Source organism: Propionispora vibrioides, from assembly GCF_900110485.1.
Classification (GTDB): Bacteria; Bacillota; Negativicutes; order Propionisporales; family Propionisporaceae; genus Propionispora; species Propionispora vibrioides.
This window is the reverse complement of record NZ_FODY01000012.1, coordinates 1-57,671: the sequence shown is the minus strand read 5'-3', so window position 1 is coordinate 57,671 and position 57,671 is coordinate 1. Positions and strand designations below refer to the sequence as shown.

Annotated in this window: 52 protein-coding genes (1 of these 52 running past the window's edge); 48 read left to right on the top strand and 4 right to left on the bottom strand. The window is 49.0% G+C overall.

From position 1 onward, the window contains the following. Positions 1-1,977: the 5' portion of a TonB-dependent receptor gene (locus BMW43_RS11080; protein WP_091747121.1), read on the bottom strand. Its footprint begins 258 nt before the window's first position; 1,977 of the gene's 2,235 nt are visible here — the first part of the coding sequence; the start codon lies at positions 1,975-1,977; its stop codon lies off the left edge, out of view. Positions 1,978-2,292: 315 nt separating this feature from the next. Between BMW43_RS11080 and BMW43_RS11075 the strand changes: the two genes are divergently transcribed. The 4 genes from BMW43_RS11075 to BMW43_RS11060 all read left to right on the top strand — a co-directional run bounded on the left by BMW43_RS11075 (position 2,293) and on the right by BMW43_RS11060 (position 6,574). After that, positions 2,293-3,111, top strand: coding sequence for an AraC family transcriptional regulator (locus BMW43_RS11075; protein WP_091747118.1), 819 nt, complete (start codon positions 2,293-2,295; stop codon positions 3,109-3,111). A 244-nt stretch (positions 3,112-3,355) separates the two neighbouring features. Then, positions 3,356-4,021: an MgtC/SapB family protein gene (locus BMW43_RS11070; RefSeq protein WP_091747115.1), complete on the top strand. Its 666-nt coding sequence runs from the start codon at positions 3,356-3,358 to the stop codon at positions 4,019-4,021. A 66-nt stretch (positions 4,022-4,087) separates the two neighbouring features. Beyond that, positions 4,088-4,987 carry an SDR family oxidoreductase gene (locus BMW43_RS11065; protein WP_091747112.1) on the top strand — a complete coding sequence of 300 codons (900 nt, stop codon included), beginning with the start codon at positions 4,088-4,090 and terminating at the stop codon, positions 4,985-4,987. A 258-nt stretch (positions 4,988-5,245) separates the two neighbouring features. Continuing rightward, positions 5,246-6,574 carry a hexokinase family protein gene (locus BMW43_RS11060; RefSeq protein WP_091747109.1) on the top strand — a complete coding sequence of 443 codons (1,329 nt, stop codon included), beginning with the start codon at positions 5,246-5,248 and terminating at the stop codon, positions 6,572-6,574. A gap of 518 nt (positions 6,575-7,092) precedes the next feature. Here BMW43_RS11060 and BMW43_RS11055 read toward each other — a convergent pair. The 3 genes from BMW43_RS11055 to BMW43_RS11045 all read right to left on the bottom strand — a co-directional run bounded on the left by BMW43_RS11055 (position 7,093) and on the right by BMW43_RS11045 (position 8,928). Then, positions 7,093-7,932: a family 1 encapsulin nanocompartment shell protein gene (locus BMW43_RS11055; protein WP_091747107.1), complete on the bottom strand. Its 840-nt coding sequence runs from the start codon at positions 7,930-7,932 to the stop codon at positions 7,093-7,095. A 16-nt stretch (positions 7,933-7,948) separates the two neighbouring features. Then, a complete protein-coding gene (locus tag BMW43_RS11050; RefSeq protein WP_091747104.1) occupies positions 7,949-8,317 on the bottom strand; it encodes a demethoxyubiquinone hydroxylase family protein in 369 nt (122 codons plus the stop codon). Between the two features lie 275 nt (positions 8,318-8,592). Beyond that, positions 8,593-8,928 carry a cupin domain-containing protein gene (locus tag BMW43_RS11045; protein ID WP_091747101.1) on the bottom strand — a complete coding sequence of 112 codons (336 nt, stop codon included), beginning with the start codon at positions 8,926-8,928 and terminating at the stop codon, positions 8,593-8,595. A gap of 613 nt (positions 8,929-9,541) precedes the next feature. Between BMW43_RS11045 and asnB the strand changes: the two genes are divergently transcribed. From asnB to BMW43_RS10825, 44 genes are all read left to right on the top strand, one after another. Next, the gene (gene asnB / locus BMW43_RS11040) at positions 9,542-11,389 is read left to right on the top strand and encodes an asparagine synthase (glutamine-hydrolyzing) (RefSeq protein ID WP_091747098.1); all 1,848 of its coding nucleotides are present in this window, start codon (positions 9,542-9,544) and stop codon (positions 11,387-11,389) included. Between the two features lie 276 nt (positions 11,390-11,665). Continuing rightward, positions 11,666-12,148: a hypothetical protein gene (locus BMW43_RS11035; RefSeq protein ID WP_245732371.1), complete on the top strand. Its 483-nt coding sequence runs from the start codon at positions 11,666-11,668 to the stop codon at positions 12,146-12,148. A gap of 404 nt (positions 12,149-12,552) precedes the next feature. Continuing rightward, the gene (locus BMW43_RS11030; RefSeq protein ID WP_091747095.1) at positions 12,553-15,501 is read left to right on the top strand and encodes a sigma 54-interacting transcriptional regulator; all 2,949 of its coding nucleotides are present in this window, start codon (positions 12,553-12,555) and stop codon (positions 15,499-15,501) included. Further along, entirely contained in the window at positions 15,488-15,964 is a 477-nt protein-coding gene (locus tag BMW43_RS11025; protein ID WP_091747092.1) for a PTS sugar transporter subunit IIA, read from the top strand. Before BMW43_RS11030 ends, BMW43_RS11025 begins: the two co-directional genes overlap by 14 nt. 2 nt (positions 15,965-15,966) lie before the next feature. Beyond that, a complete protein-coding gene (locus tag BMW43_RS11020; protein WP_091747089.1) occupies positions 15,967-16,251 on the top strand; it encodes a PTS sugar transporter subunit IIB in 285 nt (94 codons plus the stop codon). Positions 16,252-16,300: 49 nt separating this feature from the next. Beyond that, a complete protein-coding gene (locus BMW43_RS11015) occupies positions 16,301-17,545 on the top strand; it encodes a PTS galactitol transporter subunit IIC (protein ID WP_091747275.1) in 1,245 nt (414 codons plus the stop codon). A gap of 100 nt (positions 17,546-17,645) precedes the next feature. Then, positions 17,646-18,680 carry a zinc-binding dehydrogenase gene (locus tag BMW43_RS11010; protein WP_091747085.1) on the top strand — a complete coding sequence of 345 codons (1,035 nt, stop codon included), beginning with the start codon at positions 17,646-17,648 and terminating at the stop codon, positions 18,678-18,680. 276 nt (positions 18,681-18,956) lie between these two features. Further along, positions 18,957-19,775 carry a transketolase gene (locus tag BMW43_RS11005; protein WP_091747083.1) on the top strand — a complete coding sequence of 273 codons (819 nt, stop codon included), beginning with the start codon at positions 18,957-18,959 and terminating at the stop codon, positions 19,773-19,775. A gap of 2 nt (positions 19,776-19,777) precedes the next feature. Further along, entirely contained in the window at positions 19,778-20,695 is a 918-nt protein-coding gene (locus tag BMW43_RS11000) for a transketolase family protein (RefSeq protein ID WP_091747080.1), read from the top strand. Positions 20,696-20,710: 15 nt separating this feature from the next. Continuing rightward, complete coding sequence (rpe, locus tag BMW43_RS10995) at positions 20,711-21,370, top strand: ribulose-phosphate 3-epimerase (RefSeq protein ID WP_245732362.1); 660 nt, start codon at positions 20,711-20,713, stop codon at positions 21,368-21,370. A gap of 32 nt (positions 21,371-21,402) precedes the next feature. Next, positions 21,403-21,849 (top strand): ribose 5-phosphate isomerase B, encoded by a 447-nt coding sequence (rpiB, locus tag BMW43_RS10990; protein WP_091747074.1) that lies wholly within the window; start codon positions 21,403-21,405, stop codon positions 21,847-21,849. Between the two features lie 415 nt (positions 21,850-22,264). After that, entirely contained in the window at positions 22,265-23,536 is a 1,272-nt protein-coding gene (locus BMW43_RS10985) for an NAD(P)/FAD-dependent oxidoreductase (RefSeq protein WP_091747071.1), read from the top strand. Positions 23,537-23,808: 272 nt separating this feature from the next. Then, the gene (eat, locus tag BMW43_RS10980) at positions 23,809-25,182 is read left to right on the top strand and encodes an ethanolamine permease (protein ID WP_245732361.1); all 1,374 of its coding nucleotides are present in this window, start codon (positions 23,809-23,811) and stop codon (positions 25,180-25,182) included. A 112-nt stretch (positions 25,183-25,294) separates the two neighbouring features. After that, entirely contained in the window at positions 25,295-26,731 is a 1,437-nt protein-coding gene (locus BMW43_RS10975; protein WP_091747068.1) for a sensor histidine kinase, read from the top strand. Next, positions 26,728-27,306 carry an ANTAR domain-containing response regulator gene (locus BMW43_RS10970; protein ID WP_091747067.1) on the top strand — a complete coding sequence of 193 codons (579 nt, stop codon included), beginning with the start codon at positions 26,728-26,730 and terminating at the stop codon, positions 27,304-27,306. Before BMW43_RS10975 ends, BMW43_RS10970 begins: the two co-directional genes overlap by 4 nt. Before the next feature lie 174 nt (positions 27,307-27,480). After that, complete coding sequence (locus BMW43_RS10965) at positions 27,481-28,881, top strand: ethanolamine ammonia-lyase reactivating factor EutA (RefSeq protein WP_091747065.1); 1,401 nt, start codon at positions 27,481-27,483, stop codon at positions 28,879-28,881. 15 nt (positions 28,882-28,896) lie between these two features. Beyond that, positions 28,897-30,261, top strand: a complete 1,365-nt coding sequence (locus BMW43_RS10960) for an ethanolamine ammonia-lyase subunit EutB (RefSeq protein WP_091747063.1) — start codon at positions 28,897-28,899, stop codon at positions 30,259-30,261. Between the two features lie 5 nt (positions 30,262-30,266). After that, a complete protein-coding gene (eutC, locus tag BMW43_RS10955) occupies positions 30,267-31,037 on the top strand; it encodes an ethanolamine ammonia-lyase subunit EutC (RefSeq protein ID WP_091747061.1) in 771 nt (256 codons plus the stop codon). Between the two features lie 10 nt (positions 31,038-31,047). Then, positions 31,048-31,572 carry an ECF transporter S component gene (locus BMW43_RS10950; RefSeq protein ID WP_091747058.1) on the top strand — a complete coding sequence of 175 codons (525 nt, stop codon included), beginning with the start codon at positions 31,048-31,050 and terminating at the stop codon, positions 31,570-31,572. Then, positions 31,569-32,306, top strand: coding sequence for an alpha-ribazole-5-phosphate synthase (locus BMW43_RS10945; RefSeq protein WP_177173556.1), 738 nt, complete (start codon positions 31,569-31,571; stop codon positions 32,304-32,306). Before BMW43_RS10950 ends, BMW43_RS10945 begins: the two co-directional genes overlap by 4 nt. 228 nt (positions 32,307-32,534) lie before the next feature. Beyond that, entirely contained in the window at positions 32,535-33,482 is a 948-nt protein-coding gene (locus tag BMW43_RS10940) for a sugar-binding transcriptional regulator (protein WP_091747056.1), read from the top strand. A gap of 92 nt (positions 33,483-33,574) precedes the next feature. Then, on the top strand, positions 33,575-33,790 hold the full coding sequence (locus BMW43_RS10935; RefSeq protein WP_091747053.1) for a hypothetical protein: 216 nt from the start codon (positions 33,575-33,577) through the stop codon (positions 33,788-33,790). 212 nt (positions 33,791-34,002) lie between these two features. After that, the gene (srlD, locus tag BMW43_RS10930) at positions 34,003-34,776 is read left to right on the top strand and encodes a sorbitol-6-phosphate dehydrogenase (RefSeq protein WP_091747050.1); all 774 of its coding nucleotides are present in this window, start codon (positions 34,003-34,005) and stop codon (positions 34,774-34,776) included. Between the two features lie 19 nt (positions 34,777-34,795). After that, positions 34,796-35,224 carry a transcriptional regulator GutM gene (locus BMW43_RS10925; RefSeq protein WP_091747047.1) on the top strand — a complete coding sequence of 143 codons (429 nt, stop codon included), beginning with the start codon at positions 34,796-34,798 and terminating at the stop codon, positions 35,222-35,224. A 42-nt stretch (positions 35,225-35,266) separates the two neighbouring features. Then, positions 35,267-35,833 (top strand): PTS glucitol/sorbitol transporter subunit IIC, encoded by a 567-nt coding sequence (srlA, locus tag BMW43_RS10920; protein ID WP_091747042.1) that lies wholly within the window; start codon positions 35,267-35,269, stop codon positions 35,831-35,833. A 16-nt stretch (positions 35,834-35,849) separates the two neighbouring features. Then, the gene (srlE, locus tag BMW43_RS10915; RefSeq protein WP_091747039.1) at positions 35,850-36,836 is read left to right on the top strand and encodes a PTS glucitol/sorbitol transporter subunit IIB; all 987 of its coding nucleotides are present in this window, start codon (positions 35,850-35,852) and stop codon (positions 36,834-36,836) included. Between the two features lie 92 nt (positions 36,837-36,928). Then, positions 36,929-37,291: a PTS glucitol/sorbitol transporter subunit IIA gene (locus tag BMW43_RS10910; RefSeq protein ID WP_091747034.1), complete on the top strand. Its 363-nt coding sequence runs from the start codon at positions 36,929-36,931 to the stop codon at positions 37,289-37,291. 108 nt (positions 37,292-37,399) lie between these two features. Further along, positions 37,400-38,677, top strand: coding sequence for a zinc-binding dehydrogenase (locus BMW43_RS10905; RefSeq protein WP_091747031.1), 1,278 nt, complete (start codon positions 37,400-37,402; stop codon positions 38,675-38,677). Positions 38,678-38,710: 33 nt separating this feature from the next. After that, positions 38,711-39,559 (top strand): hypothetical protein, encoded by an 849-nt coding sequence (locus tag BMW43_RS10900; protein WP_091747028.1) that lies wholly within the window; start codon positions 38,711-38,713, stop codon positions 39,557-39,559. Positions 39,560-39,896: 337 nt separating this feature from the next. Continuing rightward, positions 39,897-42,785 carry a sigma 54-interacting transcriptional regulator gene (locus BMW43_RS10895; RefSeq protein ID WP_091747024.1) on the top strand — a complete coding sequence of 963 codons (2,889 nt, stop codon included), beginning with the start codon at positions 39,897-39,899 and terminating at the stop codon, positions 42,783-42,785. A 43-nt stretch (positions 42,786-42,828) separates the two neighbouring features. Beyond that, on the top strand, positions 42,829-43,278 hold the full coding sequence (locus BMW43_RS10890) for a PTS sugar transporter subunit IIA (RefSeq protein WP_091747021.1): 450 nt from the start codon (positions 42,829-42,831) through the stop codon (positions 43,276-43,278). A gap of 73 nt (positions 43,279-43,351) precedes the next feature. Next, on the top strand, positions 43,352-43,660 hold the full coding sequence (locus BMW43_RS10885; protein WP_091747270.1) for a PTS sugar transporter subunit IIB: 309 nt from the start codon (positions 43,352-43,354) through the stop codon (positions 43,658-43,660). Positions 43,661-43,686: 26 nt separating this feature from the next. Further along, a complete protein-coding gene (locus tag BMW43_RS10880) occupies positions 43,687-45,108 on the top strand; it encodes a PTS galactitol transporter subunit IIC (RefSeq protein ID WP_091747018.1) in 1,422 nt (473 codons plus the stop codon). Positions 45,109-45,619: 511 nt separating this feature from the next. Continuing rightward, positions 45,620-46,672, top strand: coding sequence for a galactitol-1-phosphate 5-dehydrogenase (locus tag BMW43_RS10875; protein WP_218140652.1), 1,053 nt, complete (start codon positions 45,620-45,622; stop codon positions 46,670-46,672). Between the two features lie 13 nt (positions 46,673-46,685). Beyond that, positions 46,686-47,375, top strand: coding sequence for an L-ribulose-5-phosphate 4-epimerase (araD, locus tag BMW43_RS10870; RefSeq protein ID WP_091747015.1), 690 nt, complete (start codon positions 46,686-46,688; stop codon positions 47,373-47,375). 360 nt (positions 47,376-47,735) lie between these two features. After that, positions 47,736-48,200: a PTS sugar transporter subunit IIA gene (locus tag BMW43_RS10865; RefSeq protein ID WP_091747012.1), complete on the top strand. Its 465-nt coding sequence runs from the start codon at positions 47,736-47,738 to the stop codon at positions 48,198-48,200. A gap of 32 nt (positions 48,201-48,232) precedes the next feature. Further along, on the top strand, positions 48,233-48,529 hold the full coding sequence (locus BMW43_RS10860; RefSeq protein WP_091747008.1) for a PTS sugar transporter subunit IIB: 297 nt from the start codon (positions 48,233-48,235) through the stop codon (positions 48,527-48,529). 29 nt (positions 48,530-48,558) lie between these two features. Next, on the top strand, positions 48,559-49,830 hold the full coding sequence (locus BMW43_RS10855; protein WP_091747005.1) for a PTS galactitol transporter subunit IIC: 1,272 nt from the start codon (positions 48,559-48,561) through the stop codon (positions 49,828-49,830). 337 nt (positions 49,831-50,167) lie between these two features. Further along, entirely contained in the window at positions 50,168-50,632 is a 465-nt protein-coding gene (locus BMW43_RS10850) for a PTS sugar transporter subunit IIA (RefSeq protein ID WP_245732359.1), read from the top strand. A gap of 51 nt (positions 50,633-50,683) precedes the next feature. Beyond that, complete coding sequence (locus BMW43_RS10845; RefSeq protein WP_091747000.1) at positions 50,684-50,977, top strand: PTS sugar transporter subunit IIB; 294 nt, start codon at positions 50,684-50,686, stop codon at positions 50,975-50,977. A gap of 18 nt (positions 50,978-50,995) precedes the next feature. Continuing rightward, positions 50,996-52,345 (top strand): PTS galactitol transporter subunit IIC, encoded by a 1,350-nt coding sequence (locus BMW43_RS10840; RefSeq protein WP_091746997.1) that lies wholly within the window; start codon positions 50,996-50,998, stop codon positions 52,343-52,345. Positions 52,346-52,414: 69 nt separating this feature from the next. After that, positions 52,415-53,065, top strand: coding sequence for a class II aldolase/adducin family protein (locus BMW43_RS10835; protein ID WP_245732357.1), 651 nt, complete (start codon positions 52,415-52,417; stop codon positions 53,063-53,065). Positions 53,066-53,161: 96 nt separating this feature from the next. After that, positions 53,162-56,071, top strand: coding sequence for a sigma 54-interacting transcriptional regulator (locus BMW43_RS10830; protein WP_091746995.1), 2,910 nt, complete (start codon positions 53,162-53,164; stop codon positions 56,069-56,071). Between the two features lie 132 nt (positions 56,072-56,203). Continuing rightward, a protein-coding gene (locus BMW43_RS10825) for an IS1182 family transposase (protein ID WP_091744644.1) occupies positions 56,204-57,555 on the top strand; the annotation gives its coding sequence in 2 pieces (ribosomal slippage) (positions 56,204-56,774 and positions 56,774-57,555; 1,353 coding nt in all). Positions 57,556-57,671: the final 116 nt, after the last annotated feature.

Genomic DNA, 57,671 nt, shown 5'->3' with positions numbered 1-57,671 from the left:
ACGGTTCCACGGCGTATCCCACTCGGCGCCGGCATTCATCAGCCATCTGGGTGTGCCATAGGGAACCTTGCCCTGGTTAGAGGCAGCACGGGTTACTTTGGCGTCAAGGTAAGTAATACCACCTAAAAGCCGCACATGCTCGGAGACGTTGCCAAAGGTGTTCCATTCAACTCCTTCATGCCTTTGTTCACCGTCATAGGACTGTACGGAGTTTTCCACCAGGCTATTTGGTTTATTAATCTGGAAGAAGGCCAGTGTGTTGGCAAATTTGCCTTGATCCCATTTAACACCGACTTCCTGTTGTTTGGTTCGGTAGGGGGCCAGTACTTGGCCATAATTAGAATAACTAGTGTTAGAAACAACTGTGCCAGGTGAGAGTGCTTCAATATAATTGGCGTAAAGGGATACGGAGTCTCCCCAAGGTTTAACGACTAACCCGATAACCGGTGTGGTAGCATCCGACTCATATGAGGAAGTTAGTGCTCCGGTATTAAGCGCATAGGAATAGGTTTCCACGTTTTGTTTCCGAAGCCCTAAAGTCAGTTCAGTCTTAGCTTTGTCAAAAGACAGTGTATCACCGAAGAATAAACTGGAAAGATTGGTTTCGCTGGTTTTATTAGGACGGGATGGAGTAGAAAGTAATGAGTAATAGGATGCAAGAGACGTAGGATTATAAAGATTTGTTTGAATACCGGTTATGGAGTTATACGTTGATGCGGAATCGGTATCGGTTTGGTTATAACCCAAATTAAGCTGATGCTTGACCGAGCCGGTCTGATAGTTGGCCCGTATGCTGAAATCGGCGGAGGTGGTATCGGTCCAGAGGTATTGGTTATATAAGTTGATGGTAGCTGTTCCATCACTTTTCAGGCTACGGATATGGTTACCGGTAATGTAGCCGGTGGAAGTGCTGGCTAGCTTGCCGATACTGGCGTAAGCTGTTATATTGTCCTGCAAATCGTATTCGGTCTTAAATAAAAAGGCATTGTTGCGAAGGGTGCCATAGGCACCCTTCAGCAGATTGGTTGAACCGTCCGGTGCGTCGGAATAGCTATATTGTTTAGTCGTGGAATTTTGATAAAAATTGTACATCGATACCGAGCCATTGTCATAGCTTTCCTGGGAACCGTAGGCGTCCAGCGTAGTACGCCATTTATCCTTGGTATAGTCGATAGCCAGAGAGCCAAGGAGGCGCTTTTTCGACTGGTCGTCGATTTCCGTTTCACCGTCTTTATATACGCCGTTGAAACGGACGCCCAGTTCTTTATCTTCACCGAACCGACGGCTGATATCAATGTGGCCGCCTAATTGAGTCTGAGAGGTATAGTCGGTGGTAAGGGTGGTGAAATCCTCCTCGGCAGCGCGTTTGGGAACCAGGTTTATGGCGCCGCCGACCGAGGCATTGACGCCGCCGTAAAGCAAGGCGGCAGGGCCTTTTAAAACTTCCACCCGGTCAACAAATTCAAGCGGCACTCGCCCTTGCGGCGCCAGGCCCGCCATGCCGTTAAAGTAAATGTATTCGTTGTTTACCGTCAAACCGCGAATAGTGAAATTCTCCATTATATGTCCGTCGGAGGTGCCGAAGCGAACAGAAGAATCACTCCGTAAAATATCCTGCAATGTGCTGGCCTGACGGTCTTCGATGGCCTGCGAGGTGTAGCTGGTGATACTGAAGGGAGTGTCCATAAAATCCCTGTTGCCCAGTACACCTAAGTTGCTTTCCCGGGCTACCTGACCGCCGGCGTAAATGGGGGAAGTGGTACGCAGGCGTTTAGCCGTAACCTCGATACCTTCTAAATTGAATTCATATTGACCAGAATCTTTGGCGACTTTTTCTTCTGTTGTGTGCCCGGTAGCCGGAACGGCCTCCGGGCTTTCCTCCCCATAGCCTAAAACAGGCGTATGCCAGAACAAACTGCTGCCGATAAAGGCGCAAAGCAGCCGTTTCTGGGTAGCCGATAGTTTTTTCTTGCGCATATAGTTGACTCCTCTCCTCTGTCTGTACTTTCCCGTAGGAATTGTTGCTGAAAATATAAATGATAATCAATATCAATTAAGTATGGCATCCAATAGCATACCAAAGTTAAGGTACAGGAGTAAATGGAGATATTTCTTCTGTAACATGGATTTTTTTCCGGTGAGAGTGGGGGATGAGTAATTGCCAAGGTAGTATAAGATACAGTCAGATGTTACAGCGAAACAACTACAAAAAATATGATCGATATTGATTATCAATATCGATCATATTACAATAGAGGCATATATCTTGCAATAAAGGAGGCCTTTACAAAGATGAGTGTGGATATTTCAGAAATGGCACAGTATTATGCCAAAGTAAATATCAGCATAATTGATGTGGTTAGGGTTACTGTGCCTCCTGGCAGGAAATGCTTCGGTGTGTACACGCCACCCTTCTCGGGATTTGTTTTTCCCCTGCGTGGAAGAGCGCGCATGTTTTTTGACGGTGTTCCTTATGAAATGGAGTACGGTAAGATTTTTCATGCCGGCCCGAATATGTCGCTGGATAAAGAGGTGTTGGGAGATTCGGAGTGGGATTTTATGGTGCTTCATTATCAGGCCGATGATCAGATAATCGACAAAGTTTCTTATGGACAAGCTCATTTTGAGTTGGAGACAGGCAGCAACACCCGGATCAATGATTTGTTGCACCGTTTACATAAACATTGTGCCACGTCGGAGCCTTTCCTGGCTTTACGGGTTAAAGTGCTGTTTTTGGAAATGATGAGTGAGATACTGTTGAGTGCGAATAACCAAAGCCGCGAGAGCGGGCGGGAGATGGTGGAAAAAGCGGTAACCTATATGAATATGTATTATATGGAGCCGCTTACCATATCGCAAATTGCTGCGCAATACGGATTAAATAACAAGCAGTTTACGTATTTGTTTCAGCGGCATACCGGTATAGGCCCTACTGAATATCTGATTCAGCAGCGGATCGGTCGTGCCCGGGAGTTGTTATGCACGACCCGTTGCTCCGTTGCGGAGATTGCCGCCTGTGTCGGCTATGCCGATCCGTACTATTTTAGCAAGCTGTTTAAGAAACGTACGGGAGTTTCGCCCAGTTCATTTAATAGAAGAAAAGGACAGTAAGACAGAATGTATTTTATTTTCGGCAATATTTTGAATAACATTTTTGTGAAGCCGCTGTCCGCTATGACTGGCACTGACTTCGAGTAATAACGTGACTGTGAGGATCGCAGGCAAAAGCCGGTATTGGCAAATGGTAAAGTGTGTTTTTATCTATATACAAATTTTTAGAGGATCTATATAATGAATACATGGTTGACTTTCATTTAAGTAACTAAATATACTGCAGGGAAGAAGGTTGAGTGACATGGAAGGGCATTTGATTTTACGGCTGTTATTGGCAGGAATCTTTGGCGCAATAATAGGTTTTGAGCGTAAAAGCAAAAGGAAAGAAGCCGGACTACGAACTCACTTTTTAGTGGCTGTTGGCAGTGCTTTAATCATGATCATATCAAAATATGCGTTTAATGATATCCTTTCTGAGCAAGGGATAGCACTGGATCCCAGTAGAATTGCTGCGCAAGTGGTCAGTGGAATTGGATTTCTAGGCGTAGGGACTATTATTATTCAACGCCATTCGGTCCGGGGCCTTACTACGGCTGCGGGATTATGGACCACCTCCGGCATTGGCCTGGCGGTTGGTGCAGGAATGTATTTATTGGGCTTGGTTGCCACCATCCTGGTATTGCTGGGCTTGGAAGTACTAACCAAGTTTCTGCAGATTTTTTTGCCTAAATATGTTCAAATGGCTGTTGATCTTAGCGATAAGGCGGTCATCGGTCAAATTATAAGTGCTCTGAGTGAGAGGGAAATTGAAGTTTCGCTTTGCGAATCGAAGATCCCGCTTAAGGAACATGGCGATGTTCAGCTTGTTCTAAAATTAAATGCCTTAGTGCCCAGGGGCTACGACACTAACAAATTATTGGAAGAAGTGCAATTGATGGCGGGAGTGTGTGCTGTACGCTTTATATGATAAGCGCAGGTTACATAAAAAGAAAAGATGGAATAGGATATATAAAACGGGCAAGGGAGAATTATTATGTATCCTAAATATCCCTATTATGATAAAGTGAAGAAATGTGAGGAGCAGCCTATTTCATTTCCACCACAGCATCAGGAACGGCAGCCGGGATTGGAATATATTATGGAGCCGCCGCCTATCTCGGAAAATCCGGATTACCGGGGCAGTGACAAACTAAAAGGAAAAGTTGCAATTATAACAGGTGGCGACAGCGGTATTGGACGTGCTGTTGCCATTGCTTTTGCTAAAGAAGGGGCAGCGATTGCCATTGTATACTTGAATGAGCAGCGCGACGCCAATGATACGGCAAGGCGGATTGAAGAATTGGACGGAGAGTGCCTGCTGCTTGCCGGTGATATGCGAGAGGAGCCTTTTGCCGGTTATGTGGTGGAACAGACAATGCAGTGTTTTGGCAAGCTGGATGTACTTGTCAACAACCACGGGGTGCAGTTCCCTCAGTGCAGCATCATGGATATTTCGGCAAGGCAGTTGGAGGACACGTTCCGTACCAATATATTTTCTTTTTTTTATATGACCAAAGCCGCTTTACCTTATTTAGGTTCCGGCAGTTCCATCATTAATACCGCCTCGGTTACGGCATATGAGGGGAACCGGTATTTAATTGATTATTCGTCGACCAAAGGGGCTATCGTGAGTTTTACGCGATCCCTGTCACTTTCCCTGGTAGGCCAGGGAATCCGGGTGAATGCCGTGGCCCCGGGACCAATCTGGACTCCTTTGCAACCGGCAAGCTGGCCGGCCGGTTATATTGCCACGTTTGGCACCGATACCCCGATGAAGCGTCCCGGCCAGCCCTTTGAACTGGCCCCGGCCTATGTCTATCTGGCTTCTCAGGATTCCTGCTTTGTTTCCGGCCAGGTATTGCACGTTAACGGTGGCGTGATTACTGAATCGTAACCCCTTGTAGCGTAAAAGCAAGGAGGCGGAAGCAACGGAAACTAAAAGTTTTTTCGACCCTGTATAGAAGTAAACTATACAGGGTCTTTTTACACAGAAATGCATTTACAGGAAGATGGGGCGGCAATATATTTACACACTTAAAAATAGAAGTGCCGGCAAAGCCCGACTTACGGTCTTTTACCTGCTAATTAGTGTTTTATGGCATAGAATTTGCATTTAAATAGTTATGAAACTCTATTGATTAGGAGGAGACTTATGAACGTATTGCAAAAAGCGCTGGACAAAATAACGGAACAAATGACAATATCGGATGAACAAATAGAAAAGATAGCGGAGAACTTCCGCCGGGAAATGGTAAAAGGCCTGGCCGGTGGCAAAAGTTCTTTGAAAATGCTGCCGTCTTTTATCACAACACCGGCAGGAACCGAGTCCGGTACCTTTTTGGCCTTGGATTTTGGTGGCACCAACATAAGAGTATTGCTGGTGGATTTATTACAGGACGGAAATTTTATAGTACGGGAGCAGAGGATTAAACAACTCAAAGACGAGCAGGGACAGTATGACTATCTGTATAGCAGAGTGTCCGGTGAAGTACTGTTTGATTTTATTGCCGATCATATTGCCGGTATAGCCGGACCGGAGAGTGCCTACTCTTTGGGACACACGTTTTCCTTTGCCTGTGCCCAGACCGCTATAAATAAAGCGACCTTGCTCCACTGGGGAAAAGAAATTAATGTCACCGGTGTAAAGGGGGTTGATATCAATACCCTGCTTACCGAAGCGCTGGTAAGGCGCGGCTTGCCTGCTGTAAAGCCGCAGGCAATTACGAACGATACGGTAGGAACGCTGCTGACCGCCGCTTATGGCGATCCCTATGCCGATATCGGTTCGATCTGTGGTACGGGACATAATACGGCTTATCTTGAGACGCAGATGCCTGAGTGGCCGCCAATGATTATTAATATGGAATCAGGTTTTTTTGATGCTATGGAGACGACCTGCTATGATGATGAGCTTGACCGGGCAAGTGAGCAGCCAGGTACAATGCGGCTGGAAAAGATGGTTGCAGGCTGCTATTTGGGCACTCTGCTGCGGATTATCACCCGCCATTTGCTGCCAGAGGGGCTGTTTGCCGCTTGCCGGCAAGCAGCGGAGGAAATACTGGAGCAACAGGGCAGCATTTCCAGCCAGGATATCTCGCTTTTACTCGGCGACCGGAATGCTGATTTGGCAGAGGTGGCCGGTTGGCTGGAGAAAAAGCTGAAGCTTACGGTTTCTTCCCAGGAAGACCGCCTGGCTATGGTCAAAGTGGCCGGTGTGATTGCCGTCCGGTCGGCCCGGCTGGTAGGGGCGACGTATATCGGTATTCTTAAGCACATTGATCCCCGGTTGGAACAAAACCATACCATTGCTATCGATGGCTCGCTATATGAAAAACTGCCGGGATACGCCAAGGAGATTCGCCGGGTGATTGATGGGGTACTGCAGGAAAAGGCAAAACAGGTACAGGTGAGACTGTCCAAAGATGGCTCCGGCGTTGGAGCGGCGATAGCGGCGGCAATTGCCGTTAAACGGCAGACATGATGAGCTTTCCTGGGCGGAGGAGATCCGGTGGTAGAAATAGGTCATGGCGGGAGTAGTAAAGAGGCCGCCGTATTAAGAGAATCGTAATAGCTTTGTTTTGGTTCCCTGTTCGGCCTTTTCCGGAAAAATACGTTCCGAAGGATGAAAAATTGCCGGCTTACGTTAAGAAATCCGCGCTGTGCCCTTTGGGTATTTGTTTGAGCGAAGCGAGTTTACGGATTTTAGTAAGCCGGCAATTTTTCACATGATCAGAAAGCATAGACCTTCTGATCATAAGTAAGAACGACTAAGGCTTCTGTCTACGTCCTTAGGGATTCGACACAAGCCAAGTCTTTTCTTAAGTTTTTTGGAAGGCAGGCCTAGCTTTTGGGTCCCTTTGTGGCAATGACAAAGGGACGACAAGCTAGTTTCCACACATACAGGCTATTATAATAAAAAATATTTTGCTACAGCCTATTACTGTGGCTGTAGCAAAATAAATGGCCCTTGCTGCTCACGAAGAGCGCAAGGGCCATGACTTATTCAAAAACGACAATCGCGTCTTTGCGTTTGATTCTAAGAAGAACGGTTTCCAAAACACGCAGTGTGTGATTCAGTTTTTCTGGTCCCAGATAACCGGTAATCAGGTCCTGGCCAATGACCAAGTCCAGGTTTTGCGGTTCGGCGCAAACCAGTACGGCTTTATTGTTGCCCAGGGCCGGAGTCTGGTATACCTGACCGTCCAGCAGTTCTCTTACGCGGGCAATTTCCAGTAAGCCCGTATTCGGCTGCAGCCGTTGTAGTTGGCGGTATAAATCGGGACTCAGCGTTAAAGCAAACTTGCCGACAAAGCCTTTCCCAGCAAGCAGTTCCAGCGCTTCGGCAATATCGGAAAAAGCATTTTCGCCGACTTTCCAGTCTTTTTTGGTCAGTGTATTCACGCCGGCTGCTGTAGCAAGGCCTTCGTAGCCAAGTTCTTTATTGCCCAGGAAGATCAATTCGTCTTCCTTTCTGGCGCAAACAGCGGCGGCACCGGCGGCTGTTGCCACATCGAGGGGAAGTCCTGTTTGCTTGCTTTGCTCCACATCACGCCAGGGAATGGAAAAGTCCTTGTAAAGCAAGGGAATTTCCAGGAACCTTCTGCCCTGGGTTTTTATCACATCCGTATCGTCGCTGTCGCCGAAGAAATCGGCATCGCCTTGGCCGACTGAACCGTAGTCGTCAATATGTACGCTTTGCGCACCGGCGCCCAACGGCCCGTAAATATGGATGAATTTCCGGCCCGTCAGTACCTGGCGAGCGGTGTTCACGACAAGACTATCAATTTTTTCCCATTGCTGTTCGGAGAAAGGAGCATCATCCCGTAATAAAAACTCCATGTTCTATACCTCCTGACTATTTTTGAATCAGACTGCCAACGGTAGTGTGGGCAGTTGTTATTTTTTCCACTTTTTCGGAACCGCCGATACCCAGATCTTCCAGCATTTCCTTTACTTCCGCTTCGCCGGAAGCAAAATGCTCAGCTTCTTCCGGGTCCAAATAACGGAGTAACGCCATCAATTCTCCGACATGAGCTTTTTCCTCGTCACGGATATCGCCAATGACTTCTTTTGCCACAGGATCGTCTGTTGCCTGCACATGAGCATCATAGATGTAGATCGCTTCCAATTCACCGGCGATATCCAGGCGAATGGCTTGAATCAGCTCTTCTTTAGTCAATTTCCGGTTTACGTTTCCCTGAAAGGGGTTTGCAAAATTTGGCATTGTATAGACCATCCTTTCTTTGTTTACATAGGGTTATATAGCTCACTGCCGCCGGTAAGCGGCAGAATCACCCGACATATGATGTTGGAAAAATATTCATATTATTATTATAACATAGTATTGTTTTTTATCAATAATCAATCTCCGGAAAATGCTCGGATAAAAGGCCATATCATTAGTATATGTCGTTGCTGGCAGTATCAAACCCAATGGCGGCTATAAAATAAAAAACAACAGCCTTTCTTGACGAAAGAAGACTGTTGTTTGCCGGGCGATTATTTAATTACGATTAAAAGCATTTTAAAAGCTTCGACCGCTTCCAGACCGTGAGGAACATTGGCCGGCATCACGATGGTTTCACCGGCTTTTACCAAGTGTTTGTCTGTGCCGATAGTGATTTCTGCCTGGCCGTCGAGCAGGTATACCATAGCATCGCCAGGTGCTGAATGGGTACTTACCCCTTCTCCCTGGGCAAAGGCGAATACGGTAATGCTGGTTGTTGGATTTTGTACCAGCGTCAGGCTGATTACCTGTCCTGGCTGGTACTGGACCAGATCGCTCAAGGTCAGGGCGGTGGCAAACTCGATGTTTTTAATGAACTTTTTATCCAATGCAATCACTCCTTGCGATTTGTCGCTGTGGTATTTTATCTACCTATAGTATACCGCCGGGGAATAGTTTCTAACTGTGACGGGCATCACAATATTTTACAATACTTTACTTTCGGAGACGAAGGAGAGGCTTGCGCCCGGCCGGTTTGCTGTGCTGTGGCGGGAGTGTCAAAAAAAAGGAGGCCGACATATATTATCCTGTAGCCGGAGGCGCAGCTTGCTAATACTCTGGGTCACTTACATCATTAGGGAACCGCTGATTTAATGAGCCTGCCGGCCTGGCGAGAGATTTTTTCGGCTGACAAGGAAGTAAAAACCGCAGGAATAGCAGTCCCTATTTCAAGGTTTTGCTGACGCAGCCAGCCGAAAAAAGATCGGTCAGGATGTGCAGCGTGAATAAATCAGTGGTTTCCTTGAGAAGGTTGCAAGGATTTTTTTGTCTTCCGAGGCGGAGGAGCCGCGCATATCGGACATATGTAAGGCGACGACAACGAAGCAGGGTGAAAAAAGAGTGCAGGATTATCCAGGTGTTTAGGTGGCACAGAGTACTAGTGTCAGGATAAGAAGACATCTATCTTTTTTTATATATTGATAGTCCAAGGAGATGATAGTCGTGTGTGGTATTGCCGGATGGATTGATTGGGAGAGAAATTTAGCGGAAGAACAGCATACATTATCGGCCATGGTAAAAACAATGGAAGCCCGTGGCCCTGATGCTTCAGGGACCTACATCCGCAATCATGTGGCTCTGGGACACCGCCGTCTGAGTGTGGTAGACCCGGAAAATGGTGCGCAGCCAATGACACGCAAGCGTGGCAAGCGTACCTTTACGATTACGTATAACGGGGAGCTCTATAATACACCGGAATTGCGTCAGGAGCTGGAGTCCAGAGGATATCTATTTACCACCAATTGCGATACCGAGGTGCTGTTGACGGCCTATATGGAATGGGGGCCTGCCTGCACCGAAAAGCTGAACGGGATTTTTGCCTTTGGCGTTTGGGATGAGGAAAATCAGGAGTTATTTCTGGCCCGGGACCGTATTGGTGTCAAGCCGTTGTTTTATAGCGTGCGTCGCAGCGGTTTATTGTTCGGTTCTGAAATTAAGGCACTGCTGGCCAATCCACTGATCAAGCCGGAAGTGGATGCGGAGGGTTTAGCCGAGATCTTGTTTATCGGACCGGCCCGTACACCGGGACACGGCGTATTTAAAGGCATCCGTGAGTTGAAGCCGGGGCATTGCCTGGCGTATAACCATGCCGGTGCCAAGATCCGGGCTTACTGGTCCTTGCAAAGCCACGACCATGAGGAAGATTTCGATAGTACCGTCCGTACTGTGCGAGAACTATTGGCCGATACGGTAAAGCGCCAATTAGTGGCCGACGTGCCGGTTTGCACCTTGCTGTCGGGCGGACTGGATTCCAGCGCGCTCACCGCCTTGGCAGCCGATCATTACAAAGCGGCGGGACTTGGTCGGCTGCATACCTATTCGGTGGATTACCTGGATAACGACAAGTATTTCAAGGCCAGCAGTTTCCAGCCTAATGCCGATGCCCCATGGGTGCTGCGCATGGTGGAAGAGCTGGGTACGGTGCACCATAATATTCTGCTGGATACGCCAGAGCTGGCCGGCAGCCTGCCGCGGGCGGCGATTGCCCGTGATTTGCCGGGCATGGCGGATGTGGATACTTCTTTATATCTGTTCTGTCGGGAAATTAAAAAAGGCGCCACCGTGGCGCTATCAGGTGAGTGCGCCGACGAAGTGTTCGGCGGCTATCCCTGGTTTCGCCGGGAAGATATGATCTCGGCCGATACTTTTCCCTGGTCGATGAAGCCGGAAATCCGTCTGGAATGGCTGTCTCCCTCGGTTACGGCCAACTTAAAACCGCTGCAGTATGTGGCGGAGCGATATCATGAAGCGCTGCAGGAAGTACCCCGGCTGCCCGGTGAAGACAGCTACGCCGCCCGGATGCGGGAAATTTTCTATTTGAGTCTAACCCGTTGGATGCCTACCCTGCTGGATAGGAAGGACCGGATGAGCATGGCTTTCGGCTTGGAGGTGCGGGTGCCGTTTTGTGATCACCGGATTGTGGAATACGTGTGGAATGTGCCTTGGGAAATGAAAAATTATAAAGACCGCGAAAAAGGGCTGCTGCGGCAGGCGCTCACCGGACTTTTGCCGGAAGATATTCTGTGGCGGAAAAAGAGCCCCTATCCCAAGACACATAATCCATCCTATTTACAGGCCGTAAGAAATCGTGTCCGGGAAATCCTGGATACGCCGTCCTCCGATCTGCGCTATCTGGTCAATGAGCAAAAAATCCGGCAGATGATGGAAGAAGAAGGCGATGTTGTATTTAATACGCCCTGGTTTGGTCAGTTGATGGCCGGACCGCAGATTTTTGCCTATCTGATCCAGATAGATGCCTGGCTGAGGGAATATAAGGTGAATTTGGTATAGCCGGCAGTTTTCTGCCAGGCGTGTCTGAGAATTAACGGAATGTTCCATGGCGAGTGCTTTTTGCGGTAGACAAGGCAACATTTTGAAGGAATAGTGGACCCTATTGCAAAAAATGTTAACGAAGTATAGTGCAAAAATCACCGTCAGGGGGCGTTTCGGATAGTTTTTAGACACGCCCTAACATCCATAAAGTGTAAATGACGAACCGGAACAGACATGATATACTATGTTATGTAACCTAAACTGCTATTTCATAGAGAGGATGTTAGAACGAAGATGAAAACCATGCATACCAAAGCAAGAGCATTGGCCGTTTGCGCGTTGGTTTTGTTTATGTTTGCCCTGGCTGGTTGCGGCGGCGGAAGCTCAAACCTGAAACGGGAAAGCGGACTGTCGGCAACAGGGGTTGTGGATACCTTCTATAGCCTGGCCAAAGCTAATAAAATCGACGAGGCAGGACTATATGTCTCTTCTTCTTCCAAAAGCAGCGCCCAGGCGGTAAAACAGTTTATTTCCGATAACGGTGATTTAAGTCAGATTAAAAAATCAAACCTGCTTTCGATTAAACAGGCGGCAGCCCAAGGTAACTATGCCGTTGTGGTCGCCACACTGCAAGAACAGGGAACACTTAGGATTACTGTGAAACCGGTGGGTCTGGAAAAAGTAAACGGCGAATGGTATATTGTCGATTTTAATCAAATTTACCAGAACGCCAAGTATCAAGTGCTGCAACAGTTATTGGAAAACGTGAATTTGTAAATATGGTGAACAGGCAACCCTGCGTAAGCAGGGTTGCTTTTATATTACCTTTTTTTAACTGATGCCAGCGGAAGGGTTACTTTTTTTAAAACTAACTGTTTCCTTAATTTCAATAAGCAGGAAATTAATTGGCAGGGGAGTATAGTAGTTGGTAAAAGGATTTACTATTTTTAAACTTTTTACAGATGTTACTGGAGTGTTTAAAAATAGTAAAAATCAAAAAGAAAATTAAAAAACTGTAATTAAATCTGCAAAAATGGTAAATGATAAATATTAAATTTGTAAGTTCAGTTACAAATTTTAAAAGAATAATGCCTGGATATGCTGGATTTTACTTGTATAGTAACAATTTTAGCAAAATGTTGGCACGTTTATTGCAGATATAATAGGCAGGAGGGCTGGAAGTGAAAGATAAACTCCGCGATATCATACTGCAAGAGAACCGCAAAGAACCCTTTACCGATATGGAGCTGAGCGACAAGCTGGCTGTAAGCCGCGAATATGTGACACTGTTGCGTAAAGACTTGAATATTGCCGACTCACGGGAACGTAAAAAAACGTATATCTGTGAGGCAATCAGCAATCTATTGGCCGGCAACAGACAGATGGCTTACCGTGAGCTGGCTCAGACTTTGAAAAAAGAAGGGTATCAGGTTTCACGCTATTTGCTGGATAAATATCTGGAAGAAGTGGAAGAGCGTGCGCCGGTTCAGCGGGTTGCCGACAATACGGGCACTTCCCTGGAAAAGGCTTCGAAGGTCGTACCGGAAGCGGATGGAGGCCACTATATGGCTTTCAGCAATCTGGTAGGCGCCAGTGGCAGTCTGGAAATGCAGATTCAGCAGGCGAAAGCGTCGATGCTGTATCCGCCCAATGGATTGCATTGTCTGATCCTAGGCGAAACCGGGGTAGGGAAAAGTGAAATGGCGGAAGCTATGTACAAATTTGCGGTGGAAAGCAAGCGCTTGCCGCCGGAAGCCCCGTTTATTGTCTTTAACTGCGCCGACTATGCCGATAACGGACAGCTTTTGATTTCACACCTGTTCGGCAGCGTGAAAGGGGCGTACACCGGTGCGGTCAGTGATCGCAAGGGTTTGGTGGAACAGGCCCACGGCGGTATTTTGTTTCTTGATGAAGTCCACCGGCTGACCTCGGAAGGCCAGGAGATGCTGTTCCATCTGATGGACAAAGGGCGGTTCCGCCGGTTAGGCGAATCGGAGTTTGTCCGTGAAGTGCAAGTGCAGCTTATTGCCGCCACAACGGAAAATGTTGAAACTTCGCTATTGGCAACTTTTAAACGGCGGATTCCGATGATTATTGAAATGCCGTCGCTTAGAGAACGGCCGCTGAATGAACGCCTGAAACTGATCAAGACCTTCTTTGGTTACGAATCCACGCGGATGAATGCGCCGATTCACGTATCCATGGATGTGATAAAATCATTTTTGCTTTATGAATGTCTGGGGAATATTGGTCAGCTTAAGAGTGATATTCAGGTAATTTGCGCCAAAAGTTTTCTGGCCTTTGTCATGGAAAAGGATGAATGCGTCAATATTGATGTCCGGGACTTAAATGTTCATGTCAAAAAGGGACTTATGAAAATCAACAGCAAACGTCAGGAAATTGACACGCTGATTTGGCAGGATTTTAGGTTTAGTCCGGAACGGCATCATATTTCAAATAATATCGAAAATGACATTTATAGTTTTTCCAAAGAATTTTACGGTTATATCGAAAAGACGTATACCGAGTACTTGGAGCAAGGCTTAACCACCCATGAAATCAGCCGTGTGCTGGGCAGCCAGATTGAAAAGAAGCTGCAAACGGTTATCAAGCACGTAAAAGGCAGTTTGTCGCCGATTTCGCACGATGAGGTGGCCAAGGTAGTCGGAACCGAGACAATTGCCCTGGTGGAAGAACTCCTGAAGATTGCCGAAGCGGCGCTGGGTAAAATGGATGCCTCCATCTTCTATTGCCTGGCGATTCATCTGAATGCCACCTTCAACCGGCTGAAACAAGGCAGGGAAATTGTCAATCCGAATCTGGAAGACATCAAGGTAAAGTGCAGTGAAGAATATACCGTGGCTTTGGCCATGGTGGACTATATTAAGAAGTATTACGGCCTGGAATTGCCGGAGGATGAAGTCGGGTTTATCGCGCTTTATCTGCATGGCAACAAGGAAGAAGACGAGGCCAAGGTCGCTGTTTTGGTGGTCACTCATGGCAATGCCGGCAGCGGTATGGTGGAAATCGCCAATAAGCTGCTCAATGTCAACCATGGTAAGGCTGTAGTCATGAATCTGGAAGAAAATCCCCATGAAGTGCTTGAACGTATGGTTTCGGTGGTGCATGCCGCCGATGAGGGAAAAGGCGTGTTGTTGCTGGTGGATATGGGCTCGCTCCTCACCTTTGGTGAGATTATTTACGAGCGCACCGGCATTCCGGTTGAGACGATCGACCGGGTGGACACCGTTATGGTCATTGAGGCCATCCGGCGCAGCCTGCTGCCCGGCTCCACATTGCGGGATGTCGTATACGCCATAGAAACTCTGAACTACACGTTTAAGAAAACCCGGGTGAACCAAAACCTGCCGAAGCGTCAGAAAGCTATTATATCCCTGTGCTTAACCGGGGAGGGAATGGCAATCCACTGCAGCCGTTTATTAAAAAAGATGCTGGGGGACAAACTGAAAGACGTAGCCATTATTCATATGGGAGTTATCGGCAAAAGGGACCTGTACAAGCAGATTCAGGAAACGATGAACCAGTACGAAATTGTGGCCATTATTGGCAGCATCGATCCCAAATATTATGGTATTCCTTATGTGTCGATGGAGGATCTGCTGAATGTCAACGGCAAAGAGCAAATCATCAATCTGCTGGATCATGGCAGCAAATTCAGCCTGATCAGCGGCTACCACAACCTGATTCCCAACGTGGTTCGTGAAGCTAAGATTGTGATGATGCCTGCTATTAAGACCAAACAGGAGCTTTTGAAGGTTCTCTGCGACAGCATTATCAAAGAAGGCTACGTGAAGCCCGGCTATTATGAAGCCGTGCTGGAACGTGAAAGCATGGGCAGCTATGTCATCAATCAAAAGGTCGCCCTGCCCCATGCTGATAGCAGCTATGTGAATCATTCTGTTGTTGTGATAGCCAAAATGCCGGAACCGATTGTCTGGGACGAGGAAAGCCAGGTATCCATTATCTGTCTCCTGGCTCTCGACATCAATGGCAAAGACGGTGTGCGCTATTTATACAATACATTTAAAAACGATGAACTTGTAGCACAATTGGAAAAGCTGCAAAGTGTACAGGAATTTAGGGAGGTCTTACTGAATGAGCAAGATTAATTTTACCGAAACATTGATACTTACCGGCATAGAAGCCAAAACTAATATGGAAGTATTGGAATGTATGGCAGCCAACCTGTGTGAACAGGGTATGGTAAAAGAAAGTTATAAACAGGCAATCAAAGACAGAGAAAACAATTTTGCCACCGGATTGCCGACATCCAGTGTGGGTGTAGCCATACCCCATACGGACATTGAACATGTCAATCAAGCTGCCATTAGCGTAGGCGTCTTGAAAGAGGAAGTCAATTTCGGCATCATGGGAGAGGAAGAAAGTACTGTCCCGGTAAAAGTGGTGTTCATGCTGGCGATGAAAGAAAGCCATGCTCAGCTTGAACTGCTGCAGAAATTGATGCAAATTTTTCAGGATGAAAGCGCACTGACTACACTAGCAACCGCAGCTTCCAAAACAGTAATTAGAGAACTGGTCAGTGCAAAACTTGGCTTGGAAGGAGGTGAATAATAATGGCTAGAAAAGTTGTATTGGTAGCTTGTGGCACTGGGATTGCAACCTCGACCGTTGTATCTGAAGCAGTGGGTAAAATCGCGAAAGAAAACAAACTGGACGTGGAAGTGGTACAGTGCAAAATTACCGAAGTCCCCGGTTATGTAGAACGCGCATCACTTTTGGTAACTACTACAATCGTTAAACAGGAATTCCCGTTCCCGGTTATTAATGCCAGAGCTTTTTTAACTGGTATTGGTCTGGATGCTGTTAAAGCGCAAATTCTCGATGAACTAAAAAAATAATATAAAGAGTAAATAGTATGGAGGGATTGCAGTGGAAAATTTAATTCCTATGTTTCAGGCATTTTTGGGCCTAGGCCCGACGGTAATCTTACCGGTAGCCGTTTTCTTCCTGGGTATGCTGTTCGGTCAGACTCCCGGCAGATCGTTCCGTTCAGGTCTTATTATTGGTGTTGGTTTTACAGGTATTTTCATGGTGGTTGACCTGCTGGTTTCCAATTTGGCTCCGGCAGCGCAAGGCATGGTACACCGTTTCGGTATTGGCCTTAATATTATTGATATCGGCTGGCCGGGTGCAGCAAGTATTGCCTGGGCATCTCCGGTAGCAGCTTTGGTTATTCCCGTAGGTTTGGTTGTAAACATCATCATGCTGGTTACCAAAACGACGAAAACGATGGATATCGACCTTTGGAACTACTGGCATTTTACTTTCTGCGGCGCGTTTGTTTATTCTTTGAGCGGCAGCTTGGCCCAAGCCTTGATTGCAGCAGTTATCTTCGAAATTGTTGTTTTGAAAATTGCTGACTGGACAGCTCCGTTGCTGGAAGAATACTTTGAATTACCCGGTATTTCCGTTCCGACAGGCAGCACCGTTTCCTATGCTCCGATCGGTATTCCTCTTGTTTGGCTTATTCAGAAAATTCCTGGAATTAAAGATCTTCACGCTGACCCGGATACAATCCAAAAACGTTTCGGTATTTTCGGCGAACCGATCTTCATGGGCTTGATCTTAGGTTGCGTACTTGGCGGTTTGGCTGGTTATGATCTTGGCAAAATCGTTAAAGTCGGTGTGGCAATGGGCGCTGTTATGTTCCTGATGCCGAGAATGGTTAAAATTCTGATGGAAGGTCTTATTCCTATCTCGGAATCGGCCCGTGAATTCCTGAGCAAGAAATTCGGTGAAAAAGATGTGTATATCGGTCTGGATGCTGCTGTTGCAATTGGCCATCCGTCCGTTATCGCGACTGCTTTGATTCTGGTTCCTATTACGATTCTGCTGGCTGTTATTCTTCCTGGCAATAAAGTGTTACCGTTCGGTGACTTGGCTACCATTCCGTTCATCGTATGCTTCATCGTTGGTACTGCCAGAGGCAACATCATTCACTCCGTTATCGCCGGTACCGTTGTACTCGCTATGTCGCTCTACATGGCAACCGACGTGGCTGTGTTCCATACCCAGATGGCTGTGGACGCCCACTTCAAAATGCCTGAAGGAACCAATCTTATCTCCAGTATTGACCAAGGCGGTAACTTGATTCACTGGTTGATCTATAAATTATTCGCTTTGTTTAACTAGAATCTAGTCTTATAATTGAATTAACAGGCGCTTTCCTGGGCTGGCATTTACGGATGCCAGCCCAAAAGGCGCATAATAAACAGACATTGGAGGGGATTTCATGAAAGCGTTGGTAAAACAAGAATTGGGTCATGGCAATTTGATTGTTGTCGACAGAGAAGAACCAGCAGTAGGCCCTAATCAGGTTAAAATTAAAATTAAATTTGCCGGCATTTGCGGGTCTGACCTGCATACGTATGAAGGAAAGTACAAGGTCGCTGTTCCTGTTACCTTAGGCCATGAATTTGCTGGTGAAGTAGTGGAAGTGGGCGAAGGTGTAACGGAATTTAAAGTCGGTGACCGCGTGACTTCGGAAACTACCTTCCATATTTGCGGCGAGTGCAGATATTGCAAGTCTCAGGACTATAACCTCTGCAGTCATCGTAAAGGCCTGGGGTCACAGGTTCATGGTGCCTTCACCAACTATCTGATTGCCCGCAAGGAAAGCGTACATATGCTTCCGGAAAATGTGGACTACCTGGCTGCCTCCATGACCGAAGCAGTAGCCTGTGCCCACCATGCCGTGATGAAAAGCAGTGTAAAACCCGGCGATGTAGCTGTCATCTTGGGACCGGGACCCATTGGCCTTTTGGTGGCCCAGATTGCCAAGCATTATGGCGCCAAAACCGTGATTACCGGATTGTCCAAAGACAAAAGCAGACTTGATAAAGGGTTGAGCCTGGGCGTTGATGTGGCGGTAGATATCCAGACCCAGGATTTAAAACAGATTGTTAATGATTTAACCGATGGTTATGGTGCTGATATCGTGTTTGAATGCACCGGTGCACCGCCTTCCTTAAATACAGGTTTGGACCTCTTACGCAAGCAGGGCGAATACGTGCAGGTCGGCATTTTCCCGCAAGCGGAAATCTCCACCGACTTTGAAAAAATCATTCAGAAGGAAATCCGGGTGATGGGCTGCCGCAGTCAGAAACCGGCCGACTGGGAACCGTCGCTGCATCTGATGAACATCGGTGCCGTAAAAGCTCATGAATTGGTATCTCACCAGTTTAAAATCAACGAATGGGACAAAGCCTACGACGCCATTAAAAAAGGCGAAGCGATCAAGGTCGTGTTGGCTCCGCTGGAAGAATAGGAACAATTGGCAAAGTAATTCCTGCTGGTTTTAGCAAAAATTCTTTGTAAACAAAGGAGAATGACTTTTACAAATGTAAACAGTCATTTCTTTTTGTGAAAAAAATTTAATTCTCCCTGTTTTTTTATCGGGAAAGATAGTATATAATATAACTATATTCCAGGCATTACCGTTATGCCTATTGTGCGGCAACGGTAATTGTGGATAAATAAGAGGTAAGAAGCATACTCTATTTCCAACAGGAACTAGAGATACTTAAACGAAAGGTGAATGCGGATGAATACGACTGAGCTAAAGAAAATAGCCACTAAAGTAAGAATTAACATCGTTGATATGTTAGCTGCTGCAGGATCCGGCCATCCGGGCGGATCGTTATCGATGACCGACATACTGACCGTGTTATATTTTACGAAAATGAACATTCGGACTAATGAACCTAAATGGGAAGACAGAGACAGATTTGTCCTGTCCAAAGGCCATGCAGCACCCGGCTTGTATGCCGTGCTGGCTGAAAGAGGCTTTTTCCCGGTGGAAAACCTCAAGACCTTAAGAAAATTCGAGTCCACGTTACAGGGCCATCCGGATATGAAGAAAACTCCCGGTGTCGATATGTCGACCGGTTCTTTGGGACAAGGCCTGTCTGCCGCTAACGGCATGGCTATTGCCGGTAAATTGGATAAAAAAGATTATCATGTCTATGCTATTGTCGGCGACGGCGAACTGCAGGAAGGCCAGATTTGGGAAGCAGCCATGTCTTCGGCTCACTACAAACTGGATAACCTGACTATATTTGTTGACCATAACGGCCTGCAGATTGACGGCACCAACGAAGAAGTTATGAACGTAAACCCGGTAACTGATAAATTTGCCGCTTTTGGCTGGAATGTCATCTCCATTGATGGCCATAATCCGGAAGAAATCGGTGCCGCCATTGATCAGGCTAAAACGGTAAAAGGCAAACCGACCGTTATTGTTGCCAAAACAGTAAAAGGCAAAGGTGTTTCCTTCATGGAAAACCAGGTCGGCTGGCATGGCAGTGCGCCGAACAAAGAACAAAGAGATCAAGCAATTGCTGAATTAGAAGGGAGCCTGTAAGCATGAGCATCGCAACAAGAGAAGCCTATGGTCAGGCTTTAGTAGAACTTAGCAAAAACCCTAAGGTGGTAGTCCTTGACGCCGACTTGGCAAAAGCTACGAAAACCATTGATTTTAAAAAAGCATGCCCGGAACGCTTCTTTGATATGGGAATTTCCGAGCAGGATATGATTGGAACGGCTGCCGGTCTGGCTACCTGTGGCAAGATTCCTTTTGCCAGTACCTTTGCTATTTTTGCTGCCGGCCGTGCTTTTGAGCAAATTAGAAACTCCGTGGCTTATCCGAAACTGAACGTGAAAATTGCGGCAACCCATGCCGGCGTAACTGTCGGCGAAGACGGTGGCAGCCATCAGGCAGTAGAAGATATTTCCCTGATGCGCAGCATTCCCAACATGGTTGTGCTGAATCCTGCCGATGCGATCGAAGCTAAGCAGGCCATTTCCTTTGCGGCTGAATACTACGGACCTGTATACATCAGACTGGGCCGGGCAGCTACGCCGGCAATCCATGACGAAAGCTATAAGTTTGAAATGGGTAAAGGCGAAGTGTTGCGGGAAGGCAAAGACGTAGCCATTATTGCCACAGGCATTATGGTTGCCAAAGCACTGGAAGCAGCCGACCAATTAAAAGCCGAAGGTATTGAAGCTACCGTTGTCAATATTGGCACCATTAAGCCGTTGGACAAAGAATTGGTGCTCAAAGTAGCCAAAGCCACCGGTAAAGTGGTAACTGCCGAAGAACATAGCGTAGTTGGCGGCTTAGGTTCTGCCGTATGCGAATTGCTAGCGCAGGAACATCCGACCAAAGTTCGTATGATTGGTATTAACGATTGCTTCGGCAGCTCAGGTAAACCGGCTGAACTCTTAGCTTGTCACAGCCTGACTGCAGAATGCATTGCCGGTACGGTAAAGTCGTTCTAGGATAGAAGGAGATAGATGATGTCGGTAAAAATATCGCCATCGATATTGGGAGCGAATTTCTGTAATCTGGAGCAGGACATCAAGGTGCTGGAGCAACATGCAGTGCCTGTTCTGCATCTGGATGTGATGGACGGCCATTTTGTTCCGAATATTACGTTTGGCCCTGATCAAATAAAAATGCTGCGTTCGGTTACGGCAAAAATGGAGTTTGATGCCCATCTGATGGTGACCGATGCCGACTCCCTGCTGGCCCGTCTGGCTGATGCCGGGGTGGATTCGGTAACCGTTCATGGAGAAGCCTGTCCTCATTTGTACCGGACGCTGACTACCATCAAAAATCTGGGGATGAAGGCCGGTGTGGCATTAAACCCGGCTACGCCGATCGATACGATCAAGCATGTAGGCCATATGCTGGACCGTGTGTTAATCATGACGGTTGAACCGGGCTTTGGCGGACAGAAATTTATTCCCGGCATGCTGGATAAAATTGCTGAACTGAACCAATACAAACAAGAAAAAAGTCTGGGCTTTTCCATTCAAGTGGACGGCGGCATCAACCTTGGCAATATAGCCGAAGTGGTTCGCCATGGCGCCAGTGATATTGTCATTGGTTCCTCCATGTTCAATGGTTCGCTTGAGAAAAACATTCAGGATTTTTACGCCGCTCTTAAATAATGGGAGGCTAAATATGGTAAGGAGGTGCTGGCATGATCGCTTTAGGTGCCGACCATGGTGGATACCAGCTTAAGAATGCAATTAAGAAACACTTGGAAAGCAAGGGAATTGCCTGTAAGGATTTCGGAACTAACTCGGCCGATAGTGTTGATTATCCGAATTATGCGTTGGCCGTAGCCAACAGCATTAAATCCGGCGAATGCACGGAAGGGATATTGTGCTGCGGTACCGGTGTGGGTATTTCCATCGCGGCCAATAAGATTGACGGCATCCGCGCCGCCTTAGTGGGGGATGTGTTCACTGCCAAGCTGACCAAGGAGCATAATAATTCCAATGTGCTCTGCCTGGGCGAAAGAGTCATCGGCCAGGGACTGGCTTTGATGATTGTCGATACCTGGCTGGAAGCTGGTTATGTAGGGGCCCATCATCAAAAACGCCTGGATCTGCTTGTCGAGCTGGAGAAAAACCAGAGCTGTTAACAGTCTGTTGCCAGGTGTGGCAGCAAGATGAGTAAATAAATATTGTCCATTGCAAAGATAAATTGTAAATTGCATGGTACTTTTTTGATTGTAAAGATTTACAGTTTATAGGATATCTATAAGTCTGTAAATCTTTATTTATTCTCTGCGGAAGTTCCTTGGGGCAGTGGACAAAAGTGCAAAAATACCGCGCAAAACCAAGTGCTAGGCGGGTTTATTAATTTTTTATTCTGATTTGTGAAAAAATGAACATTTTTTTGCCGAAGTACTTGAAATAGTGGTTATAAGTTTGCTAAAATAACATATCACTACTTTTCAGTCTTTCAGGAAGTCTTCTGCACAAAAGAGTGAAAAAAATCACATATGGTAAATACTGAAAGCAGAATCAGCATTTAAATCGAAAGGATGTTTAGTTATGGGAGAAAATAACAGACCTCATGTAGTTATCATAGGCGGCGGTTTCGGCGGACTCAAAGCTGCGCAATCGCTGGCTCATGCACCGGTACGGGTGACTTTGGTGGAAAAACGTAATTATCAATTATTCCAGCCGCTTTTATATCAGGTTGCCACGGCGGAACTGGAACCGTCCGATATTGCTTATCCGTTGCGCGATATTCTGCGCTATCAGAAGAATATTGAATTCCGTATGACCAGGGTATCGAAAATCGATGCGGATAACAAAAAGGTAATGACCATCGACGGCAAGGATATTACGTATGATTATCTGATTATTGCTGCTGGGGGTTCCAGCAACTTTTTCGGCATGCAGTCCATTGAAGAAAATGCCTTCGGGTTAAAAGACATGGAAGATGCTATCGGTTTGCGTAATCATATCCTGAGCATGGTGGAACGGGCCGAGTATGAAGAGGATCCGGAAGTGCGTAAAGCCCTCCTGACTTTTGTCGTGGTTGGCGGCGGTCCTACCGGCGTGGAAACGGCAGGAGCTATATCGGAATTGATGAGCATGGTGCTGGTAAAAGATTTCCCGCGACTAAACTTAAAAGAAGTAAAGGTCATTCTTTTGGAAGCAGCGACCTGTTTGCTGCCGGTTATGCCACAGCATCACCGCGATTATACGGTAGAAGTACTGCGTAAAAAGAAGGTAGATGTCCGTTTGGAAGCCAAAGTGGTTGACTTTAACGGTGAAAGAGTACTTTTGGCCGGCGACGAAGTCATTCCGTCCCATACCTTGGTCTGGGGTGCCGGGGTACAAGCTGCCAGCGTGGCCCGCGATAGCGGCCTGAAGCTTGCCAGCATGCGCCGGATTGCCGTTACTTCGACACTGCAGGTGGAAAGCCATCCGGAAGTGTATGCCATTGGGGACTCCTCTCATTTCGAACAGGACGGACGCCCGCTGCCGATGATCGCTCCGGTCGCCACCCAGGGAGCCGCTGTGGTTGCCAAAAACATCTGCCACGCGATTAAGGGAGAAGACCAGGAAACCTTTGTTTATAAAGATCCCGGCGCCATGGCTATTATTGGCCGTAATGTGGCGGTAGCCCGCATGGGTAACTGGGAACCGACCGGCTTTGTTGCCTGGCTGTTGTGGCTGGTTGTTCATGTCATCCGTTTAGTGGGTGCCAGGAACCGTATCATTACCGTTATTAACTGGGCTTGGGAATATTTCTTCTATGACCGCAGCGTTCGGTTAATTATGCCGAATGTAAATAAACAGATCAAAGAGTAGCAAAATACCATTTGACAATAGCGGTAAACTTGGTTATTATATAAGCAATAAATGATCAGCTGAGTTAATTTATTATTGTTACAAAGAAATAACTGGCAATAGAGCCTGACAAAAGTGTCGTGTACATGACATTTCTTGTTGGGCTTTTTTTCTGCATTGAAACAGCAAGGTGAAAAATAATCATACCGGCAGGGCAAAGAGGCTCATTTTGACGTACGGGAAACTGTCCGTTGAAGTGAGCCTTTTCGTCTTGCCCGTTAAGGAGGATGTGTATGGAAACAAGCATGAAATATGAAGCAGCCCCAGTGGCACCGGTGGAGGATGTGAAACTTACCCGGGTATTAAAGCCGGTCCATCTGTGGGCGCTGGCGGTAGGTCTTGTTATATCGGGCAATTATTTTGGCTGGAGCTATGGCTTTGCGGCCGGCGGGGCTATCGGCCTGGCCCTGGCGTTGATCCCGGTTACTATTTTCTATGTTACCTTTATATTGTCTTATTCCGAGCTGGCCACAGCCATTCCCCATGCCGGCGGTCCTTCGGCCTATGCCCGCCGGGGACTTGGTAAGTTCTGGGGCTATATGAATGGCATCAGTTGCCTGATTGAATTCGTTTTTGCGCCACCGGCCATTGCCCTGGCCGTTGGCGGCTATATTCATAATATGCTGCCGGGCATTCCTGTTCTGACCGCTACCGTCATTGCTTTCCTGTTATTTATCTTTATCAATTACTGGGGGATGAAAACCTCGGCTACTTTTGAACTGATTGTGACCATTGTGGCTCTAGTCGGCCTGGTGCTTTACTGGGCGCTGGCGCTGCCGCATTTTGAACTGTCCAGGCTCACGGCAGAGCCCATGCTGCCTAACGGCATGAGCGGTGTGATGGCGGCAGTTCCCTTTGCCATCTGGTTTTATCTGGCTATTGAGGGGGGCGCCATGTCGGCGGAGGAAATGGTCAATCCCCAGAAGGATATATCGATAGGTTTCTTGAGCGGTATGGGCACACTGATGGTGATGGCTTTCGCCACACTGCTGCTAACGGCCGGCATTACCGACACCAAACTGGTTGATTCCATTGATTTTCCGCTGCCCATGGCGTTGTCGGGTGTTTATGGCGAAGGGTCCTTTATTGTACTGTTAATTAACTTTATCGGATTGTTTGGCCTGATTGCCTCGCTGCATGGCATTATTTTCGGCTATTCCCGCCAGACTTACGCGATGGCCCGTACCGGTTATCTTCCCAAGTTTCTGGCCTATGTCCATCCCAAACACCGGACGCCTGTCTGGGGTCTGATTGTTCCAGGTATGATCGGTTTAGGAGCTGCTCTGACCGGATTAACCAATGTGGTTATTATCATATCGGCCTTTGGCTCGGTAGTGATGTATATTATCAGTCTGGTAAGCCTGTTTGTGCTTCGTTCCCGGGAACCGGAACTGAAGCGCCCCTTTAAAGTATCTTATCCGATTGTTCCCCTGATCAGTATTGCCATGGCTATATTTTGTCTGGGCAGCCTGCTGTATACTTCCAGCGAAGCACTGACCTGGGTATGCGGCGTGTATGTTGTTTCCATCATTTATTACTTCATCTGGGGGAATAAAAATATCCGTCCTTTTGAAGAAGAATTCGACGTACTGGATGAATTGGACTAATCGTAACCGGCAGCCGGTTATCGCTGCGTATTGACAGGATAAAATAGAATATGGTTAACTAAGTGATAAATATAAGTAGTTGTAGTAAGTGGTTGCGGCGGAGGATAAAGTCATGGTTAAAACGGGATTGCTGCGTGAGCTATGTCTGGAGTATACGTACCTGACAGAACCGGATATTGTGATTCTGGAAAATATAGCGGGTCAGCTGGACATAACCGCTGAACTGACAGGGACGGATGTTTTCATTGATGCCCTGTGCAGGAACAGCAGCGACTCGATTGTATTGGCCTGGGCTCATTCTTCCGCCAACCGTTCTTTGTATAACCGCAGCGTGGTCGGTCAACTGGCCTATGCGGAGAAAGAGCCGGCTGTGTATAAGGCACTGACTGGCGGGCAAATTATGCGGGATATTCGCGGCATTAGCCAGGAAGGGGTGCCGATTGCCCAGACGGTTGTGCCGGTTACCAATCTGACAAAACACGTGATTGGCGTATTGATCATGGAAAAGGATATTTCGGAAGAAATACGGCAGGAGGAGCAGGTCGAATTTTTAAGCCAGACGGCGGAGCACCTGAGCCGGACTTTGATGGACTTTACCACGACAGGCTGGGGCTGGGAAGAGTGGCTGGGCAGTGGAATTTTCGTGCTTGATCAGGCCGGAGCCATTACCTATACCAATAAACACGCCGAACGCATGCTGGAGGTATTGTGCGGTGCCAGGGGGCTGAAGGAAAACCTGATTACCGCCCTGTCCTACGGTTCGCTGGAGGAACTGGTGGAGGGCTTGAAAAAGGCGGTCAATCTGGAATTTGGCCATGTCAGTTACTTGTGTCAGGCCCATCCGCTGGTTACGGACGGAGAGCTAAGCGGCTGTGTGGTATCGGTACAGGATGTGACCGAGCTGCGGCAAAAGGAAAAGGAACTGGATGTAAAGAGTGCGGTCATTCAGGAAATTCATCACCGGGTTAAAAATACGCTGCAAAACGTAGTATCCTTGCTGCGCCTTCAGATGAACCGCTCCCGCTCGGAAACAGTTCAGAGTGAGTTTGCCACCTGTGTCAACCGCATTCTTTCTATTTCCCGGGTTCATGAGGTGCTGGCCCGGCAATCCTGGGAAACTGTCGATTTGAAGGAACTGGCCGAATACATCGTATCTAACATCGTTGCCGGTTACAGTCTGGCTGAACAGGAGATTCACACCCAGGTAGAGGGAGCATCCATTATGATACCGGCGCAGCAGAGTGTGCCGGTGGCGCTGGTATTAAATGAATTGGTGACCAACAGCCTGAAGCATGGGATCAAGACCGAGCCGGACGGTGAAATCCGGGTAAGCATCCGGGAAACGGCCGGCTGTATTACCATTCAGGTGATTGACAGCGGCGCCGAGACGGTGCTGAAGCAGTTGCCGGCAGGCAATAAACTGGGCCTCTATATTGTCCAGCTGCTTATTTGCGATCAACTGGGCGGTTCATTTTCCCTCAACCGTCAGCACGGCTCAACCGTTGCGACCATATCTTTTCTTTCAGGCGGAAAGGAGCAGACATTGTGAAACCATTATCCATATTGCTGGCCGAAGATGAAGTACTGATCCGGGTAGATATTAAGGAAATGCTGGAGAAAGCGGGCCATATTGTCTGCGCCGAATGCGGCGATGGAATGAGGGCTATCGAACTGGCCAAACAGACAGCGCCGGAGCTGGTCATTCTGGATGTGATGATGCCGGGGCTGGACGGGATCGAGACAGCCAAGGTGATGCACAGTCTCAACATACCGGTGGTTATGGTAACGGCCTACAGTCAGCCTAACACGATCAAACGGGCGGAAGCTGTCCATGTGTATGGTTATCTGATTAAACCGGTTTCGGAAAAGAATTTGCTGGCTACCGTACAAATTGCTTATGGACGCTGGCAGGATATGTGCCAGGTCCATCAGGAACTGCAGGCAACCAAAGAACAACTGGAAAACCAGAAGCTGATCGCCCGGGCCAGAGCGTTTGTCCAGGACCGGCTGAGCCTTTCGGCCCAGGAGGCGCATAACAGAATGCTCCGGGAGGCCATGCGGCATCAGGTGACGGTGGCCCAGATTGCCCGGCGGATTATTGATCGGGAAAAAGAAATGAGATGAAGTAAAAAGGAATAAGTTGGCAAAAGAGCCTGTAGAAAAGCTGTCCATGGGGCGGTCTTTTTAGCAGGTTCTTTTTTATTGCGGGCAAGGAAAAGAGTATTTGCCGGCTCTCGTCGACAGTGGTAAGCATGCCTGCCGGGGGAGTAGCCGGAAAAGACCGGGGGAGGAAGCGCTATGCAAGACCTGATAAGTGTCGGCATTGATGTGGGAACTACCACAACGCAGCTTATTTTCAGCCGGATCAGGGTGCAAAATACGGCGGCGCCCTGGATGATCCCGGAACTTAAAATTACCGGAAAGGAGGTTATTTATCAAAGTCCGGTTTATTTTACGCCGCTGCTGGCGCCGGATACTATCGACGCGGCAGGTTTGCAGGACATGATTGCCGGAGAATATAAAAGTGCCGGCTTTTACAAGGAGGATATTTCCACCGGTGCCGTTATCATTACCGGCGAAACAGCCCGTAAAGAAAACGCGGCAGAAGTGGCGCTGGTACTGGCGGAATTTGCCGGAGATTTTGTCGTGGCCACCGCCGGGCCTGATCTGGAGGCCGTATTGGCCGGCTGTGGAGCCGGCGCCCAAGAGGCATCGAAGCGATTGTCCGGAAGAGTTATGAATATGGATATCGGCGGAGGTACCAGCAATGGAGCGGTGTTCTGGGAAGGCGAGGTGGTAGATGCTTTTGCCCTGGATATTGGCGCCAGGCTGATTCGCTTTGACAGGGAGGGAAGGGTGACGCATATCGCAGAGCGGATTAAACCGCTATTGGCTGTTCTGGGCGTACCGCTTGCCTTTGACCGGATACCGGAACTGGCTGAGTTACGGCAGGTGACCGATGCCCTGGCCGATGTCTTTTGGCGGCTTCAGCAGCAGCTTCCTTTGCCGCCGGGAACCCGGGAACTGTTTATTCACCACCCTCACCAGGAGCTGGCTGTAGAACATATGCTGTTTTCCGGTGGTGTGGCCGAGGATATTTATGATTGCCAGGGACCTGACAGAGATAAAGAACTGTTTCGCTTTCAGGATATCGGTCCGCTGCTTGGCAGGTCGATACGGGATAAATATTGGGAAAAGGGGACCCCTCTCCTGGAGCCTAAGGAAAAAATCCGGGCCACTGTTATCGGGGCAGGCAGTCATGCCTTTACGATAAGCGGCAGTACGGTGTTTCTGGCGGAGGATTTGCTGCCGCTTAAGAATGTGCCGATTGTCAGACCCTTTACCGGAGTGGAAGACCTGGACGGACTGGGTGCGGCGATTGCTTTTCAGATCAGGCTGTACGGCGACGAGCAGGTGGCCATTGCATTTACGGGGCCCCGGTCGCCCTCCTACCGGCAGATACAGGCGATGGCTGCCGCCGTTGTTGAGGGAATGAGCTTGAACACCGGACCGCTCATCGTTATTGTTGAACACGATTTTGCCAAAGCGTTGGGGCAGGCTCTGCGCGGCCTGGTGAAAGGAACGAAGAAAATCCTTTGTCTGGACGGGATTCGGGTAAAGGGCGGTGACTATGTGGATATAGGAAACCCGGTGGCCCAGGCCGTGCCGGTTATTGTAAAAACCTTGATTTTTAGCTGACAAAAGAGGTGCGCTATGCTGTTGAGAACAAAATTATTTGGAAAGACCTATCGCTTTAAAGACGTAAAAGAGGTGCTGGCTAAAGCCAACGAGGAAAAATCCGGCGATCAGCTTGCGGGTATTGCGGCGGCCGATATGGCGGAGCGAATTGCGGCGAAGGCGGTGCTTGCCGAGCTGACGTTAGAGGATTTAAGAAACAATCCGGTGGTGCCCTATGAGGAAGATGAGGTCACCCGGGTGATTCAGGACGCCGTGGTGGTCGAAGAATATAACAAGATCAAAGCGATGACGGTTGGTGATTTCCGGGAATTCATTCTTAAGGCCGAAGGACAGACGCTGCAGTCCGTCAGTGGCGGATTAACGGCGGAAATGATAGCCGGTGTGGCAAAATTGATGAGCAATTTGGATCTGGTCTATGGGGCCAGAAAAATAGAAAATACAGCGACCTGCAATACGACGATCGGCCGGAAAGGGACGTTTTCTTCCCGTCTTCAGCCCAATCATGCCACCGATGATATTGAGGGAATTATGGCCTCTGTGATGGAAGGAATCAGCTACGGCATCGGTGATGCCGTCATTGGACTCAATCCGGTGGTTGATACGGTGGAAAGCATTTCGCTCATTTTACGCAAATTCAAAGAATTTATGCTTACCTGGGATATACCGACGCAAAACTGCGTGCTGGCCCATGTAACCACTCAGATGGAGGCGCTGAGGCAGGGGGCGCCAATGGATTTGATGTTCCAGAGTATTGCCGGCTCGCAAAAGTCAAATGAAGCGTTCGGTATTCATGTGGCTTTGATGGATGAGGCCTATCAGTTGATGGGGCAGCGAAAGAGTTCGACTGGCAGTAATTATATGTATTTTGAAACAGGTCAGGGTTCGGAGCTTTCCTCAGAGGGGCATCATCAGGCTGATCAGCTGACGATGGAGGCCCGGTGCTATGGTTTTGCCAGAAGGTATAAACCGTTCCTGGTCAATACGGTGGTAGGCTTCATCGGTCCTGAATATTTGTATGACGGCAAACAGGTCATCCGGGCCGGCCTGGAAGATCATTTTATGGGTAAACTAAGCGGGCTGCCGATGGGGGTGGATGTTTGCTATACCAATCATATGAAGGCCGACCAGAATGATCTGGAAAATCTGGCACTTTTATTGGCCTCTGCTGATTGCACTTATTTTATGGGAATCCCCGGTGGCGACGATGTAATGCTTATGTATCAGACGACCAGCCATCACGATGTGGCGGCTATCCGGGAGATTACCGGTAAAGGTCCCATCGCCGAGTTTGCCGCCCGGATGGAGAGCCTCCGGATTATGAGAGGCAACCGACTGACCGAACGGGCCGGTGACCCGTCAATATTTATGATTCCGGGGTGAGAAGGATGAAGCAGGAAGAAATTCAGGATATTGCCGCCATTGATTATACCGACAGAGTGACCATTGACCAGCCTTATGATTATGAAATCTGCCGGCGGCTGAAAAAAACGACCAATTCCCGGATTTGCATCGGCCGGGCCGCCGACCGGTTTAAAACGGAAACGCTGCTCCGGTTCCGGGCCGACCATGCCGTGGCCGTGGATTCGGTATGGTCCGATGTGGATGAAGCCTTGATCGATGAATTGGGGTTTTTTAAAGTACAAACACTGGTGCGCGATAAGGAGGAGTATATTACCCGGCCGGACCTGGGACGGCTATTTTCCGAAGAAACGTTGCAAAGGGTAAAAAATAGCTGCGTAGCGGCACCGGAGGTGCAGATTCTCGTTGCCGATGGACTAAGCTCCCATGCCATTACCGCCAATATCCGAGATATCTATCCGGTCATTGTTGATGGACTGACGGCGGAGGGCTACCGGTTGGGAACGCCAATTTTTATTAAATATGGCCGGGTGGCTACTATGGATAAAATCAGCCAGGCCCTCACCGCAAAGGTGACCATTCTGCTGATCGGGGAACGGCCCGGGCTGGCTACCGGCGAAAGCATGAGCTCATACATGGCCTATGAATCAAGCCCTCTTAAACCGGAGCATCAACGCAATGTGATTTCTAATATCTATAAGAAAGGCACGCCGCCGGTGGAGGCCGGGGCACAAATTGTACAACTGGCCTGTTTGATGATGAAAGAGAAAAAAAGCGGTATTGAACTTAAGCTGTAGGAGAGAAAAAATGGAGATCAGAAGGATAATTTTGCTCGCCTTTTTCATTGCATTAAGCTATATGGGAGCGGCTGTTAAAATATTAGGAACCATCGCATTTGATTCCATGCCGGCTTTTTTGGCCGCCTTACTGCTAGGGCCGGCGGCCGGCGCTGTAGTCGGGGCGGCCGGTCACTTTTTCACTGCCGCGTTATCGGGCTTTCCTTTGACCTTGCCGGTGCATGTTCTAATTATGGGCGAGATGGCGTTGGCCGCCGCGGCTGTGGGCTGGATCTACCGCCGGCTGCGGGAACAGCCGCGGACCAAACGAGTGGCCGGTATGGCTGCAGTGGTGGCCGGTTGTCTGATTAACGGCCCCCTGTCATTGCTGCTGTTATACCCCTGGCTGCTGCCGCTCATGGGGCGAACTGCGCTGTTGGCTTATCTACCGGTGCTGACCACCGCGGCTTTGCTGAATATCGGGTTGGCTTTTGGTTTGTTCCAGGTTTTGCCGGGTTTTGTTAAAGTGAAATGGGCAGGCAGGCAGCAGCTGTGAAGATAGAAAAGGTCCGGGACCTTACCCTGATCGAGCTGGAAAAGGGAAGCACTTTGGTAATTGCCTGCGATAGCTGCGGTGGTATCGGATTAAAAGAAGGCGATGTACTGAAGGTGCCGCCGGAGGTGACCGGAAGATACGCGGCCCGGGTCGTTCTGCTGGAGGTGTTGTGTGCGGGAGCTGAAGTCGTATGTCTGGCCAATGCCGTTTGCAACGAGATGAAGCCTACCGGGCAGGCTGTCATCCGGGGCATTCGGACCGAACTGGAGTTGGCGGAAATTGAGCAGGTGGTATTGACCGGCAGTACGGAGGAAAATTTCGCCACCTTTGCCACCGGTCTTGGCATTACAGCGGTCGGAGTGGTTGAAACTGTCCGGCTGCGGGTCAATCGCTGTCGGGCTGGCCTAACCGTTGTGGCGGTGGGAGCGCCCCTGGTCGGAGCGGAAGTGCTGCAGGCGCAGCTTGTGGGCTATTGCACCATCCGGGAGTTGCTTGCCCACCCTGGCGTGTATGAAATGGTACCGGTGGGTTCAAAAGGTATCCTGGCCGAAGCGAAGCTGCTGGCTGCCTGTCATGAACTGACGTTTATTCCGGAGCAGGCGGTACAGATTGACATGAAAAAATCGGCAGGGCCGAATACGGTAATTCTGGCAGCGGTGGATGAACAGTTTTTGGCAAAGCCTGTCCGGCATGCTGCCCTGGAAGTTATCGGAGGGTTTGCAGCAAAGAAGTGAGACAGAAAAAAATAAGCAATTCTTGCAGGTAAAGCCTTGGTGGGGACCGCAAAATGGTGTCCGGCCAGGGCTTTTTTTCGTAGAATATGCGAAAAATAAGTGAGAAAAAAGTGAAAATAACCTATTGCAATTTTCTAAAAACTATATTAAGATTAAAACAAGATAACAAAAGTTCCTTATCGTCACATATGTGATGATAAGGGCAGCTCACACAGAAAGGGTATGGTTATGCTTCCTGTAGATAAGCGACTATTGATCAAAGTAGCGCAGATGTATTATCTGGAGAATAAGAATCAGCATGAAATTGCCGCCCGGTTTGGCATTAACCGTACCACTGTCAGCAAGTATCTGAAAAAAGCCATGCTGGCCGGTCTGGTTCAGATTTCCATTGCTAATGACGAGTATGAAGATCTGGAAAACCAACTGGAGAAAACCTTTGGTTTGAAGGAAGCCTATATTGTGGATAAGGCCGCTGACCTGGGGAAGGCGGGCATCCGGTTTTTGCGGCGGGTGATCACCGACGGGGATATTGTCGGCTTTGCCTGGGGCAAGACGATGGCCTCCGTGGCTGATGCGGCTATGGCGGAAGCCTGTGACCCGATCAGCGCCGACATGATTCCCCTGGTGGGCGGCCCGGAGAATGTGGACAGTGAATACCATGTCAATACGATTACCTATAAAGTTGCCAATGCCTTTAAGGCCAAGAGTCATTATTTGTATGCGCCGGCTATTGCCGGTTCGGTCGAGGCCAAGGAGATCATGACCCAGGATGCCAACTGCCGTAAGGTCATTGATCTGTGGGAGCGGGTCAGCATTGCCGTTGTCGGTGTCGGTACGCCGCTCAGACATTCCAATCTGGTCTGGTCAGGGACTTTTGGCAAAGAATATGTTGACGCTTTACAGGAGGCCGGCGTGGTGGGTGATGTTTGCTCCCGCTTCTACGACGTGGAAGGCCGGGTGGTTGACACGGTACTAACGGACCGGACCATCGCCATCGACCTGGAGACATTGAAGAAAGCGAACTACTCTGTCGGTGTTGCCGCCTCACCGGAAAAAGTGCCGGCCATTTACGGTGCTTTAAGGGGACGGTTTATGAATGTGTTGATTGCCGATGCAGCCACCGCCAGATTATTGCTGGCCTTCCGGTCGGAAAGGCATAATCCGGGCAGCGGCTGAATATATAGGGAGTAAGGGAGCTTTCATAGACTGAGTTCTTTTGCGCTTTTTGCTACCGGGAGACAAAGACAACGCGGGCAGGAGGGGTTGCTTTGGCCAATAAAATGAAAACGCTGCAACCGGGCGACAAGATATACAGTTTATTCGAGTACAAGGAAGTCCTGATACGCGGTAAAGCAGAGCAGTTTCTAATCAAGATTGAGAAGGTTCCTAGTAGCTTGTCGGTCTTAATACAGGAGGAGGATGGCGAGGCTATTTTTTGCAGCGCGAGACGAAGGAAGGAGGCATACCGTCAGTATGCTGACTGACGACAACGAAGCGCTGCGGAAAATAGACCGCCAGTATTCACTGAATTAAGGCTGATAAGGTACTACGAAAGATAAGGACATAAATGAAAAGACATTTTGTCAGCATGTAAGAGCCATGGGCTAAGCACTGATTGCTTATCTCATGGCTTTTTATTATTTACCTCCGGTTTTTTTATGGGGGCATTCTATGTGTGGAAAGTGGAGGAATGATCATGTCAAAAGTTGCATTAGTAGTAGGTGGCGGCCGGGGGCTGGGAGCCCACTTAAGCCGCCGGATGGCTAAAGAAGGCTATGCGGTAGCCGTTGCCGATCTGGTGGAAGAAAACGCGCAGCAGGTGGTGGCCTCTCTGACGGCGGACGGATACCGGGCGATGGCTGTTAAGGTCAATGTCTGTTCCGAAACCGAGATTAAAACCATGGTAGGTCAGGTGGTCAAGGAGCTGGGAAAAATCGACTCGTTGATTTATAATGTGGGGGCAACCATCAGTGCTAAGATTACCGAGTTTGAGCTTAAAAACTTTCAGTTTTTGCTGGATGTCAATTTAACGGGCTACTTTCTCTGTGCCCGGGAAGTGGCCAAGGTCATGATTGACCAGGGCATCCAGGGCTCGATCATTGTGATTAATTCCAAGACAGGCAAAGTGGGCAGTAAGTTCAATCCCGGCTATTCGGCGGCTAAATTCGGTGCTGTCGGTCTGACGCAAAGTCTGGCGCTGGATTTGGCAGAACACAAAATCCGGGTAAACTCTATGATGCTGGGTAATATGCTCAATTCAGAAATGTTTGAAGGGTTGATTCCGCAATATGCCATTAAGCTGGGCATACCTGAATCGGAAGTGAAAAAGGCCTATATGGAAAAGGTTCCATTAAAGCGGGGTTGTGAAGTAGAGGATGTGGCCAATGTCGTAGCTTTCTATTCATCCGACCAGGCCTGTTATCTAACCGGCCAGGCGATCAACATAACCGGCGGACAAGTCATGCATTAGTAAAGGAGGGGATGGGCCTATGTGGAAACTATTCTTGCTGGCGGCGGGGCTGTGGGGGCTGCAAGGCTTGCTGGGTTTTTATCAGATGAAGCACTTTAACAGCCACTTTAAAGCGCTAAGGCAGCAGGGAAGAGTGGTGGTCGGCCGTTCTAAAGGCCGGTTTGTCGCCGGCGTAGTGGTGCTGTTCTGCCTGGACGGGCAGGGGCGAGTTAGCAAAGCGGAAAGGATGGCCGGCGTGTCCAGTTTTGCCCGGCTGCGGGCCTTTACCCTGTTTGATGGTTGTGACTTGCTTAACTTGCCGGACAATCCGGTCCGGGCGTCCGGGCCGGATAAGCAAACCTGGAGGGCTGTTCTAAACGCGGTGGAAAATTACCGGTCGTTTATGGAAGCAAATAACCACGCAAGTGGGGAGGTGAAGCCGGTCGCAAGTGAACAAGTAACCGCCTAACCGTAATCATACAATATGAATTTAGAAGGAGAGAAGAATGGTATGGATACTCTGATTTGGCTCGCAACAGGTTTTATCGGTATGTTTGATGCCGGCGCCAAGGTATTCGTCGGTATGTTTTCCGGAATAGTTCCTAAATTAATCATGCTGCTGGTGGCGATGAATGCGCTCATCCGCTTTGTCGGACAGGAAAAGGTGGAGAAGCTGGCCCATATGTGCGGCGGCAATCCGCTTTCCCGCTACCTGATTTTGCCGGTGGTTGGCACCTTTTTCTTCTGCAATCCGATGACCTTATCCTTAGGTAAATTCATGCCGGAAAAATACAAACCCAGCTATTATGCTGCCGGCTCATTTTCCTGCCACACGCTGAACGGTCTGTTTCCCCATGTTAATCCCGGTGAACTGTTTGTTTTCCTGGGCATTGCTGCCGGCATCACCCAATTGGGGCTGCCCACCGTTGATCTGGCTGTCCGTTATTTCCTGGTTGGCGTGGTGACCAACTTCTTCCGGGGCTGGGTTACCGACTTTACGACGGCCTATGTGGAAAAACAACAGGGTATCCAGCTCAAAACCGAGGTTACAACAACACAATCGGGGCTAAATGCCTAGAAGGGAGCAAACAAAGATGGCAAACTATCATTCGATAACCGTTACGGCCGGCAGAGGCGGCTTTGGAGGGCCTTTAGTGATTACGCCTGATGAAACCAGAAATAAAGTGGTCAATATTACCGGCGGGGTTATGTCACCGGTGGCGCAGAGGATTGCCGAACTGAGCGGTTGCGCGCTGGTGGACGGGTTTAAAACCAAAGTGCCTGATCAGGAAATTGCCTGCGTTATTATTGATTGCGGCGGTACGCTGCGCTGCGGTATTTATCCGCAAAAGCGCATTCCCACCATCAATCTGATGCCGTCCGGTCCCAGCGGCCCCTTGGCCGAGCATATTAAGGCCGATATTTACGTGTCGGACGTCAAAGAGGACAATGTACAGCAAAGCGGCGAGGGCGTGCAGGCGCCGGCCTATCAGGCAGCGCCGGTCAAACAGCCGAAATATGACACCAGCAAAAAGATCAGCCAGCAAAGCGGCGGTTTTATGGCTAAGATCGGCAAATTTATGGGTTCGATTACCGGCACGTTTTATCAGGCCGGCCGGGACACCATCAATACTATTATGCGGACTATCTTACCCTTCATGGCCTTTGTTTGCATGCTGATTGGCGTGGTGTTGAGCACCGGCGTAGGCGATGCCTTTGCTAAAATGCTGACGCCGTTGGCCGGCACGGTACAAGGTCTGTTGCTCCTATCGGTGATTTGCTCCTTCCCGCTGCTTTCTCCATTCCTCGGGCCAGGGGCGGTTATTGCCCAGGTTATCGGTGTTCTGGTAGGTGTGGAGATCGGCAAAGGAACCATTCCTCCCCATCTGGCATTGCCGGCGCTGTTCGCTATCAACTCTCAGGCAGCCTGCGACTTTATTCCGGTAGGCTTGGGGTTGGCGGAAGCCGAGGCGGAAACGGTGGAAGTAGGCGTGCCGTCGGTGCTGTATTCCCGGTTTATTACCGGCCCGACTACGGTATTTATCGCCTGGCTGGCAAGCTTCGGATTGTATTCCAATTAGTTTAGGACGTCAAAATGGCAATGAAGGTAGCAGGTTTATACCTTCATTGCCATTTTTATCGGAATGAGCATATAGATTAGGAGGATGGATTAATGTCACTTGTGTATCAGACCACGGTTACGGGAATTGGGGAGCTGGCGGCGGCTTTTTCCAGTGAAAAAATGATTATTCTGTTCAAGGATAATGCGCCGGAGGAATTGGCTGACTATTGCATCCTGCACAGCGGCAATACTATGTATGGATCAATTCAGGCCGGTGACTGGCTGCGCATTGGCGATAAGGAATTTCGCATTGTGTTTGTCGGCGATGAAGTGGAGCAGAATCTTAGCAATCTAGGGCATATTACGCTCCGGTTTGACGGACAGACGGACGGTCTGGGTGGCAGTGTGTATCTGGAAGACAGCGAGCTGCCACAGCTCCGGGTGGGAGATTGCATTTCCGTCGAAAGGAAATAAGGCAGCCCGGCGAAAAAAAATCTCGCCGGGCCGACAAGCTTGTTAAATTAGCAGGGTTTCCGGTCCAAGGTCCGAATCTTTAATTTTAAAAGGAGTGATGATGGACCGATGAAAACCAGAGCACTTAGGCTGTATGGAAAACAGGATTTGCGTTTAGAGGAATTTGAACTGCCCCCGTTGCGGGACGATGAAATATTGGCCAGAGTGATTACCGACAGTGTATGCATGTCGACCTATAAGACGGTGCTGCAGGGAAGCGAGCACCGTCGGGTTCCCAAGGATATTGCGAATAATCCCATCATTGTCGGTCATGAATGCTGCGGTGAGATTCTGGCTGTGGGGAAGAAATGGCAGGCTAAGTACAAAGTAGGCGGCAGATTTGCCATTCAGCCTACGCTGAACTATCAGGGAAGCCCGTTCGGGCCCGGGTATTCGTACCGGTTTGTCGGCGGCAATGCGACCTATGTCGTGATTCCCAACGAAGTGATGGAAATGGACTGTCTGCTCAATTTTAAAGGCGATGCCTATTTTAAGGGATCACTGGCCGAGCCGCTGTCCTCCATTGTGGCTGCCTGCAAGGCCAGCTATCATACGGTGGAAGGCAGCTACCGGCACGAAATGGGCATTAAGCCTAAGGGAAATATGATTATTTTGAACGGGTCCGGTCCGATGGGCTTTCTGGCCGTTGATTATGCCATCCATGCCGAACGCAAACCGGAGCTGCTGGTGGTGACAGGTACTAATGAAGCAAAGCTCAGCCGGGCCCGGCGCTATAACTCGGTTAAGAAGGCGGCCGAGCACGGCATCACTCTGGTCTATGCCAATACCGGACAGGTCGGTGATGTTAAAAAACATCTGTTGGAGCTTACGGCAGGCCAGGGCTATGACGATGTGTTTGTCTATGCACCTTTAAAGGAAAGTGCCGAACTGGGCAGCGCGCTATTAGGCAAGGATGGCTGCCTCAACTTTTTTGCCGGACCGACGGATAAAAATTTTACGGCCGAGTTGAACTACTATGATATTCACTACCGCAACACCCATGTGGTCGGCACCAGTGGCGGCTATCCGGAGGATATGAAAGAAGCCCTGGCGCTGATTGAAGAGGGGCTGATTAATCCGGCGACCATTGTGACTCATATCGGTGGCTTGAACAGTGCGAAGGATACCATTTTGAACTTGCCCGCTATTGACGGCGGCAAGAAGCTGATCTATAGCGGTATAGACTTGGAACTGACGCCACTTAGTGCGTTTGCCGAGTTGGGAAAAAGTCAGCCTTTCTTTGGTGAACTACAGGCCATTTTGGAGCGGAACGACGACCTGTGGTGCGCCGAGGCCGAAGCCTATCTGCTGCGGCATGCTCCGGCTGGATTGAGAGAACGAAAATAAAAGGAGGCGGTCAGACTGAGGCAAGACGGTGGAGTGTGGCGCTTTTACAGTCCAGCCGTGCTGCCGGCAACGGTAGAATATATGGCGGCAGGCCGGGTGGTTCGGCTTAATCCGGCGCTTATTACCTTATTAGACGGCTGTATCGATGTAGTACCGGTGGCTGCATTGCAACAGGAAGTGACAGAGCAGGTACGACATTTACTTTCCCACGGAAAAGTTATGACTTTTCATTGCGACATTAATTTTCCTGATTACGGCGGGTTTGGCGAACCGGCCCCCTGTAGCAATCAGGCGGTGTTTACCCCGGATTTTCTGACCACCCTGGCGGCGAATATTCGCCGCCAGGGTGGCTATCTCAATCTGCATATGTTGACCGACCAGCCACTGGAACGCTGGCGGGAATACCAAGGTGTCTCGCCGGCTGCTGTGTGCTATCAACTGGACGCTGTGGCAGATCCTGTGTATCACCGGCAGTTGTTGGACAGTATTAGCGGGCAGGGCAGTTGCGCCAGTCCGGTGCTGGAGATTTTCGGTTCTGCTGGCCGTCCGGCGCTGACGGCAGCGGCAACATTTTCCCAGGTGCAACCGTTTTTGGCGGAGCTGCCGCTTTTGACCTTCCAGGCCGAAGCCACAGCGGCCCGTTCGACCTTTGCCGCCGGGGGGATGGCCTCGGCCGTGGTCAGAGATTATATCGCTTATTATAAAAAGCGATATACCGGAGCCATTCAACTGCAAGGCGGCATCAAGCTAAACACCATCCGGGATGCCGCTGCGTTAGGCGCTGACTTTCTTGTCTGTGGCACGGTCATTTTCCGGGCCGGAACGAACAATCCGGCGGAGATGGTTGATCGGCTGCTGCAGGAATTGGTTGCTGAGAAGTAATAAATGAGAATAAGGTAAATACAGGAAACCACGCATGAGGGATATAGCCCGTTGCGTGGTTTTTCTATGTTCAGGAGGAGTTACATATTTCTTATAGCTGAGAACTTGATATAATGTAACTTAGTTATGTTCTGGATGAAAATGGAATTTTATCACAGTCATATCATACACTGCGTTTTTGTAAAGTAACACCTGCCGGAAACTGTATGAAGATTTCGGAAAATGTAAGCCGTCATACGAACAGGCCGGTAAATGGCTTGCGACAAGGAAAAGGTAATTTGTGTTTTTGTATGGCACGGCATTTGCAAAGTATAGTAAGCAGAAGAGAGGTCATGAAATGGATTTAAAGGAAAAACTGGTAAACATTATACGGTCGGAAAATCCCAAGGACCCTTTTACCGATGTGCGTCTGGCTAAGATGCTGTCCACCACCCGGGAGACGGTGACTATGCTGCGCAAGGAGCTTTCCATGGGCAACTCACGGGAACGGCGCAAGCCCTACCTGAAGAAAGCCATTGAGGAGTTGTTCCGGCAAAGCAGTAAAATGACGGTGGCTGAAGCGACTAAGCGATTGATGGAACGGGGTTTTGACATTTCCCGCCATGTGGTGGAAGAGCTGCTTAGGGAGACGGGCATTCCGGCACCGGTGGAAGAAGCTTGCGTCAGGGATACGGTCAATCCGTTTCAGGCACTGGTCGGCTGCCACGGCAGTCTGGAAAAACCGGTCAATCAGGCCAAGTCGGCCATTTTGTATCCTCCCTTTGGACTGCCTACGCTGATTATTGGGGAAAGCGGGGTGGGAAAAACCCAGTTTGCCGAATGCATGTATAACTTCGCCAGGCAGAAACAGGTGATTGCCGACGACAGGCCTTTTATTGTGTTCAACTGCGCCGACTATGGCGACAATCCGCAGTTATTGCTGTCCTTGCTGTATGGCTATAAGAAGGGTGCCTTTACTGGCGCCGACAGTGATACGGAAGGTTTGGTGGAGCAGGCCCATAACGGAGTGCTGTTTTTGGATGAAATCCACCGGTTGCCGCCTAAGGGGCAGGAAATCCTGTTTTCCATTCTCGACCGGGGGCAGTTTCGCCGGCTGGGCGAAACCAAGGATGAACGGCGGGTCAACATCATCTTTATCGGTGCCACTACGGAAAATATCGAATCCAGCCTGCTGCTCAGCTTCCGGCGGCGCATTCCGATGATCATTTCGATTCCTTCGCTTCAGCAGCGTTCGTTCTTGGAGAAGGTGGAGATTATTTACGACTTCTTTCAACAGGAATGTAACCGGGTCAATGAAAAGGTGTTCGTCGAGGCCAAGGTGATTGAAATCCTGTCACTAAAACGGTTTGGCGGCAATATCGGTCAGTTAAAGAGTACCATTCAGGTGATCTGTGCCAGGGCATTTATGAAATACATTGGCAAAAATGAAGAGTTTATCAGCATTGGTTACGAGGATGTGCTGGAGACCAACACTATGCAGCAGGATTTTGCCCTGGAGGATGTCAATGTGGTGAAAGTCCGCAAGTACATCCAGGATATGATGTTTATTCCTTTCCTTAATAATAAAGCCAGCTTCATCAAGCACATGCAGGAAGGCTCTTACTCGCTGCCGGAGGACTTTTACCGGCAGATGGAACAGAAATACAAAGAACTGACCAAGTTTAATATGGACTCCCGGGAAGTGGAAGAGATTCTGTGGAGTTTCATTATCAACAAGTTCAATAACCTGGAATTAAGCGGCAATACCAAGTCCAAGTATGTTTCGCTCAACGAACTGGTCAATATTGTGGATAAGGACATTATTGAGCTGGTTAAAGAGTTGCGGCTGCAACTCATCCAGGAACGGCTGTACCATGATGTGAACGAAAGCATTTTTACTCATTTGGCCATCCACTTGGAGGAAACAGTCAAACGCATCCGGCTGAAGCAGCAGATCATCAATATCAACCTGCCTAAGATCAAACAGGACTTTTCACGGGAGTATCAGTTGGCGGTGCAGTTTGCCGGACAACTGGCAACACGCAAGCAACTGGATCTGGTGGAGGATGAAATCGGCTTTATTGCCATGTATATCAAGGCCGCCATTGAGAAAAAGCCTTTTGAAAACCGGGTCAGTGTCGTGGTGGTATCTCATGGACGGATTGCCACCGAGATTGTTACTGTGGTTAAGGAGTTGCTGGGCGTGCAGTTCCCGGTGGCCATTGATATGCCGCTCAATGAGGCGCCTTCCATTATCTATGAAAAGATTATCGGCATATCCCAAATTATTGATGAGGGAAAGGGCATTCTTTTTCTGGTTGATATGGGTTCACTAACCAATGTGGGCAAGATCGTCACAGACAAGCTGGCGATTCCCACCCGGACACTGGACAGGGTGGATCTGGTAACGGTGATTGAGGCCGTTCGCAAGGCGTCTATCCCGGAAAATGAGCTGGACGAAATTTACTCCAGCCTGCTCAAATCCCGTTATAATTATCCGGTTTTGACGATTAATGAACCGGCCCGGCCGTTGGCGCTGGTGGCGGTCTGCCTGACCGGTGAAGGTACAGCCTGCCATATTCGGCGGCTGCTGGAGGAGAAGTATCCCGGGGTAACGGTTTTCCAGGTCGGGGCGATGGATGAGCAGCTAAAAAACAAGCTGGTCGAGATCCAGCAGAATTATCAGATTCTGGCCCTGATCGGTACCATCAACCCGGAAATTGAAGGGCTCCATTTCATCGTCTATGAGCCGGGCATGGCCAAAGCGGGTATCCGCGAACTGGATTATGTGCTGGCGGCGCAGCAGGTAGATGAACTGGCGGGCTTTTCCAAGGATGATCTGATCGTGTTTGAGTCGGACGCCCGTTCGCAGAAAGAACTAATTGAGGTCATGTGCCTGCTGATGATCAATAAAGGTTATGTCCGGAAGGAGTTTTTAGAATCGGTATTCCGGCGGGAGGCTATCGCTCCTACCTTTATGAAGGGCGGCATTGCCTTTCCCCATGGCGATTCGCTGGCCGTACATAAATCGGCTATCGTGGTTGCCAGGCTGAAGCAGCCTATTATCTGGGGCAGCGGACCGGTCGAAATGGCCTGTTTACCGGCCTTTAAGGTGAATGATAAGAAGATGGTCAAGGGGATTTTGCGGCCATTCCTAAAAATGCAGCTGATTGACAGTTTGAAACAAAGCAAAAATATGCTTGAGCTAAAAGAAACGCTCTATCGGGAGATGCGAAGCAGTTCCTAATGGCGATAGCAGATAAAAAACTACCGGCAAGGAGTGGACACATATGTTGGATGCAGATTTATTGGTGCTTGACCTGGAGGCGGAAACATCGCGGGAGGTCATTGAACATTTGGGAAGGCTGATGAAAGAAAAAGAATATGTGAAAGACAGCTATGTCGAGGCAGTGCTGACCAGGGAGAGCACTTTGCCGACGGGCTTATCAATTGGGAATTTCTATGTGGCCATTCCTCATACCGATTCCAATCATGTGAACCGTTCGACCATCGGTCTGGCGGCATTGAAAAAACCGGTGGCCTTTCATTCGATGATCAACCCGGAGGAGAGTTTGGCGGTGGAACTGGTCTTTCTCCTGGCGATTAAGGACCCGGGCATGCAGGTGCAGACATTGAAAAATCTCATGGCCGTATTCCAAAACAAGGAACTGCTCATGGCGTTGAAGGCAGCCAAGACCCGCGAACAGGCGGCGGAGCTTTTACAGTCCCTGGCGGTATGAGGTGAGACGGACAACGGGCAATACGGCTCTTGCGGGCCATGATAAATATAAAAATATAAGGAGCGTGCAAAAAATGAGAAGCTTTAATGTATTGTCGGTATGTGGCTCGGGGACAGTGACTTCCTCGATGATTGCCGAAAAGCTGAAGGATGCGATGGAGGAACGGGGGATCAAAATCACCGCGACCGAGGCTAAGCCGACGGAAGCGATGAATCTGGCCCAGGGAGGGAGGTTTGATTTTATTACCCACACTAGTCCCTTGCCGGACGGCGATTACGGTATTCCGACCATCAGCGCATTTGGTTTTCTTACCGGGTTTGGCGAAGATGAATTTTTGGAAGAGGTGATGAGCGTTATTGAAGGTCTGGAAGCAAAAAAATAATTCATTTGGTATGAGGAGGAGAAAATATGTTTCTTGAAACACTAAAAGCCATTTTTGATACCTTTGGTGCTCCGGTATTTGTCCCGGTCATTATCTTCATCATTTCCAAGATTCTTAAGGTAGACACCAAGAAATCCTTTTTTTCCGCATTGTATGCCGGCGTCGGCCTGCAGGGCTTTACCCTGCTGTTAAATGCCTTTACACCGATTATTACACCGGTGGTTAAAAAAATGGTAGAAAGCACGGGTATTCAGCTGCCGGTGTTTGATGTAGGCTGGCAGGCTACCGCACTGGTCGCCTTTTCCACCGAAGCCGGCATGGTCTTCCTCGGCATCGGTCTGGTCGTACAGACAGTGCTGTTCCTGAGCAAATGGACTTCGGTGTTCCAGCCCGGTGATTTGTGGAATAACTATTCCTACATGGTTTGGGGTTCCATGGTTTATCTGGTTACGAAAAATATGATGCTGGCTTTGGGCTGCATGATACTACTCAATATGTACAGCTTGCTGATTGCCGAACTGATGGCTAAACGCTGGTCGACTTATTACAAATATCCCAATTGTACCATTATTGCCATGCATAACATTGAAGCTGCCATTTTTACCGTGGTATTTGACCCGCTTTTGAATATGTTCGGTTTAAACAAGGTAAAACTGAGTCCTCAGGAATTGCAGAAGAAATTGGGCTTTTTCGGTGAACCGGTTTCACTGGGCCTGCTGTTGGGTATATTCATCGGCATCATGGGTAACTTCAAAAACTTGGGCACCCTGGCAGCCTGGGGACAGGTAGCCGTCATGGGTATTGCCACCAGCTCAATTATGGCAATCTTCCCGCGGGTAGCCGGTTTGTTTGCCCAGGCTTTCCTGCCAATCACCGAAGCGGCCAGAAAATCCATCAAGAAGGATGCCAAGGCGCGGCAATGGTTCCTGGGGGTTAACGATGCCACCGGCTACGGCGAACCGGCCACCTTAATTTCCGGTATTATTCTCATTCCGATTATGGTCTTTTTGGCGATTGCCCTTCCTGGCAATCAGGTGCTGCCGGTTGTTGACTTATTGGCACTGCCGTTTATGGTGCAGGGGATTGTACCGCTGGTTAACGGCAATATCTTCAAGGTACTGATTACCGGTGCCATCTGGTTTAGTGCCGGGCTGTACATGTGCACCTATACGGCACCGCTGTTTACCGAAATATGCTCGACCGTGGGCGTGCATCTGCCGGTAGGCGCCCTGCTGATCACCAGCTTTAATATTTTAGGCAAACCGCTGATGGGTTTGGTCTTCCTGGCTTTCCTCAGCCAGTCGCCGCTCCTGATCGGTCTGGCCATTGCCGTCTATCTGGTGTTGTACTTCCTGTTCCGCAAGAATAAGGAAGCCGTATACAATTACCTGGATCGGAACGCAATGAAAAACACGGCTGAAGAAGAGAATGGTGCCGTACAGGCATAGGTTGTCCGGGGTTGTCACAACATGATTCTATTTATAACAGTCTGTAGTGTGGAAAAACAGCTTATCGTCCCTTTGTCATTGCCACAAAGGGACCCAAAAGGCTAGGCCTGTCTTCCAAAATACTTGAAAAATTGCCGGCTTACTAAAATCCGTAAACTCGCTAACGCTCAAACAAACGGATTTCTTAACGTAAGCCGGCAATTTTTCATCCTACGGAACGTATTTTTCCAGAAAAGGCCGAACGAAGAACCAAAGAACAAGGCTATTGCGCTTTTCTTAGAGCGACGATCCCTTTTGCTGGCCGGGATGCGTAAATGGATATGTCGATATGCACGAAATGTATGGACTGTTGGCAAAAATGTAGTACCATGCCGCCAAGCCGCCGGACCAGAAGCGTTGGCGATCATGGAAAGATAGTTTTTTTGGTTGGCATGTATCTTGCATATTGATATGGGCAGGAACAGGGCGGAAGATAGACAACGCCGCCCTGTCTGGTAAAGGGAGGAAAACGATGATGCAAAAGACGATGAAAGCGGCGGTACTCTACGGCTTGCGGGATATCCGCTGCGAAACGGTGCCTGTGCCGGACATCGGCCGGGAGGATGTACTGGTAAAAGTAAAGTATGCCGGGATTTGCGGCTCCGATATACCGCGGGCTATGGTTAGCGGCGCCCGGCGCTATCCTTTGATTCTGGGGCATGAGTTTTGCGGGGAAGTTGCTGCCGTAGGTGAGGCGGTTGATGGCTACCGTCCGGGTGACCGGGTAGCAGTGGCTCCCTTGATTCCCTGTGGGAATTGTGAGCATTGCCGGGAGGGTCATTACGGCCTGTGCGAGCATTATAATATCATCGGCACCGGCAGTGACGGAGCGTTTGCCGAATATACCAAGGTGCCATTTCGGCATCTGCTGCGACTGCCGGATCAACTGGATTATGCAACGGCAGCCGGCATTGAACCGGCTACCATCGGCTATCACGGGGTAGCCAAAGGTGGGATTCAGGCCGGCGATACCGTGGCAGTACTGGGCTGTGGCCCGATCGGCCAACTGACGCTGCAATGGGCCAAACTGTTTGGTGCCGCCACCGTCATTGCCGTGGACATTTTCCCGGAAAAGTTGGAACTGGCTAAGTCGTTAGGCGCCGATATTCTGATTAATTCCCGTGAGTGTGATCCGGTGCAGCGAATTAGGGAGCTTACCGGCGGCGGCGCCCAGGTGGTACTGGAAACAGCAGGCAGCAAAATCACCCAGGAGCAGGCTGTGCTGGTCGCCCGGAAGCAGGGACGAGTGGTATTTTTGGGGATTTCTCACAGTGACCTGCCCTTGCAGGAGAAGACGATCGAGGCCATTCTGCGGGGAGAAATTTCCCTGCAAGGTTCCTGGAATTCCTATTCGGCACCCTATCCCGGCAAAGCCTGGACGGCGACCCTGGAGTTTATGTCCCAGGGAAAACTGCAGTTTGCGCCGATGATTTCCCACCGGATCAAGCTGGAAGAATTGGCTCATTATCTGGCAGCCATTGCGGACCGCACCATTTCCTTCAACAAAATTCTTGTGGAAATATAAGGGGGAATGAACTATGCTGGAACAGTTAAAAGAAGAAGTGCTGGCTGCCAACCTGGCGCTGCCGGTTCATGGTCTGGTTAAATTTACCTGGGGCAATGTCAGCGGCATCGACCGTGAACGGGGAATGGTTGTCATTAAACCCAGTGGCGTGGAATATGAAAAAATGACCGCCCAGGATCTGGTGGTATTGGACCTGGCAGGCCATCAGGTGGAAGGAAAGTTAAGACCTTCTTCCGATACGCCGACACATTTGGTGCTATACCGGGCCTATCCTCACTTAGGAGGCATTGTCCATACCCACTCCACCTGGGCTACGATCTGGGCCCAGTCAGGCCAGAGCCTGCCGGCGCTCGGCACTACCCATGCCGATCATTTTTACGGCAAGGTGCCTTGCACCCGGGCATTAACCGAACAGGAAATTGACGGTGATTATGAAGTGGAAACTGGCAATGTAATTGTCGAGACGTTCAAAACACTGGATATTAACAGCATTCCCGGCGTATTGGTACGCAACCACGGGCCTTTTGCCTGGGGCAAGGATGCGCAGGATGCGGTGCACAATGCCGTCATTTTGGAGGAAATCTGCCATATGGCCTATCATACGGTGCGGTTAAACAATACAGCCGGCTCTATTCAGCAGTGCCTGCTGGATAAGCATTACTTGCGCAAGCATGGCAGCGGGGCGTATTATGGACAGTCTTAGATAGAGGAAAGAAACGGGTTGAACATTCTATATAGGTAAAAGCAGCAGGGGAAATCAGCCGAACTACGGGGAGGCTGATTTTTTTTATTTGCCGGGGGAATCCTAACCTTTCAAGACCTGGGGGAAGCAGGGGTTAAAGGAGAGCAACGAGAATAGTCTAAACAGGCTATTTTTTCAGTCATTGTTGGTCGGCAGTAAAAATTATGCAAAGCTGACCGGATGAAACAATCGAGAAGACGATTGATTTAATAAGTCGGCGATGCGAGGGAAAAACCCTAAAGGATAGCGGTGTTCTTTTGGAGTCTTGCTGACGTGGCCAGGCGAATAAATCAGTGGTTTCAATAAATAAGGAGAAGGCGTATGTCCATTGAGAGGTACTGCAATCAGGATTTGATTTTATTTTCAACGTTGTCCGTAAGGGAGGACATACTAAGCTATATGGCGGCATGCTTATTACGGCACGGTTATACGAAGGAGAGTTACCGGGAGGCTGTTTTAGCACGGGAAAGGGTGTATCCTACCGGACTTGGCGGCGAAACGATCGGAATTGCCATTCCACATACAGATATTGTTCATGTGATTAAACCGGCGATTTGTCTTTGCATATTGAAAGATCCTGTGGAATTCGGGCTAATGGGAGGCGATGATGCGGAAACGGTGCGGGTGTCGGTTGTTTTTATGCTGGCGCTGAGGGAACCGGAAAAACAATTGGAGGTGCTGCAAATGGTTATTACCATGCTGGAGCAGGAGCATTACCTGAAATCTCTGCTGCAGTGCTGTTCGGCAGAGGAGGCTTTGGCTATCCTGGTACAGGCAAGCCGTTAACACGGATGACAAATAAGGCAGGAGGAAATGGGATGGCGATCAAAAAAAGAATTTATATTTGCTGTGGAACAGGCATTGCCACTTCGACAGTTATTGCAAGAAAACTTAATGAGGTGCTGAAACAATACAAAATTACGGCTGATGTCAGTCAGTGCAAGCTGACGGAAGTTGCCTCGCGCGTGCGGGCCGTTAAGCCGGATTTGGTTATTAGTGCCACGCAGATTCCCGGCGGCATGGAGAATGTACCGGTTTTACTTGGACGAGCCTTTCTTACCGGAGTTAATAAGCAGCAGCTTATTGAGGACGTTGTTGCCATTTTGGAAAAATAAAGTACAGTTAAGTATGCGGGAGCGGATATATGGAGCTTATCCTAGGGGTTTTTACCTATGTTATCGGCTTAGGCGTGACGGTCATGATGCCGATTATTATTACGATCTTGGGTCTTATCTTTCGTAAAGATTTTTCCGTAGCTTTTAGGGCCGGTCTTACCGTTGGCATGGGCTTTGTCGGTCTTAAAACCATCACCGGTTTGCTGCTGTATACCATCAGTCCGATTAACCAGGGACTGGTGGAGCGGCTGGGGTTCAAACTGACGGCGGTCGATGTGGGCTGGAGCTTCGGCTCTTCTATTGCCTGGGGGACAGAGGTGGTGCCTTTCGTATTTTTGGCCATCATAGCCACCAATGTGGTGATGGTATTTTTGGGCTGGACCAGGACAATGGATATTGATATCTGGAATTTCTGGCATCCTTTATTCATTGCCAGTGGCCTGTATGTGACGACAGGGAGCATGCTGCTTGCCGTCGTTAGTGCAGTAATTAATATGGCTATTATTTTTAAGGTGGCCGACTGGACGCAGAGGGATTGCGAAGAGGTGCTGGGACTGGAAGGAATCTCGCTGCCCCATATCCAAACTTCTGCCTGGGCCCTGGTAGGTTACCCGCTGAACTGGGTCCTGGATCAAATTCCACTGATAAAAGATATTAACTGGACAACCGAGGGTGTTCAGGAAAAGCTCGGACTCTTTGGTGAACCGATGATCATGGGGTTGAGCATTGGTTTGACACTGGCCTGGGCGGCCGGGTTTGACTTTGCTCAGACCGTCCAGACCGGTGTCGTCATTGCCGGTTGTCTGGTGTTGATGCCCCGGATGGTATCGTTGCTCATGGACGGACTGATCGTGATTGCCGAGGCGGCTCAGGAATTTATGGAAAGCCGGTTTCAAGGGCACAAAATCTATATTGGATTGGATTCGTCGGTGGCGATCGGTCATCCCTTTGTTATGGCTATGGGACTCTTGATGATTCCGGTTGTCATGGGACTGGCGTTTGTTCTGCCGGGCAATATCACACTGCCGCTGGCTGATCTGTCGGTTTTGAGCTTTTTCATGGTTTATGCCATCGTTCCCTCAAAGGGTAATTTGTTCCGGGGGATTGTGATCGGTGTGGTCATTTCCATTATTCTTTTGTATGTTTCCAGCTATGCTGCTCCGGTCATGACCCAGTTAGCCGGTCAGTTGAAAATTGCCGTGCCGCCGGGCACTATGCAGATCACCTCACTGGCCCTGGGGGCTCAGTGGTATACCTGGCTGGTATATGCCGTCTTGAACTGGCTTGGTGGGGGAGGCTGAACAGAAGTTCCTGATCGGAGACAGGAGAGAAAATAACAAAAGCGGCTTGGACAGCAAAGTCCAGGCCGCTTTTGTGCAGTCCTGAATTTTGCAGGGAGGCTGATGGGTATGGGTTATATAACCAAAACAGCAAAACGGCTTGCAGATAATGTTAGTATAGCGGCCGGCGGTATAATTTGTTGGCTTTAAAAAGTATGGCAGGTGAGGCTGCGGTGGTTTTGCCGGTCATTGGACAGGGTATTTTTTGTTTGGCACAACACTTGCATTATAAATGGGCAGACGGAAGGCTCTTTCCTCAAACAGGAAAATCATAGGAGCAAAGGAGGATTTACTCACCGTGGATTTTACTCAGCTACTTAGGCAAGAACTGATGATTGTGCCGCTTCGGGTCAATAGCCGAGAAGAAGCATTGGAAAAGCTGGCCGACCGGCTGTGGCAGCAGGGGTATGTAAAGAATTCGTATTTGGCGGCGGTAAAAAAACGGGAAATTAGTTTTCCAACCGGGCTGTCGACAGGAAATATCAATGTGGCCATTCCGCATACCGATGTGGAGCATGTATTGCAGGCCGCGATGGCAGTGGGCGTGCTGGACAGACCGGTCTTATTTTCCAGTATGGAAAACCCTCAGCAAACAATTGCAGTATCATTGATCTTTATGCTGGCGCTGAAAGAAGCTCATGAACAGCCGGTGTTCTTGCAAAAGGTTGCTGGTATTTTGGAAAATGAAAGGTTGCTGCAAAGTTTAGTTTTGCAAACTGACACAGATGATGCGTACCGTTTGTTGTTTGCTGTGTTTTCGTAAGATTTCGACGGTAGGATAATGCAAAATCATAAGGATTAGGAGGATTGGACAATGGCTGGTGAAAAAAGAATTCTGGTTGCCTGCGGGGCAGGCGTATGTACATCCACTATGGCGATTAACAAGCTGAGAGACGCGCTGGACAAAAGAGGCAAGCTCAAAATGGTGAAGATCAGTCAGTGCAAAATTGCTGAAATTTCATCGATGGCGGCGGCACATGATTTGGTTGTTGCCACGACGCAGGTATCGGCTAAGATTCCGATTCCGGTCGTTACGGGGACCGCTTTCTTAACAGGAGTTGGAATAGACCGCGTTGTGGAAGAGATCATCGGGTATTTGAAAATTTAAGACAGGGAGGACGAAGCTATGGAAATTATCAATTACATTGTCAGTCTCGGTGCCAGCGTGATGATGCCGATCATTATCACTATATTGGGAGTGTGTCTGGGAGCCAAATTGAGCCGGGCCATCCGTTCCGGCCTGACGGTTGGTGTAGGGTTTATCGGACTGAATTTAGTCATCGGATTGTTGACAAGTACGCTGGGGCCGGCGTCGCATACTATGGTGGAACGTTTGGGCTTGCACCTGACTGTTATTGATGTAGGTTGGCCAGCGGCTGCGGCTATTGCGTTCGCCTCGACGGTGGGAGCCATTATTATTCCGATCGGCTTGGCAGTTAATGTGATTTTACTGCTTACCAAGCAAACCAGAACGATTGATGTGGATATTTGGGATTACTGGCATTTTGCTTTTACCGGTGCTTTGGTTACCGCAGCAACCGACAGTATTTTCTGGGGAGGCTTTGCGGCGGTTGTCAACATGATCATCGTATTCTACTTGGCCGATTGGACGGCGCCGGGAGTGGAAGAATACAACAAATTACCCGGCGTTTCCTTGCCGCATGGTTTTTCAGCGGCCTATGTACCGATTGCCATTGTGATTAACAAGGCGATTGATATGATTCCGGGGATTAGAAATATCAAGGCTGATCCGGAAACTTTGCAGGAACGGTTTGGGATTTTTGGGGAACCGATTATTATCGGCAGCGTATTGGGACTAATTATCGGCGTTCTAGCCGGCTATGATGTTAAGACGATATTAACGGTAGGTATCACCATGGGGGGCTGCCTGGTTTTGATTCCCAAAATGGCAGCCATGCTGATGGAAGGCTTGTTGCCTATATCTGATTCGGCTCAGGAATTTATTCAAAAACGGTTCAAAAATGCCGGAAAAATTTACATCGGTTTGGATTCGGCCGTGGCCATCGGTCACCCGGCTTGCATGGCTGCCGCCTTGGTGCTGGTGCCAATCACCATCATTCTGGCAGCCGTGCTGCCCGGCAACCGCGTACTGCCGTTTGCCGATCTGGCTGTACTGCCCTTTATGCTGGCCATGGTAGTTCCTGTCACGCGGGGCAATGTATTCAGAACCTTTATTGTCGGGTTGGTCATGGTGGTCGTGGGTTTGCTGATTGCTACCGATATGGCACCACTGCATACCCAACTGGCTATCAACGCTAATTTCAAAATGCCGAGCGGTGCTACCCAGATTGCCTCCATTTGTGACGGAGCCAATCCGTTAACCTGGCTAATATTGCAGATAACGGGTCTTAAAGCGGTAGGCGTAGCCGTATTGGTTGCCATTATCGGCGTTATGGCTGTGATCAATAAAAAGATTACGAAACGGCGGGATGCCGTGGAAGATTTGCAGGCTTGATTAATACAAAGCATGGTTCCTGGAGAGTGAGACGGGAACCACGCTGCCACAGCAAAGGAGGAAAATGGCATGTTGCTTGAGAATTTGCGCAAAGAGGTTCTGACTGCGGCTTTGCAGCTTATCCGTTACGGTTTGGTAACGCTTACAGGGGGGAATGTCAGCGGCAGGGATGAACAAACCGGATATATCGCTATCACTCCCAGTGGAATGGATTATGAGCAGTTGAGCCCGTCCGATATTGTGATTATTGATGGGGCGGGAAATATGGTGGACGGGAAGTGGAAGGCTTCCGTGGATACCAAGGATCATCTTTATATCTACCGGCAGCGTCCGGATATTCGGGGAATCATCCACACGCATTCGCCATATGCCTGCAGCTTTGCCATGCTGCATCGTGAAATCCCCTGCTGCAGCACGACGCTGGCCAATGAGGTGGGGGGCAGTGTACCTGTAGCCAGATATACGCCGGTGGCCGAAGCCGCAATCGGTCCGGCCGTTATGGAAGTGCTTGGTGATAAGAATGCCTGTCTGTTGGCCAATCATGGCGTCATTGCCGTTGGCCATTCAGTCCGTCATGCGCTGGTGGCCGCCGTTATGCTGGAGGATGGCGCCAAGGTATATCACCTGGCCAGTTTGAAGGGAGCGCCGGTGCAGTTGCCGCCGGAAGAAATAGAAAAAGCCAGAAATGTTTTTCTCTATACGTACGGGCAAAACTCATAAGGTTATGGTTAACAAAATGGGCGGAAACATGGTAACATAGAACCGGGCAGTGTTTGATTTTATCTTGATAGAAAAGCTGCAAGGAGGAGAGTTGTATTGGGGAAAGCAGACAGTCTGCGGTTGTTGCTTGGCAGTGAAGATAAAAAAAATCCCTATACCGATCAGGAACTGGCACAAAAACTGGCAATTTCCCGGGGCGAAGCAACTCTTCTGCGGCAGAGAATGAAGATTCCCGATTCAAGGGAACGAAGAAGGCCGGTATTATGTGAAGCTATCCGGCAGATTATGGACAGCGATCCTTATCTGGCAAAGCGGACTGTGACCGAAAAGCTGCGCCAGATGGGATTTGCCGTATCCCGCTTTACTACGGAGCAATTACTGCAAAATGATACATACCGCCAGTCACCGGAAGCTGCGGTGCCGCCGGGCATCCAGCAGCCGGTGGCAGAATATGGCGGTAAAGAAATTACCGGTATGGCGTTTGGGCATTTGATCGGTCAAAAAGGGAGTCTGTTTCCTGCCATTGAGCAGGCCAAGGCAGCTATTCTCTATCCTCCCAAGGGGCTGCATACGCTGCTGTTTGGTGCGACAGGTGTTGGTAAAAGCGATTTGGCGGAAGCTATGTACCGCTTTGCCGTAGAGACGGGCAGACTTAATGCAACGGCGCCCTTTGTAATGTTCAACTGCGCCGATTATGCCGACAATCCCCAACTGTTGCTTTCGCAACTGTGTGGACATGTGCAGGGAGCGTTTACCGGTGCGGAACGACCGAAAGAAGGCTTGATTGAAAAAGCCAATGAGGGTATTTTGTTTTTGGATGAGATTCATCGCCTGCCGCCGGAGGGACAGGAAATTTTGTTTTATCTTATTGACAAGGGGCGGTTCCGGCGCTTGGGCGAGACCGAAAGCCTGCGGCAGGCTTCAGTTATGCTGATTATGGCTACTACCGAGTTGCCGTCGGCCTCGCTGCTGGCGACCTTTAGGCGGCGTGTCCCAATGGTCATTGAACTGCCCAGCCTGCAGGAAAGGCCGCTGTCTGAACGGTTGTTGCTGATTCATCATTTTTTGCGGCATGAAGCGCAGCGCACCGGCAATACCCTGGCTATTGATGCCGATGCGGTGCGCGCCTTGCTGCTGTATGATTGTACCGGCAATGTCGGTCAGCTGTCCGCCGACATACAGGTTGCCTGTGCCCGGGGATTCTTAAATTTGATTACCGGCGGTAACCGGAATATTTCCATTACCGTGGCCGATTTGCCGGCCCATGCCCGCCGCGGACTGCTTAAAGTGCGGCACCAGAAGGATAAACTGGATAAATTACGGGTAACCGGCTATGAAATCGCGCCCGGTAAAGACAATATGGTATATATGGATGAGCTGTATACCTGGCCGCGCGAGATATACTCGTATATTGAGGAGCGGTATGGAGAACTTTCCCGCCAGAAGTTCTCGCAAAAGGAGCTAAACCGGATTATTGGGGCGGAATTGGAAGATAAGCTTCGCCAGTGGATCAAGCGGGCGGATGAAACGGCGGAACTTGTTAACAAGGCCGATTTATACAAGGTGGTAGGCCGGCCGATTGTTGATATTGTGGAAAGCATGCTGGAACGGGCCGAGTCGATGCTGGGACATGCCAATGAACGGATTGTGGTTGGACTATCTATTCATTTGACTGAAACGTTAAAGCGTCTCAAACAGAATAAGGCGATTATGAATCCCCACCTGGAAAAAACAAAGCATGAATATGCCCGTGAATTTGCCATAGCCCAGGATATGGCCGAATGCTTTGCCCGGCATACGGGAATCCGGCTGCCGGAGGAAGAGATTGGTTTTATTACATTATATTTAACTATGTACTGCCGTCAGGATAATGAGGGCAGAGTGGGAATCCTGGTGTTGTCGCACGGTCATGTGGCGGCGGGCATGGCGGAAGTAGCCAATCGTCTGTTAGGCGTAAATCATGCCAAAGCCGTGGAGATGTCGCTGGATGAAAGTCCGGAAACAGCATTAGAGCGTACGGTGGAGCTGGTGATGCAGATCGATGAAGGCAAGGGTGTGCTTTTTTTAGTCGATATGGGATCGCTGGCTGATTTTAGCACCCGGATTACCGAATTGACCGGCATACCGGTCCGGTCGGTCGGGCCGGTTTACACTATGATGGTCATTGAAGCTGTTCGCCGTGCGTTGCTGCCGGAAGCCAGTCTGACAGAACTGGCGGACAGTATAGGTCAGTCCTGCATAGGTATGACCAGTGTAAAACAGGAGCTGTTGCATAATCCGTCAGGCAAGCCGGTGATTTTATCGGTCTGCATTACCGGTCAAGGTGCAGCGCTGCAGTTGCAAAAGGAATTGGAACGGAAACTGGGGCAAGCCGGCGGTGTGGAAATTATTTGCCTGGGACTGGCCGACCGCCAGTCGTTTACGCAACAGGTCAGGCAAATTATGAGTACCCGTACCGTCCAGGCTGTCGTTGGAACCTTGGATCCTCATATTCCTGGGGTTCCCTTCATTACGGTCGAGCAGGTATTGAGTAACAATCTGCCGTCTGTTTTTAAACCGATGGCTTATAAGCCGGCATCTTTACAGGATATTATTAAAGAAGAGCTTATTTTCTTTCCCAATCAGGAGGCAAGCAAGCCGCAGATTATTGAACTGCTGGCGGAAAGTCTGATTAGCCGGAATCTGGTTAAGCCTCAGTTTGCGGCTGACGTAATGAAGCGGGAGTTAATCGGTGTACCGGTATTGAGCCTGCGGGTGGCCATTCCTCATGGCGAAGATCCCCGTTATATTCAACAAACTTCAGCGGCGTTGGCGGTATTTCCCGAGGCGGTTCCCTGGGGGGAAAATTACCGGGTAAATATAGTCTGTATGCTGGCGGTAACTGCCGATGGCAAGGAAATCGTGCAGGACCTGGGGGAACGGCTGACGAATGATGATTTGGTGGAACGTTTGTTAGGTACGCAGAGTGCGATGGAAGTCAGAGAAGTTCTCCTGCAAGATTTATAAGAAGAAAAATACAGCTAATAAATAGCTGTATTTTTTTTCAGCTTGTTGAAAAAGTATAATTATGAAAATGGTTTTTGAAGGTCCATGTAGAAATAATCTATATGGACCTAATTTTATTAGGAGGGTAACGATATGCTAAAAGAACGAGCACCCCAACAAATGAAATTTGAATGGGTTTGTATCGACCAATTAGTTCCTGAGGACCATCTTCTCAGGAAGATAGAAAAATACATAGACTTTTCATTTATATATGAGAAGACCAAACCCTACTACTGCCAGGACAATGGCCGTCCACCTGTAAACCCCGTGATACTCTTTAAGATGATTTTTATAGGGTACCTATATGGTATTCGTTCTGAGCGACAGCTCGAAAAAGAGATTCAGGCAAACAACGCTTACCGCTGGTTCTTAGGGCTAGGCCTGACTGATCCTGTCCCTGACCATACCACGATAAGTGTGAACCGACACTCTCGTTTTAAAGGCACCACTATCTTTCAGGAAATCTTTGATGAAATCGTCGAGCAGGCTATGCGCCATCGCATGGTGGGTGGGCGTGTTCTCTTCTCTGATTCTACCCATCTTAAGGCAAACGCCAATAAGAAGAAATGGGAAAAACAAATGGTCTTTCCCTCCACTCAGGCCTATTTAGAGCAACTAGGCTCGGCAATCAACCAAGATCGCGAAGAACATGGAAAAAAGCCCTAGATATTAGAGAGGAAGTGGTTGAGGAAAGGGAAGTAAAAATAAACAAAACTGATCCGGAAAGTGGTTATATGTATCGAACGGGTAAACCGGAAGGGTTCTTTTATTTAGACCATCGTACAGTCGATTTTAAATATAACATCATCACCGATGTTCATATCACCGCCGGAAACGTACACGATGCTTCTCCTTACATCGAAAGACTTGAACGACAAACTGAAAGGTTCAAATTTGCAGTAGAAGCGGTAGCACTTGATGCCGGTTATCTAACAGCATCTATCTGCAAGGAGCTGCAAGCTAAAAAAATATTTGCTGTAATTGGCAACAGACGGTTTCAGTCAACCAAAGGACTATTTCCTAAGTGGAAATTCACTTTTGATAAAGCAAATGCAAAGTATGTTTGCCCTAACGGACAAGACTTAGTCTATCGGACTACTAACCGCGAAGGCTACCAAGAATACCATTGTGACCCCAAGATATGCAAGAGCTGTCCTATGCTAGAAAGTTGCACCCGCTCTAAGACCCATAAAAAGATTATCACGCGACATGTGTGGGAAGAGTCTAAAGAATGGGTTAGACAAAACCGACTTACAAAGTCGGGGAAGATGCTATATAAGAAGAGAAGTCAAACCATTGAGCGAAGCTTTGCAGATGCTAAAGAACTGCACGGTCTTCGCTATTGTCGGTTTAGGGGTAGGGAGCACGTACAAGAGCAGGCGCTACTAACGGCTGCTTGTCAAAACATGAAGAAGATTGCCAATCACCTCGCAAGACTAGCGTAGGGGGTCAGCAATCTTTTTTATTGTCTATTATTACGTTTTTTCAATATTTTCTTTGTTACATAGAAAACCCATGGCTCTCGGTTTCTAAAAAGCCATGGGTTCTTCGACAGCCTGAG

Coding starts and splice junctions, on each gene's coding strand:
- BMW43_RS11075 (WP_091747118.1), top strand. CDS start 2,293: ATGAGTGTGGATATTTCAGAAATGGCACAGTATTATGCCAAAGTAAAT.
- BMW43_RS11070 (WP_091747115.1), top strand. CDS start 3,356: ATGGAAGGGCATTTGATTTTACGGCTGTTATTGGCAGGAATCTTTGGC.
- BMW43_RS11065 (WP_091747112.1), top strand. CDS start 4,088: ATGTATCCTAAATATCCCTATTATGATAAAGTGAAGAAATGTGAGGAG.
- BMW43_RS11060 (WP_091747109.1), top strand. CDS start 5,246: ATGAACGTATTGCAAAAAGCGCTGGACAAAATAACGGAACAAATGACA.
- BMW43_RS11055 (WP_091747107.1), bottom strand. CDS start 7,932: ATGGAGTTTTTATTACGGGATGATGCTCCTTTCTCCGAACAGCAATGG.
- BMW43_RS11050 (WP_091747104.1), bottom strand. CDS start 8,317: ATGCCAAATTTTGCAAACCCCTTTCAGGGAAACGTAAACCGGAAATTG.
- BMW43_RS11035 (WP_245732371.1), top strand. CDS start 11,666: ATGAAAACCATGCATACCAAAGCAAGAGCATTGGCCGTTTGCGCGTTG.
- BMW43_RS11025 (WP_091747092.1), top strand. CDS start 15,488: ATGAGCAAGATTAATTTTACCGAAACATTGATACTTACCGGCATAGAA.
- BMW43_RS11020 (WP_091747089.1), top strand. CDS start 15,967: ATGGCTAGAAAAGTTGTATTGGTAGCTTGTGGCACTGGGATTGCAACC.
- BMW43_RS11015 (WP_091747275.1), top strand. CDS start 16,301: ATGTTTCAGGCATTTTTGGGCCTAGGCCCGACGGTAATCTTACCGGTA.
- BMW43_RS11010 (WP_091747085.1), top strand. CDS start 17,646: ATGAAAGCGTTGGTAAAACAAGAATTGGGTCATGGCAATTTGATTGTT.
- BMW43_RS11005 (WP_091747083.1), top strand. CDS start 18,957: ATGAATACGACTGAGCTAAAGAAAATAGCCACTAAAGTAAGAATTAAC.
- BMW43_RS11000 (WP_091747080.1), top strand. CDS start 19,778: ATGAGCATCGCAACAAGAGAAGCCTATGGTCAGGCTTTAGTAGAACTT.
- rpe (WP_245732362.1), top strand. CDS start 20,711: ATGATGTCGGTAAAAATATCGCCATCGATATTGGGAGCGAATTTCTGT.
- rpiB (WP_091747074.1), top strand. CDS start 21,403: ATGATCGCTTTAGGTGCCGACCATGGTGGATACCAGCTTAAGAATGCA.
- BMW43_RS10985 (WP_091747071.1), top strand. CDS start 22,265: ATGGGAGAAAATAACAGACCTCATGTAGTTATCATAGGCGGCGGTTTC.
- eat (WP_245732361.1), top strand. CDS start 23,809: ATGGAAACAAGCATGAAATATGAAGCAGCCCCAGTGGCACCGGTGGAG.
- BMW43_RS10975 (WP_091747068.1), top strand. CDS start 25,295: ATGGTTAAAACGGGATTGCTGCGTGAGCTATGTCTGGAGTATACGTAC.
- BMW43_RS10965 (WP_091747065.1), top strand. CDS start 27,481: ATGCAAGACCTGATAAGTGTCGGCATTGATGTGGGAACTACCACAACG.
- BMW43_RS10960 (WP_091747063.1), top strand. CDS start 28,897: ATGCTGTTGAGAACAAAATTATTTGGAAAGACCTATCGCTTTAAAGAC.
- eutC (WP_091747061.1), top strand. CDS start 30,267: ATGAAGCAGGAAGAAATTCAGGATATTGCCGCCATTGATTATACCGAC.
- BMW43_RS10950 (WP_091747058.1), top strand. CDS start 31,048: ATGGAGATCAGAAGGATAATTTTGCTCGCCTTTTTCATTGCATTAAGC.
- BMW43_RS10940 (WP_091747056.1), top strand. CDS start 32,535: ATGCTTCCTGTAGATAAGCGACTATTGATCAAAGTAGCGCAGATGTAT.
- srlD (WP_091747050.1), top strand. CDS start 34,003: ATGTCAAAAGTTGCATTAGTAGTAGGTGGCGGCCGGGGGCTGGGAGCC.
- BMW43_RS10925 (WP_091747047.1), top strand. CDS start 34,796: ATGTGGAAACTATTCTTGCTGGCGGCGGGGCTGTGGGGGCTGCAAGGC.
- srlA (WP_091747042.1), top strand. CDS start 35,267: ATGGATACTCTGATTTGGCTCGCAACAGGTTTTATCGGTATGTTTGAT.
- srlE (WP_091747039.1), top strand. CDS start 35,850: ATGGCAAACTATCATTCGATAACCGTTACGGCCGGCAGAGGCGGCTTT.
- BMW43_RS10910 (WP_091747034.1), top strand. CDS start 36,929: ATGTCACTTGTGTATCAGACCACGGTTACGGGAATTGGGGAGCTGGCG.
- BMW43_RS10905 (WP_091747031.1), top strand. CDS start 37,400: ATGAAAACCAGAGCACTTAGGCTGTATGGAAAACAGGATTTGCGTTTA.
- BMW43_RS10895 (WP_091747024.1), top strand. CDS start 39,897: ATGGATTTAAAGGAAAAACTGGTAAACATTATACGGTCGGAAAATCCC.
- BMW43_RS10890 (WP_091747021.1), top strand. CDS start 42,829: ATGTTGGATGCAGATTTATTGGTGCTTGACCTGGAGGCGGAAACATCG.
- BMW43_RS10885 (WP_091747270.1), top strand. CDS start 43,352: ATGAGAAGCTTTAATGTATTGTCGGTATGTGGCTCGGGGACAGTGACT.
- BMW43_RS10880 (WP_091747018.1), top strand. CDS start 43,687: ATGTTTCTTGAAACACTAAAAGCCATTTTTGATACCTTTGGTGCTCCG.
- BMW43_RS10875 (WP_218140652.1), top strand. CDS start 45,620: ATGATGCAAAAGACGATGAAAGCGGCGGTACTCTACGGCTTGCGGGAT.
- araD (WP_091747015.1), top strand. CDS start 46,686: ATGCTGGAACAGTTAAAAGAAGAAGTGCTGGCTGCCAACCTGGCGCTG.
- BMW43_RS10865 (WP_091747012.1), top strand. CDS start 47,736: ATGTCCATTGAGAGGTACTGCAATCAGGATTTGATTTTATTTTCAACG.
- BMW43_RS10860 (WP_091747008.1), top strand. CDS start 48,233: ATGGCGATCAAAAAAAGAATTTATATTTGCTGTGGAACAGGCATTGCC.
- BMW43_RS10855 (WP_091747005.1), top strand. CDS start 48,559: ATGGAGCTTATCCTAGGGGTTTTTACCTATGTTATCGGCTTAGGCGTG.
- BMW43_RS10845 (WP_091747000.1), top strand. CDS start 50,684: ATGGCTGGTGAAAAAAGAATTCTGGTTGCCTGCGGGGCAGGCGTATGT.
- BMW43_RS10840 (WP_091746997.1), top strand. CDS start 50,996: ATGGAAATTATCAATTACATTGTCAGTCTCGGTGCCAGCGTGATGATG.
- BMW43_RS10835 (WP_245732357.1), top strand. CDS start 52,415: ATGTTGCTTGAGAATTTGCGCAAAGAGGTTCTGACTGCGGCTTTGCAG.